This is a genomic window from Nocardia sp. NPDC004168, assembly GCF_040610355.1.
In the GTDB taxonomy this organism is placed as follows: Bacteria; Actinomycetota; Actinomycetes; order Mycobacteriales; family Mycobacteriaceae; genus Nocardia; species Nocardia sichangensis.
Genome location: NZ_JBEXME010000009.1, coordinates 1 through 57671, shown reverse-complemented (window position 1 = coordinate 57671; position 57671 = coordinate 1). Strand labels below are relative to the sequence as shown.

Here is a 57671-nt window from a genome sequence, read left to right as displayed (position 1 = left end):
ACCGCGATTTCGGCAAGATTGCGGGTGAATTCACCCAACCCGTTCGCGGTGCGCAGCGATGTCCCCACGACCCGGAAGTCGCGGGCATCGCGCGCGACCGGGGACAGATTCTCCCGCAGCGCGGGCTGCAATGTCGGGTGCTCGGCGATCTCGACGAAGGTGTCCACGTCCGCGGTCGCCGCCGCCACGGCGCGATCGAAGCGCACCCGGTTGCGCAGGTTCCAGTACCAGTAGTCGTGGTGGGTCAACTCGGGAGTGATCGCCGCGCCGAGCGTCCCGCCGTAACAGGTGACGTCGCCGAGCGCGAAGGTCTTGCTGCTCAATTCGCCCAGCGACGATTGGAATTCGTCGCGCAATCGCGTCATCGCGGAGGTGTGCGATGGAAACGACATCTGGATCTGCTTGGCGAACAGGCCTTTCGCGGTGGCGGTCGCCACCAGCTCCGCGATCGCGGCCTCGTCGCCGGAGACACCGGTCAACTCGGGTGAGTTGACCAAGGAGACCTCCGCCCAGCCCGAATTGCGGGCCAGCAGCGCCTCGCATTCGTCGCGCCCCGCGCCGAGCACGGCCACCGCGTAGCCGTCCGAAAGGTCGCGCTCCAGAAGCCGGGCCCGGTGCGTGACGATCGACACGGCATCGCGCAGCGTGAGCACACCGGCAACCACGCAGGCCGCGAGTTCACCCTGGCTGTGACCGATGGTCGCGGTGGGGCGCACGCCCGCCGCCTGCCACATGGCGGCCAAGCCGATCAGGTGGAACATTCTGGCCGGTTGTACTTCCCACAGTGTCTCGCCGAACTCGGCGTCGGCGCCGAGCAGATAGTGCACCGGCCGTGCATGGCCGTACCGCTCCTCGTGCACCGCCGCGCACTCGTCGACGGCGGCCCGGTAGGCCGGGGAGAAGTCGTAGTACGGCTTGCCCATACCCGCGTGCTGGCTGCCTTGTCCCGGAAAGACGAAGCCGACGCGACGTGCCGCGACGGCGCCGCCGGACGTCACCACCGCCGGGTGCGCGGAACCCGCCGCGATCGACCGCAACGCGTCCGTCAACTCCTCGCGCGTGACGACCATGGCCAGGGCGCGATACCTGCGGACGATCCTGGTGCGGAAGAGCTGGCTCGCCAGTCGATCCGGGTCCACCCGAGGGTGGTCCTGCACGTAGGCCAGTATCGCAGCGGCCTCCGCACGCAAGCCTTCGGCGCTGTCCGAGGAGAGCAGGACGGGGACGGCGCCGTCCGGCAGCAGATACTCAGACAACGCTGTCCTCCTCCAGGACGGGCATCCCGACGACCGCGTGCGCGTTGGTCCCCGCGACTCCGAATGCCGACACCGCTCCGTAGCGAATGCCGTCGATCGGCTCCCACGGAACGAATTTCGTGGCCAGCCGCAGACTGGTGGCTTCCCAGTCGACCGCCTCGGTCGGATGTTCTGCCCAGAGACTCGGCGCGACGTGCCCGTGCGCGCCGCACAGCAGCATCTTGATCAGGCCGAGCATGCCCGCCGCCGCCTGCGTGTGACCGATATTCGACTTGACCGATCCCAGCAGCGCGCCCCCGACACGCTCCGGCGCGCCGTACGTCCGGATGAGAGCGGACAGTTCGATGGGATCGCCCACCGCCGTGCCGGTGCCGTGCCCCTCGACCAGCCCGATCTGCTCCGGGTCGACGCGGGCCGCGCGGAGCGCGGCGCGAATCAGCCGCTCCTGCGCGTCGGCGCTGGGCACGGCCAACGGGCCGCTCTTGCCGTTGTGGTTGACCCGGGAGCCGAGCAGCCGAGCGTAGATCCGATGACTGAGCCGGCGCGCTCGCGACTCGCGCTCCAGCACCACCACTCCCGCGCCCTCGCCCCACAGGGTCCCGGTGGTGCCCGCGGAATACGCGCGGCAGTGGCCGTCGGTCGAGAGCGCGTTGTTCTTCGCGAACTCGACGAACATGCCGGGTGAGCCCATCACGCACACGCCACCTGCCAGGGCCCAGTCGCACTCGCCCGCGCGGACGGCCGCCGCGGCTTGGTGGAGGGCGGTCAAGCCTGCCGCGCAGGAGGTGTCCACACTGATCGAAGGCCCGATCAGACCCAGACTGTGCGAGATACGGCCGGATACCGCGCCGAGGGTGGTGCCGGTCATTCGATAACCGCTGTGCTCGCTGACGCTCGCCATGCGCGGGCCGTACTCCAGCGGCGTGACGCCCATCCAGCACCCCGCTTCGGCGCCGTCGACGGCGCCGGGATTGAGCCCGGCATCCTCGACCGCCCGCCATGCGACGCGCATCGCCACCCGCTGCTGCGGATCCATCGCGACGGCTTCGCGCGGCGTTATCCCGAAAAAGGCCGCATCGAATTCCGTTGCTTCGGAGAGAAATCCGCCCGCGTCGCGTACGTCGCTCCAGCCCTCGTTGCGACCGAGGGTGAGCAACTGTTCGATCGGCCACTCCCGATCTCGTGGCAATGGGCCGATGAGTTCCCTGGATTCGGCCAGCGCCGTCCAGAATTCGCGTGGACTGTTTATTCCGCCGGGGGCCTCGACCCCGATTCCGACGACGACGATATGGTCTTCGTCCCCCGAAGCCGATCCTGACATGGTGAACCTAACTGGAAAGAGCGGACTGTCCGGCGTCAGCGGCGGCGGAGGCAAGCAATTCCGCGACGCCGTCGATGTGGTCGTACAAATAGAAGTGCCCGCCGTCGAAGAGCGTGACCGAGCCGCCCCGAGTGCTGTGCGCGATCCAGGGACGCAGTTCGGCGACGGTGACGAAGTCGTCGTCGGCGCCGCCGATCACCTCGATCCGCGCGCCGATCCGCACGTCCGGGTCGCACGTGTAGGCGTCGAACGCGCGATAGTCGGCCTGCAGGACGGGCAACGTCATTCGCATGATGTCGCGATCGGCCAAAACGTCCGCGCCCGTTCCGTTCAGCGCGACGAGCCGGTCGAGCAGCGCCTCCTCCTCGGTCGGCAGCGGCTCGCTGTCGGCCACCAATGCCGGCGCCACCGCGCTGGAGGCGCCGAGCAGCGCTACCGGCACACCGGCGGCCTCGGCCTGACGGACGAATTCGAAGGCCACCATCGCGCCGACGCTGTGGCCGAACACCGTGACGGGAATGCCTCGGTGATAAGGCGATTCGAGGAATTCCGCAAGGGCACCCGCCGCGAGTTCGACGAGACTGTCCGGCATGGGTTCGGCGGCTCGGTCCTGGCGTCCCGGATATTGCACGAGCACGACGTCGAAATCGGCACTGAGCCGCTTGGACATGGCGCGATAGGTGGAGGCGCCACTACCGGCATGGGGAAACAGCACCAGGGGCGGCAGCGTTTCCGTGACGGGCTTGTGAAACTTCCGAATCCACCCGGGTTTTCTCGACATCCAACAGCTCCTACACATCACGCGGTGTGGGCGCGCCCGCGCGCCGTCCTTTCCGAACGGCCGGGCCTCGCCGACCACGCGAGGTTAGCATAGGATAACCTTACATTCATCCAGCGGAGCCACTACCGAACGGAGCTCGACGACCGATGAACCCCACCCGGACGCCTCATGTCATCGCGCGCGAGCTGACCGATATCCCCGACGAGCTGCGGGCCGTGCCCGCTCCGCCGCAACCGGCTCTGCCCGCCCCGTTCGACATCCGGACGGCCGACGCGGACGGTGCGGACGCGGAGCTGCTCACCGAGTGGATGAACCGGCCGCATCTGATCGAGACGTGGGAACAGCCGTGGCCCGTCGAACTGCGCAGGCAGAATCTGCGCGCGCAGCTGGACGGAAGCTATTCCCGCCCATACATCGTCGGGTACGACTTCACCGGCACCGACCGGCCGGAACTGGGCCGTCGCGACATCGCCTACCTGGAGTTGTATCGCCCCGCCAAAGACGAGATCGCCCGGATCTACCACGCCGACCCCTATGACGTGGCCTTCCACCTCGCCACCGCCGACCCGGAGGTGATCGGGCGCGGCATCATGTTCGCCTTCGTCAGCGGCCTGCTGCCCGGAATCTTCGCGGCGGAACCGAACTGCCGTCGCATCCTGATCGAACCGGATCACCGCAATGTCGCGGTGCGGCGCATGACCGAGCGGTTCGGCGTGCCCAGTCTCGGCGACTTCGACATCCGGCCGGATCGCCGGATCACGCTCTACTACCTGCCGCGCACGCCCGCGGACGTCCCGACGGTGCGGCGCTGAGGCTCGGTCCGCGCCCCTGGCCACGACCTCGAGGGCGGGGGCGCTCACCCGAAGGCCCGCGCGACGGTGCCCGTCAACGGCACACCGGACCGTCGCGTCGCCGGTTGCAGTACCCGATCGGAAAGCTCGCCGAGGCAACTGAGATTCGGAAAACCAGGCCCCTGCGCGACCGCGGCGAGATTGGGCAGATACAGCTTGGTCTCCATCCCGGAGACCGCGAGGTCGTAGCCGATCGACACTTCGATCCGCTCCTGGGACGGCCTGCCGCCGACCGCCAGTTCCAGCAGGTCGGCCGCGTCCTGATCGAAGAGGTCCAGGAACCACAGCGGCTGTCCGCCGGTGGCATCGATGACCAGGTCGAAAGTGTGCGATTGGTCCGCGCGCCGCTCGTTGCGCAAAGTCAGCGCCACGCCGTCGCCTTGATCGACCACCCGTACGGCACGGCCCTGCAGGTGATGCACCCGGCTGTCGCCGAGCAGGCTCTCCTGCACCCGCACCGAGAAGACGCCGCGGTCGGTTCGGCGGATGACGTCACGCCGCTCCTGGACAGTGAGTCCCGCCCACTTGACCGGGTCGCTGAACAGCGAGTTCTCGAAATAACTTTCGCCGCGGGTGTAGATCGTGGCCATCGGCGAGATCACCGAAATGGACAACATGCCGTGGCGCACCAGCTCGTCCAAGGCCGAGCCCGCGGTCTCACCGCCGCCGATAACGGCGACCCGGGAGGAGACCGGCAGACTGCGCCGCCCGGCCAGATCCCAGAATTGAGCGATATTCAGCACGCGCGGATGGTCGGCGAGCGCCTTGGTGCTCGCACCGGGACCGGTGATCATCAGCCCGGCCGCGTCCAACCGGATCGCACCACCGTCGGGATCGGTCGCGGTGACGCGCCAGCCGTCGGCGGTCGCGCCGATGGAACGCACTGTGCCGGAGACCAGTTCGAGATCGATCCGGCGAGCCACCCACTGCAGGTACTTGGCCCAGACGTGATGGGCCGGGTTCGGACGGCCCCGATCGATCCACTCCGCATAGGTGCCCTGCTCGATCAGGAAGGACGTCCAGCTGTAGGCCATCATGGCCGCGTTGATTTCCTGATTGCGCCCGCGCGCCCAGGTCGAGTGGTAAGGGAAGCCCACGTCCTTCTCCGGGCTGGTGCCCAATCGATGCCTGCCGTCGGTCCAACCGCCACTCGGCAGCCAGTTGCCGCCGACCGCGTGCGCCTCGACGACGATCACCCGGGGCGCAGGAAGGTCGAGCGTGCGCAGCACATGCGCTTTCGTCGCCACCGCAAGGGCTTTCGGACCAGCTCCGATGACCAGAAGCGTTTCCACCGGTTCTCCACTCTCTCCGACATCCCGCGGCTTCTCGCCGGGTGCGCGGGCCTGCCGCCGCGCCGACAACCAGAACCCGTGCGGATCATGTTTGCATAGGCTTACCTTATATTGCACACTCGTACCCGACTAGAGCGGTGACACTCACACCCTCGAAAGATTGGATGAACGAATGACCAAGACCCCGAACAAGACACTCGCCCGACTCGCCGCTACGGCGGTCGTGGTCAGCGCCGCATTCGCCGGCGCGGTCGGGACGGTCACGCCCGCCGTCGCGGCGCCCTTGGTCGCACCCTTGCACGCCCAGGCCCCGGGCGCCGGTGAGCTGACCGCCAAACTTCGCGTGGCGATCAACACCGGCGCAGCGCGCAGCACGCGAGCGGCCGAACTGGAGTCGGGCGACGCGGGCGTCGCGACGATGGACAAGATCGCGGGCCTGCTCGCTGTCTCCCCGCCGAGCCTGCGCTACAACGTGACCAACCCCTCCGCGTCGGGCGACCGGATCGACGCCCAGCTCCTGATCACCACCGAGGGCTACCCGGACTTCACCTACGACGTCTCCTGGAAGCAGATCGACGGCTACTGGAAGCTGACACGCCAGGCGGAGTGCAGCCTCGCTTCGGCGCTCGCGCTGTCCTGCTGACCCAAAACCCCTCGCGCCCGGGCCCTCCGGACACGGTCGCCGTCGAATGTCGCGTGGTGCGTACCCACCGCGCGACATTCGACTTTCGTTAGGCTAACCTTAGTTCATGGGCAAAGGTTTGAACGGTCTGATGGTCAAGGCGTGGGGCGGCAACGACTACCGGCTGACCGTCACCTCGACCGAATACGTCACGGACAAATACGTGCGACTCGGCTTCTCCGCGGGCGGTCTGCTCGCCGATCATCCGGTACACCCCACGCAGTGGATCCGTGGCTGGTTCCCTGACGGCGACAGCGGCAAGCTACAACAGCGCGGCTACACCCTGGTCGACCCCGACCCGGACGGCGACCGTTTCTCGATCGAGTTCGCGCTCCACGACGGGCCCGCCGCTCGATGGGCGCAGAACGCCTCGGTCGGTGACGAACTCGACGCGTCGGTGCTCGGCTCGAACTTCCAGCTGCCGGAATCCGCGCCCGGCGAATACCTCATCTTCGGCGACACCGCCTCACTGCCCGCGATCAACTCGCTGTTCGACGCCATCGGCGACACCCCGGCACGGGTCTGGCTGGAATGGCAGTACGAATCCGACACCACGATTCCGCTGCGCAACAAGCCGCACCACCAAGTGACCTGGGTGCAACGGATCGATGACGGCAGATTGCTGCGGGAAGCGGCCCAAGAACTCACCTGCCCGGCCGACGCATTCGCCTGGGTCGCTTGCGATGGGCACACCACCCGCTCGATCGTGAAGAGCTTCAAGGCGATTCACAACCTGCCCAAGGCCGCGATCAAATCGCAGGCCTACTGGAAGTAGGTCTTTCACTGCTCCCACGCCGCACCCGTATTCGCGCGGTGCGGCGTTTCCGGTATCGACAACGCCCCGATCGAAAACGGCGACCACAGCCGATTCGTCGGCTCCCGCTTTCGGCGGGACCGAGGTCATCGCCCGCGCCTGGCCGAACCACTCGCACGAACGGATCACCGTGGGCGCCGGTTGTTCTCGGCGTCCACGGTGACCGGCTCGACGTGCGAGCCGCTAGGTGGCGACCGGCTCCAGATGCCAGCCCGACGCGCGAGATCGCTCGTTCCAGAACGCGGCGTATCGGCCGTTCAGCGCGAGCAGTTCGGCGTGCGTGCCGCGCTCCACGATCCGCCCGCCGTCCACGAACAGGATCTGATCGGCGTGGGCGATGGTGGCCAGCCGGTGCGCGACCACGATCACCGTCTTGTCCTTGGTGATCTCGTGCATCCCGCGCACCACGACCGCTTCACTGTGCGGATCGAGCGCGCTGGTCACCTCGTCGAGCAGCACGATCGGCGCGTCCTTCAGCAATGCCCTGGCGATCGAGACCCGCTGCCGCTCACCGCCGGACAGCGCCGCGCCGCCCTCACCGACCCGAGTGTCGAAACCGTCCGGGAGCCGGTCGACGATCTCGTCGACGCGCGCCGCGGCCGCCGCGCGACGCACCTCGTCGTCACCGGCATCCGGCCTGCCGATCCGGATGTTGTCCGCGACCGACTGGTCGAACAGGTAGACGTTCTGGAAGACCAGCGACAACTGACTCAGCAGCGTCGCCGACGGCTGATCGCGCACGTCGTGCCCGCCCACCACGACCCGGCCCGAATCCGCGTCATAGAACCGCGCGGCCAGCCGCAGCAATGTCGTCTTACCCGCACCGCTCGGCCCGACGATGGCCGTCGTGGTGCCCGCGGGCACGCTGAACGTCACGCCCGACAGCACCGGCTCACCGGGACGGTATCCGAAACTCACGTCATCGAAGACCACCGACGGCGCTTGCGCGGTGACGGCCGTTTCCGCCTCAGGGAGCACCGGTTCGTCGAGCAGCTCGCTGATCCGGTCCGCGGCCGCACCCGCCGAACGCAGCGCGGTGCCCAGCTGCGCGGCTTGGTTGAGCGGTTCGATGAATCGCGAGCTCACCGCGATCAGCGCGATCGCGGCGGCGGCCGAGATGGCGCCGTCGGTCACCCGCAAAACCGCGACGTACACCAGAACCAGGAACACGGCCTGCACGAACAGCGCGAACAGGATCAGGCCCGGCACGCTGGCGAACACCATGCGCGATCCGGCCGAGCGCTGCCCGGCCAACGCCGCGTCGAGCGCGCGGTTGCCCGATCCCACCGCGCCGAACGCCCGCAGCACCGGCTGCGCCTGGGCGAATTCGATGACGCGCGAATCGGCTTCGGCCGCCGCCGCGTGCATCCGCTGGTCCGCGCTGGTGTACGCGCGATCGGCCAGCCGGTTCACCAGGTAGAGCACTGGCGCGGCGAGCAGCATCGCCAGCGCGATACGCCAGTCGACCGCCAGCATGCCGACCGCGACCGCGAGCGGCACGATGACGCCGCTGAAGATCCTGGCCAGCAGATAGGCGACCAAGCCTTGCAGCTCCCGCACGTTGTCGACCATGACCCGCCCGAGCGGCCCGGCGTCATGGGTCTCGAACCAGCCTAGCGGCAGTGCGTTCAGGTGGTCGCCGAGCCGGGTCTGCAATCCGCGCTGCATGCCGATGCCGACGCGCAGGCCGATCGCCGCCTGCAGGTAGCCGAAAACCACCACGCCCGCGACGGCGGCGAACATGCCGAGCGCCCAGAGCCACGCGCGGCCGAGGTCGTCGTCGAAAAGCGCCGTAAGCACCGGCACCAGCAGCAGGTACGCCACGGCCTGGCTGAGGGCCTGCGCGACTATGGCGGCGAACAGTTTCGGTGTCAGATGGGCGAATTCGCCCGGAACCAGCTCCAGCACCTTGCGAATCATCGGACACCCTCCACACTGTCGACGAGCGCCAGATCGCCGAGCGCCGCCTCGTTGATCTCCCATAGCCGCTGGTATGCGCCGCCCGCGGTGACGAGACTCGCGTGATCACCCTGCTCGACCAGTCGTCCCCGCTCGAGCACCAGGATTCGATCCACCGAGGTGATGGTGTGCAACCGGTGCGCGATGACCAGGACCGTGCGCCCCGCGACCAGTACGGCCAGCGCGTCCTGCACGGCCGCTTCGGATTCCGGGTCCGCGAAGGCGGTCGCTTCGTCGAGCACGAGGACCGGGGTGTCCGCGAGCAGGGCGCGCGCTATCGAGAGCCGTTGCGCCTCGCCGCCGGAGAGCGTCGCGTCGATGCCGAGTTCCGAGTCGTAACCACGCGGCAGCGCCATGATGCGATCGTGGATCTGCGCGGCGCGGGCGGCCCGCTCCACCGCGGCGTCGTCGGCGTCGGGCCGGGCCAGGCGCAGGTTCTCCCTGATACTGCCGCGGATCAGCCGCACATCCTGGAAGACGAACCCGACGGTGCGGTAGAGCTCGTCGCTCGGAAAGTCACGGATGTCGCGGTCGCCGATGGTGATCCGGCCCGAACCCACGTCGTAGAACCGCGGCAGCAATTTGGCCAGTGTCGATTTGCCCGATCCGCTCGGGCCCACCAGGGCCGTGATCGTGCCGGGGGCGAGCTCGAGATCGATACCTCGCAGCACGTCGTGGCCGGAACGATAGCCGAAGTCGACACCTTCGAATCGGACCAGACCGGCGGGCGCGGATTCGGCTTCCGCCACGGCGGAGGTCGGCGCACCGCCACTCAATTCGGGAGTCCGTTGCAGGTCGTGCAGGCGTTGCGCCGCCACCGCGGCGGCCCGCAGTGCCTGCGCGCCATAGCCGAGACTCAGCAATGAACTGCCCAGGCCGAGGCCGACCAGCAGGAACGGCAGCACGTCCAGCGGCTCCACCCCGTCCAGGCCCACCGCGGCCAGTCCCGCGACGACCACCACCAGCATCACGAACACCGGGGTGACGACGATGTCGGAGGCCGCCTGCACCTTGATGATCGGCGTCTTCAGCCGGTCCACGCTGCGGGCTTGGTGTTCGACGGCGTCCTGGAAGACGCTGTGCGCCTTGCCCGCCTGACCGAACGCGCGCACCACCTGAATGCCGTCGACGAACTCGATGGCGGCTTGCTTGGTGGCCTGCTCGGAGCGGGTGTAGACCACGAAGCGGTCCCGTCCGTCCCGGTCCATCATCCGGCTGTAGAGCACGGCGTACGCCAGGACCGGCACCAGCAGCACCAAGGCCAGCCGCCATTCGACGGTGACCAGATAGCCGAACGTGATCAGCGGAACGGTGACGGCGCCGACGAACTCCAGGCGGGCGTGCGCCACCAGGTAGTGCAATGCCTCCACATCGTCCTGGAGATACTTCTTCACCTCGCCGGAGGTCCGCTCGCCGAACCAGCCCAGCGGCACCCGGGTCAGCTTGGCCGCCAGCGCCCGGCGCACGGCGAGCTGATATCCGGCGTCGACCAGGTGCGTCCAGGTCAACGCCGCGGCCTGGAGCAGCGCGCGGACCACCAGGACCAGCATCGCGATCGTCAGCTGACGCCACACCCGGTCGGTGTCCACCTGATCCTGGAGCAGTTCGCGGCAGGCCGCCACGATCAGCACGAAGGGCACGACCGCGCACGCCGACGCGACGGCCATGACGATGCTCGCGACGGTCAACGGGCCACGCACGGGCGCGAGGATCTCCTTGCGCGCCTGGGCCTCCTGCTGCTTGCGTTCTTTCAGCACCGCCCTCGGCGGCCGGTTCCCCGTCTGCGCCGCAGGCAGCGGCGCGACCTCTACCGTCATCTGACCTCGTCTCTCGCGGCATCCATCCATCACCGGAATCGCCTCATCCTCACACAGAAGCGCCCAGCAAGAAAGGTTAGCCTAAGTTATCTTTGCCCTCCCGGTGCCGTGGGAGCTTCGCGAGCGGTCCATCGACCCGCGAGTACGGAGGCGGTCGTCCGGCACGGCACGGGTCGCCCGCTTCGCCGCCGAGACCACGCGTCCTGGGCGGTCCCCGCCTACCGGCCGTTGTCTTTCGTGACTTTTTTCGTCAATGTGCGAAAACTGCCGCGAACTCGCTGTTTTCGAACTGTCGACGCGCTCGGGAAGCCTCCGTGAACGAACCCGCATCCCGGTCCGATAGCCCGCGTGCATCGCTAACTTCGAATGCGAGCGAAACCGCCGCACCCGCAGGAGGATCGAATATGTTTGGCACGGAGATGTTTTCGGTTCTGTCGAATTGCGCCAGGGATCCCGGCGAACTCACCGCGGGCCAAGCGCACCACGCCATGCAAGTGCACCTGGATTGCAGCGTCGAAATATGCCGGGTCCGGCGGCGCGCCCGCAGGACATTGGTCGAAGCCCGGCTGATGGTGCTGGACGAACGGGCCACGCCGTGACAGGAGCACCGTGCTCGTGGCTCCCGCCGCGACGACGCGGAATCGTCACGGCGGCCGGGGTGTTGTCCTTGCCATGACCGCAACGGCATCCGATCGTTCCGCCACCCCTGTCGTCGACACCGAAACCGAATTCGGCGCCAAAGTCGCCGAACGCCTGAACCGCGAGTCCATCCTCTGGCTGACCACCGTCGGCCCCACCGGAACACCGCAGCCCAACCCCGTCTGGTTCCAGTGGCGCGACGGCGAGTTCCTGATCTTCAGCAAGCCCGGCCAACCGAAGGTGCGCAACATCCAGCGCAATCCCCGGGTCGCGCTGAACCTCAACAGCACCGCGTCCGGCGGCGACGTGGTGGTACTCACCGGCATGGCGCGCGTGGTCGAGCAACGGCCCGGTTCGGCGGAGATCGACGCCTTCACCACGAAGTACGCCGACGGCCTTCGCTCGATCGGCCTGACCGACGAGCAGTTCTACGCCGAGTACTCCGTCGTGCTGCGCATCACGCCCGACCGGCTGCGCGGATTCTGAACCCGATGCAGTTCGCGCCGCCGCCGCCCACCGCCGCGTGGCGTCATCGCACCGCCCGCGAGGGGTTCGAGGTGGCGTATTTCCGGGTCACCGAGCAGGGCGTGCTGATCGACGGCTGCACGACAGCGGTCGAGGACGGCGCGGCCTGGGTGGTGGACTACCGGATCGCGCTGGACACCGAATGGCACACGCGCCGGGCCCAGGTGGCCGTGCGCAAGCCAGGCGGCTGGAACACGCTGGTGCTGGAGTCCGACGGCGCGGGGTCCTGGCTGCTGGACGGCATGCCCGCGCCCCTGCTCGACGGCTGTCTGGACGTGGACCTGGAGTCCTCCGCGCTGACCAACGCGCTCCCCGTGCACCGGTCCGCGCAAGAGATCGGCGACGGCGCGGACGCGCCCGCGGCCTACGTGTACGCCTCCGGCGCCGCGGTGGCCCGGTTGGAGCAGCGCTACGTCCGCGTCGCCGACGGCTCGCACGGACCGCGGTTCCAGTACTCCGCCCCGGAGTTCGACTTCGCCTGCACGCTGGACTACGACAAGTCGGGCTTGGTGCTCGATTACCCGGGCATCGCGATCCGCGCCCACTGAACCCGCGACCTCGGACGTCAGGCCTGCGGTCGGGCGTACCTCCGCCTTCGCTCCGGCCATGCGCGGACTGAGGACGGACTACGTCCGACAGCACCTATTAGGCGTACCTCCGCCTTCGCTCCGGCCATGCGCGGGCTGAGGACGGACTACGTCCGGCTGCACCTATTAGGGTCGGTATCGATGAGAAGGCGGCAACAACCGCCGTTGCCGAAACGGCACGGCTTGGACCCGGCCCGGTTGCGACTACCGGAGCAGGGGCATTGGGCGACCATCCGGGACCATCTGGTGGAGCGCCTGCCCCGGGTCTCCCCGGCGCGCATCGATGAACTGCTGCACGCGGGCGGCATCGTCGACCTGGACGGGCCGATCGCTCCGGACGCACCGTTCGTGCCCGGCGGCGCGGTCTGGTTCCATCGCGATCTGCCCGAGGAGACGGTGGTGCCGTTCGACATCCCCGTCGTGCATCGCGACGACGACCTGCTGGTGGTGGACAAACCGCACTTCCTGGCCACGATCCCGCGCGGTCAGCACATCCTGCAGACCGCGCTGGTGCGGCTGCGCCGAGAGCTGGACCTCCCCGATCTGGTCCCGGCGCATCGGCTCGACCGCGTCACGGCCGGCCTGGTGCTTTTCGTGATCAACCCGGCTCGCCGCGGCGCGTACCAGACCATGTTCCACAAGCGCACCGTGCGCAAAGAGTACGAGGCGATCGCCCCGTTCGATCCAAGCCTCACGCTGCCCCGCGTGGTGCGCAGCCGGATCGTCAAGGAGAAGCAGGTGCTCGCGGCCCAGGAGGTCCCGGGCGAACCCAACGCGGAAACCGAGATCGAACTGCTCGAGCACCGCGAGGGCCTCGGCCGCTACCGGCTGCGCCCGCACACCGGCCGGACCCACCAGTTGCGCCTGCATATGAACAGCCTCGGCGTCCCCATCCTCGGCGACGACTTCTACCCGGTGCTCACCGACAAGCCGGTCGACGACTTCACCAGGCCGCTGCAACTGCTGGCCGCCGCACTCGAGTTCACCGATCCGGTCACCCACGAGCCACGCCGTTTCGAGACCAGCCGCACGCTGCAGGCCTGGACCGACCCGCACGGGTGGGCCGGCTGACACCGCGGTCAGCGCCCGCATCGAGCAGCGTCGCCACGACACGATCACCCGGCCGAGCGCCGCGCCATGCCTTCGCACACGGTTCCGCGACACCCGCCTGGCCTTCCGTACACACGGCGGGGGCCCCGTTCGACCCCGACGGCGGCGAAAAGTGATCGATCCGGCAATAAAGCCCGCATCCGTGGTGAACGTGTTCTCGTTCCGTAGACTCGGTCGAGATGTCTGAGCCGGACCTAGCAGCACCGACCCGCCCACGCCACAAAGTGCACGCCTACGTCGACGTCGCCGTGGTGGTGATCGTCCTGGCGGGCACCAATCTCATCGCACATTTCACCACCGCGTGGGCGAGCATCGTGACGGTGCCGGTCTCGGCGATCGCGCTGCTCGCACTGGTCCGCAGGCGTGGTCTCGGCTGGTCGGAACTGGGCCTTTCGCCCCGGCACTGGCGGCGCGGTTCGCTCTACGCGCTCGGCGCGGTGGCGTTGGTCCTCGCGGTCGTCGGGATCGGGGCGGCACTACCGCTCACGCGGCCGTTCTTCCTGGCCGATCGCTATGCGACCATCTCCGGCGCGTTGATCGCCTCCATGATCGTCATCCCGTTGCAGACCGTGATCCCCGAGGAACTGGCCTTCCGTGGCGTGCTGTACGGCACACTCGACCGCGCGTACGGTGCGCGCGGCGTCTTCGCGGCGGGCTCCCTGCTGTTCGGCCTCTGGCACATCGCGTCGTCCCTCGGTCTCACCTCCGGCAATCGCGGCTTGAGCGCATTCGTCGGCGGCGGCGTGACCGGCCAGATCGTCGGCATCCTGCTCGCCGTTCTCGCGACGGCCGCGGCGGGCGTGGTGTTCACCTGGCTGCGCCACCGCAGCGGCAGCCTGCTCGCCCCGATAGCCCTGCACTGGTCGGTCAACGGCGCGGGAGCCCTGGCCGCCGCCATCGTCTGGCACACGCTGAACTAGTTTCCAGCGCCTGCGGCGCTGGGTGTTCGCGGCCCCCTTATGGCCGCGAACGGCGCATGCTCGGTCTCGCTTCGCTCGAAAGACGTAGTCGGGGTGTGCTGGGCGCGTCGGTATGGAATCTCACTACAAGATGGGCGCGGTTTGTCGCGGCTGACAGTTCGCTCCGTGACCGAGACCGCAGCAGCCGGGTCAGCATCCGACCCGACTCGACGCTGTCGCTTTCTTCGTTATGTATGCGGCGCCCGTGTGAACTCGAGCCGTGCCGCGGCGGCTGCCCGTCTCCTTCGCTCGACAGTCGCTGGTTTCGGCCAAGCCATGGGCGGGCGGCATCCCGAAACCGAGAAATTCGCGCGATAGCCATGCGCACATTCGAACTGAGTTTCGACACGCGGAAGGCGCCGATAAAAGTGCCGCTCATCCGGATATTCGGGCCAGACCGCGAATTTCGGCAGCTCGGCGTGTCGCCCTCAGGCGGGCGCGCATCGCATTGACCACGGGCGGAGGTCGGTTTAATCTCACTCCGATCACACATATGTTCGAGCGATCATGTCTCCACCACTCGACATGAGACCTGCTCTTGGGAAGGCTCGCGATGCCCGACGAATCCTCGAACGATAGTTCCGAGATTGCCGCGCTGGCACAGCAAGTCGAGACCGCGCGCGGCAAACTGCCCCTGCAGCTCGATCCGGCGCTGCTGGAGGTGCTGTCCGAACGCGAGATCGCCGCGGAGCGCGAGCTGGCGGAGTGGATTCGCGCGCGCCGCCGCGAGCAGCGGCGACGGGCCATCGAGGCGGAACTGGCCACCGAACGGCGCGACCGGAAGTCGTCCGCGGCGTTGCGCCGCTCGGAGGAGGCCGACGCCCGCTGGCATCGGCGCGCACTGGCGGCGCGGCGTCGGGCGTCGAGCCAGGACGCGCGCCTGGCGCAGCTCTACCGGCGGGCGGAGTGGTCGTCGCGCGCCTTGATCGCCGTCGTCGTGCTCGGCATGGTGTGGGCCGGTGTCAATGTGCAGCACAATCTGGTGCCCAGCGGCGACATGGCCGATCCGCTGTACTGGTTGAGCTACGGCATCGAGGCGATGATCTCGATCCCGATCATCACCATCATGGTGGCGGCGACGACCGCGGCGCGATGGGGCCGGGAGCTGGCGCGCGGCAAGGTGATCTTCTTCGAGGCGGCGCTGCTCGGCACGACCGTCGCACTGAACACGGGACCGCATCTCGCCGCGGGCGACCTCGGCCGCGCCGCCGAATACGCGATCGCTCCGGTGATGGTCGGCGTCGTGATCTGGTTGCACGCCTGGGTTTCCGCGCGGTACGCGGTGCTGATCGACGGCGCGCCGGTGATCGATCCCGACCCGCGAACGATCCGTCTCGATGCGCGACTCGCCACGGGCATGCAGGCGGAAGCGAGTAGTCGCCCCTCGCTCGACGCAGCGGCGAACAGCGGCCGATTGCCCTGGGAAACCTATGCAGGCGTGACCGGTGGCCGCGAGGCGCACCACGACGCGAATCACGGAGCGCAAACCGATCATCGGGGCGGTGCCGACCTCCATCACGCCGGGAGTGAAGCCTCGACCCACCACGCTGTCCCGACCGAAATGACGGGCACTCGTCCCGCAGGACGCCCCGACGAGTTCAGCTCGGCCGCACCGGTCATGCCTGTCCCGGCACGCGTCGATCCCGCAAAGTCGGCGACCAATGGTCACGCGGTCGGATCGCGGATCAACGGCCACCCCATCACTGTCGACCGCGTCGGGTCCACCGCGGCGGCCCCTGGCAACGGCGAAGTGCGCGAGGGCTTCAGCACTTCGGGCCTCGCCGATACTCGCACGGCCAACGGTCACGCGGTCGATACGCCGATCAACGGCCACCCCGTCGACGGTGCCCCACTCGCGGGTGCGAATCCTGTGCACAGCGAAGTGGGCGAGAACTTCACTACCTCGGGTTCCGCCGACGAGCGCCCGGCCAACGGCCACGCGACCGATACCGGCATGAACGGTGTCGCACTCCCGCACACGACGAACGGCCACCCCGTCGAGCCCACCGTCAATGGCCACACCCGCGGCGACCTGTCCGTGAACGGCCACGTCCTGCCGATCGACGGCAAGGCCAGCCGGACACCTGTCAACGGGAACGGGCACCCGCGCATCAACGGACATACCTTGCGCCCGGCCACCAACGGTCACACGGTGCCGACCCCCGCTGAGGGCACTGAACGGCACCCGCGAGTCAATGGAAAGACCTTCCGCCCTGGCACCGACGATGACACCACCGAGTTCCCGGCGACCGGAGACGCTCGAGTCAACGGGCACGACACTGTTACAACCGTCAATGGTCACGCCGCCGGGACGCCCACAGGCATCAACGCGCACGCGCTTCCGGTCCACCGGCACACCGCCCCCGCCACTGAAGACCACACGGACACCCTCGCTCCCCATGGAAGCCCGGTTCCGTCTGCCACCAACGGCCGCGAGTTGACGACTTCCCCGACACATCCGGATTCATCTGCCGCCCAGCATGTCTCGCAAGTCCAGTCGGACGGACGTTCGACCCGGTCGGCCGATCCCGAAGCAGCGCAGCCTTCACCGGCCGACTTCGAGCACGGAACGCCGAGCCGAGTGCGAACGCATGCGTCCGATATCCGTGAACCGCGCCCCGAACCCGCGCAACGTGCACAACAGATTTCGCTGGACGGACTCGAGTTCGACGCGCGTCCCTCCACCCAGACGAACAGCGCGACGCCGCCACTTCCGCCCGCCGGTCGAGGCGAACGCTCGGCCGATCGCGTGCATCGAGGAGACGACGCCGCCCGGCGTCCCGGCTCCACCGAACCGATGCACACCCAGTCCCCCGCAATCGCCGACACCGCCGCACAGGTGCACCCCAACGCCACCGCCCCGCGCGCGGCGAAACGCGGAAAGTCGATGTCCGCAGAGCAGAACGACCACTCCGCCGACGCGGAGAGCGAACAACTGGCCCTCGAGGAAACCCCCGAGCTTTCGCCCCTCCCCATCGCACCGATGCCGATCCTCGAGGACGACGACGAGGACGAGGAATTCCCCACCGAGCCGGAGGAAGCCGACACCGACGATGACGAAATCTCCGCGATCGCACGAGCCATCACCGACCGCCACCTGTCCGACCTCCCGATCGAGGAGGTCAGAGAGATCCTGACCCTCGCCGATCAGGGCGGCTCGACCCCCGCCATCGCGAACGAACTCGGCGTCCCCCGCTCCGCGGTCACCCGCGTCCTGGACTCCGCCATCAAAGTCCACCGCCCCTACGCGACCATCGGCTGAGCACCGCCGCTCCGAGCGGCTAACGATGGCGCAAAAGCTGGGAAGGCAGGCGCGCCACCATCGAGACGCGGACAGGTCGGCGTGATCGGCCAACGGGTGCAGCGATGAAATCGGCCCGGGCGTCCTCGGTCAACTCGAGATGCGGGCTTCGATGCCGTCGAGCAGGAAGTCGAGGCCCATGCGGAAGGTTTGGTCGGCGTCGAGGTGGGCGGCGTCGCGTACGACCGTCTCCAGCGCGGGGAATCGGCCGGTCGCGAAGGCTCGCTCCAGATAAGGGCCGAAGGCGATCTGCCACTGGTGCTCGTCCATCCCGGTGGCCCGCTCGGCGCGCCGGTCGGCGATCTCCCGGCGCACCGCGCCGATCACGTACGCGTTGACCGCGGCGACCACCGGCATGGCCATGTCCACGTCGACGCCGCCCAGTGCCGCCAGCACGGCCTCCCCTCTGGCCATCGCGTGCGGCCCGAGCTGCGGCCGCCCACCGAGCAGGTCGGCGAACCATTCGTGCTGGTGAGCTGCTTGCCGGGTGGTTGCGGCAAGGGAGCGCAGCACCTCCCGCCAACCGTCTCCGGCCGGCTGGATCTCGGCGTAGACCGCGTCGACCATCAAGTCGAGCAACTCGTCCTTGGTGGCGATGTAGCCGTACAGCCGCATCGGCCCGACGTCCAGCGCGGCGGCGACCTTGCGCAGCGACACCGCCGCCAAGCCGTCCGCGTCGGCCAGCCGGATCGCCGCTCGCACGATTCGCTCCCGGCTCAGCGGGGCCGGCACCGGTCGATTCGGTGGCTCCGGTCGCTCCCACACCAACATGCCGCTGACACTACATCGCATAGTTCGATACAGTGTATCGGAAAATACGGTGTATCGGAGGCAGTCATGACCATCACCATCGTCGGAGCCGGACTCGGCGGCCTGGCCCTTGCCCGGGTGCTGCACGTGAACGGCATCGAGGCCGTCGTGTACGAACGCGAAGCCTCGCGCGAGGCTCGCGGCCAGGGCGGCATGCTCGACATCCACTCCGGCCAGCGGGCGCTGCGTGAGGCCGGACTGATCGACCAGTTCCACTCGATCGCCCGTGGTGAAGGCCAAGACATGCGCCTGCTCGAGCCGGACGGCACCCTGCTGCTCCAGGAGGACACCCCCGACGACGCCCCGCTCGATCGACCCGAGGTCGACCGCGCCGATCTGCGCAACCTGCTGCTGGATTCCCTTCCCGAAGGCGTGGTGCGCTGGGGGCACGCGTTCGAATCCGCCGACAACGGCCTACTCCACTTCGCCGACGGCAGCACTGCGACGTATGACCTGCTGGTCGGCGCGGACGGCGCACAGTCCCGGGTCCGCGCGCTGCTCACCGACGCCCGCCCGGCGCATATCGGCCAGAACGTCGTCGAGCTCGGCATTCCCGACATCGACCGCACCCATCCCGACCTCGCGGCGATGGTCGGCCGCGGCAACTACTGGGTGCTCGGCAACGGACTGTCCCTGGCGGCGCAGCGCAACGGCGACGGCCGGGTTCGCATCGGCCTCAGCTTCTACAACACCGGCGAGGACTGGTTCGCTACCACCGGGATCCCGTTCGACGACCCGGCCGCCGCCCGGGCGCGGCTGATCGACCTGCTCCCCGGCTGGGACGCACGATTCACCGCGCTGATCGCGGCCTGCGACAATACGGTCGTGCCGCGGTCGATCACCAGTCTCCCGATCGGCCTGACCTGGCCGTCGAGGCCGGACGTCACGCTGCTCGGCGACGCCGCGCACCTGATGCCGCCGGTGGGCGAGGGCGCCAACATGGCGCTGCTCGACGGCGCCGTGCTCGGCCTCGCACTGGCCGCGCACCGGGACGACTTTCCCTCCGCCGTAGAAGAATACGAACGCGAGATGTTCGAACGCACCAGCACCGCCGCCAGGATGTCCGCACGGATACAGGAACTCCTGACATCGCCGGACGCCAGCCGGAGAATGCTCGAATTCTTCCAACCGGGCTGAAGGTATCCGAATACGGCGCTCATGGTTTCCGCCATTCGTCCGGCGCGCGGCGCACGCCGCGCTCGCCATCGAGGATCTGACCGGGCAGCCCTACATCCCGGCGCGCGACGATGCCGGAGCGCATGCCACCATCCGCGAGCTGCGCCGAAAAATTCTGGCGTTCAACGACGAACCACTGAATGCGCCGACCACCCTGGAACAGCTGACCACGGCACTGCATCGGGTACAGGCGAGCAGACGACGCGGCCGGTACGGCGACCACACCGCCGAACTGCCGGACGTAATACACGGTTTGCACTCGCTTGCCGCTGACGAGCCATCCGGGCACCGTTTGGAGAGGATCTATTCGACGCTCGCCTACGCATACAACAGTGCGTCATCGATCACCTACCGCTACGGCTACCTCGACCTCGCCGGACTGGCCGCCGAACGCAGCGCTGACCCCGTGTGGCCGATCGCGGCGGAATACCATCGCGCGCTGATCCTGCTGTACTCCGGCGCGTATGCCGGTGGACTGCGGATCATCGAGCGCGCACACGCAGCCAGTGAGCAACTACCTGCGACGCCGGAAGTACTCGCGGTGCGGGGCGCGTTGCACCTGCGGGCGTCGATACTGTCTGCCCGTGCGCTCGACGCCGACACCGCCGACACGCATCTTCGAGAAGAGCGCCGGATCGGCGAGTCGATCAACTCCGACCGGTATCAGGAGCACGGAACCGGGTTCCATCTGCCGAACGTCGCTATTCACTCCGTCGCCGTCCCGGTCGAGTTGTGCGATGGCACAACCGCCGTCGCACGCGCCGAGCAGATTCGGCTACCGGCATCGGTCACGCCATCCCGCGCTGGACATCACTGGATCGACGTATCCCGCGCGTGGTTACTCCACGGCGACAAGCAGCGTGCCCTCGCCAGTCTCGACCAGGCGCGCCGGATCGCACCGGAGCTGACACGCAACCACCCCCAGGTCCACGAGACCGTCCGCGTGCTCGCCAATACCCGGCGCGGAACCGACTCCCTGGCCACGTTCGCGAAGTGGGCAAACGTCAAGATTTGAGTCTCGTACGAAACCATAGCCACGGCCGACCACGCGACGTAGTGCGGTTGGTCAGCGGCCGAGGCGCGGGCGGCGGCCGAGCAGGAACGTGAGGCCGCTCTCAGAGCCCTGGACGCGGCCGCGGGACGCGCGGCGTTCAGAGAGAGCTGGACGAGAAGGGGCGTCGTCGGAGGTAGCGAGACTCCTGCGGGTAATGCGGCCGCATCACCCGTGAGCGGCGGTTATTCGGCCGCCTTGGCATGAGTATCGAGCGTGGCGGCACCGGACAGGGTCTGGACCGCACGCACGGAGTTTCCCGCGCCCCGGTGACCGTCCGGTCACGACGTGCGTTCTTTGTGCGGAAAAGGCTGTGCGCCCGATGAATCGGGCGCACAGCTCTATTCCGGTTCACTCATCCGCGGTGTCCGCGAGTTCCGGTCCCGCTCAGCTCTCGCCGACCGAAGTCCCGACGACCTCGCGAGACTCCGGTCCAGAGCCATCGGGCTTCTCGTCCCCGTGCCCCGGCCACCACGCCTTGTGGCCGACGAGCGCCGTGAGCGCGGGCGTGAAGAACATCGCCATGACGAAGGCCGCGATCGCGATGCCCACCGAGATGGCGAAGCCCATCTGTGCGAGAACGTTGTTGCCCGCCAGCATCATCGATGCGAAGGTGCCCGCCAGAATCACCCCGGCCGCCGCGATGGTGGGGCCGGTGTGCCGCAGGGCCAGCGCCGCGGCCTGTTTCGGTTCGTTGCCCTCGCGCGCTTCTTCCCGCAACCGGGCGACCATGAGGATGTTGTAGTCGGTGCCCAGCGCGACCACGAACAGGTACATGATCACCGGGAGCGTGAAGATCAGGCCGGTCTCGCCCCGGAAGTGCTGGAACACCAGCACCGCGGCACCCAGCGTGGCGGCGAAGCCGAGGAACACCGAGGCCATCAGGTACCACGGCGCGACCAGGCTACGCAGCAGCAACCCCAGCACGATCATGATCAGGATCGCCGCCACCGGGAACACGATCGCGTAATCACGCGCCATCGCCTCCTGGAAGTCGACGAATACCGAGGTCAGACCACCGACGGCGGCGGTAGCACCGGCGGGCGCCGCGGAATGCGCGACATCGCGCAACGGTCCCTTGACGGTGTCCAGCGCGGCGTCCGACTCCGGCGCGGCGGAGAGCGTCACCGCGAAGTCGGCGATCGACTTGTCCGCGGACAACTTCGGCTCCCCCACCTGTCCCACTCCCGGCACCGCGGCCAGCGCGGCGCGGTAGGCGGCGAGTTGATCGACGGCCAATTCACCACCGCCGGACTGCAACAGGACGTCCGAAGGCTGGGTCGTCCCCGCGGGCAGGCCCTTGACCAATTCCTTGCTGTAGACAACGGATTCGGCGGCCTCCGAAGTTTGGCCCGAGCTGAGGTCGAACGTGGGGTGGAAACCCAAGGCGAAGATCCCGAGCACGACCAGCAAACCGCCGGAGACCGCGGCGAACACAGCGGGCCGCCGGCCGAGCGCATTGCCGATCGCGGTGAATCGCGCGCCCTTCGGTTCGATGCGCCACGCCTTGGACGGCCAGAACACCTTGGTGCCCAGCAGCGAGACCACCGCCGGCACCAGCGTCAGCCCCGCCGCCAGCGCGACCGCCACCGCGATCGCCAGCGCCGGGCCCATGGCGCGGAACATGCCGAGCGTGGACAGCACCAGCGCCATGAACGCGATGATCACCGCGCCCGCCGCGGACGTGATCGCCTCACCCACCCGGGTGACGGCGTTGACCATGGCGGTCTTCGAATCCTCGCCCGCGCGCAACCGCTCGCGATAGCGGAACATCAGGAACAGGATGTAGTCGGTGCCGACACCGAACAGCACCACGACCAGAATGGCATTGATCGATGCGTCGATCTGCAAGTCGAAGGCCTTGGCCACCACGGCGATCAACCCACTCACCATGCTGGAGATCGCGCCGATCACGACGATCGGCAGCAACGCGATCACCGGGCTGCGGAAGATGACCAGCAACAGCACCAGGATCAGCACGACGGTGGCGATACCGACGATGGCCAGCCCCTTGTCGCCCGATTCCCGCTGATCCAGCATCTGCGCCGCCTGGCCGGTGATGCCCGCCTTCAGCTCGGTGTTCGCGACGCGCTCGGTCAGCTCCTTGCGCAGCGCCTTGACCGCGTCGCCTTGGGTGGTGTCGTTCGGATTCGTCACCTTCGTCATCTGCACCGCGATGATCTGGACCAGGCGGTTCTCCGACGGCGGCGTCGGTTGCATCCCGATGACGTCCTTGACCTGCGCGTCGCGCAGCTCATTGCCGATCGAGACGACCGAAGCGGCGTCCGCACCGGTCAACGGCGTGCCGTCCTTCCGGGCGAACACGATGATCGCCGCGGGAGCGGAGCTGTCCGGGAAAGCCTTCTGCTGCAATTCCAACGCCTGAATGGACTCGTAATGCGAAGGCAGAAAAGCTGATTGGTCTGTGGTGGATTTCAGTTCCGGCGCCGCGGCCACCACCGCGATGGCGAGCAGCACCCACAGGCCGATCACCTTCCACGGATTGTGGACGACCACGGCCCCCAGTCGTGCGAACATCTGCGAATAGATCCTTTCCGGATATGGAAAAGCGGCGGTATCTCAGATCTGCAGGTCCTGCGAGTTCGGGTGCTCGGCCACGTCGACGACAGTCCGGTAGATGTGCTCCGGAATCCGGCCCCGCAACTCGGCGGGCGAGTCCACGATCTCCACCGTGTAGTCACCCCACTCGCGCTCGCCGCTGCCGGGCCGCAGCAGCTCGCGCCAATTCTTCCATTCGGTCCAGTCGATCGCGACGGACATTTCGCGCCAGTCCGATTCCCGGCGGTGCACCACGAATTTGCCTTTCCGGCTCACGTAGACCCGCACTACGGTCATCCCGACCTTGCCGTATTCGCGGGATTCGCCGAGCAGTCTGCCGAAGAACCGCTGCTGACGCCCGCCGCCCGGACCCACGCGCAACACGATTTGACGCAGGTCGTCCACGTCGCCCGGCTCGGCCGATTCCTTCACGATGGTGACGCCGCAGGCCTGCTTTTCGGCAGTGTCCACGCCGCTCAGGTTGTTCGGATCAGTGGTCATGATTTCCCCGTTTCATAGATCAGTGCGCATGCGGGCATGCGTCTACCGTCGACCGGCCCACCCCGAATCCGCCTCCACCGGTACGGATTCGATGCTCCCAGAAAGTACGGGCCGTCGTCTCACTATAAGTAGATGTATACGTATAGCGCAAGACCTAACCGCCTGACCGCCCGACCTGGCGCGGCGAGCCTTCGCTCAGCTAATCGATCTGCTGCGCTTGCGCACCGCGCATCGCCTCTCCGTCCTCCGGCGATCGCATGGTTCAAGCCATACCATCACGGTGTGCGCGTTCTCGTTACCGGAGCGAACGGCTATCTGGGCCAGGCGGTCGTAGGACTGCTGGCCGGAGCCGGGCACGAGCCGATCGCGATGGTTCGCGACAGCGGCTCGCCTCCGCGGGTGACGACTCGCGTCGCCGACCTGCTGGATGAGGACGGGCTTCGGAAAACTGTGGACGGCGTGGAGGCGGTGTGCCATCTCGGTGGGCTTACTCGGGCGCGCGAGTCGGCGGCCGATCCGCTGCGGTACTTCCGCGTCAATACCGGCGGGACCGTCGCGTTGCTGGACGCCATGGCCGCCGCCGGAATATCGCGGCTCGTCTTCGCTTCGACCGGCTCGATATACGGAACTCCCGAACGACAGCCGATGACAGAGCGTCTACCCGATGCGCCCCCGCACCCGTACGCGGCGAGCAAGCTGGCCGCCGAGTGGGCGATCAGCGCGCAGGCGGGCACCGGTCGCTTGTCCGCTACCGTGCTGCGCTTGATGAACGTGGCCGGCGGCGCGGATCCCGATCCGACGCGCTTGATTCCCCGAGCATTCGCCGCCGCGAGGAACGGCTCGGCTCTGAAAGTCAACGGCGACGGCAGCGCTGTCCGCGACTATCTGCATATCGACGACGCCGCAGCGGCTTTCGTCGCGTGTATCGAGAACATACCGCCGAAAGGCGAATTCCGGCGCTTCCTCATCGGCAGCGGCCGCGGCAGCAGCATTCTCGACGTCGTGGCCGCGGTCGAGCGGCGGACCGGACGTCGAATTCAGCTGATCCATAGGCCACCGATGCCCGAACCGGCCGCCCTGATCAGCGACCCCACCAAGGCTATGGCCGAATTACCCTGGCGTCCAGCGCAGTCGGATCTGGAAACCATCGTGCGCGACACACGGCACCGGGGTGACCTCAGCCGGTAAGTCCGGCCTGGCCGAGCAGATAAGCGGTCAGCGGACCGTAGTAGTCGGGATGGACTCCGTCATCGAGGGGCACCGTGACCGCGATCTTCCCCTCCGCTCGCCCGGCGAACAGTGCGGGGTCGTTGCTGTCGGCGAATCCCACGGTATCGATGCCCGCCTCCCCTGCCGCCCCGGCCCAGCCGTGGTCGGCGACGACCAGGTCGGGCCATTGGCCGGTTTCGGCCTCGCGCAACTCCCGCAGGGCCGCCCGCATCGGATGCGGATCATGAGTGTGTCGCAGCGTGCCGTCGGTGCCCAGCGCGGCAACTCCCGAGGTGTAGAGGATCTCGCGATGCTGCGGGCCCCATGGCGTGGTGACCCGATAGGACCACCCGGCAGCCGGCACGAGCACCACGCATCCTGCCGCGCGTAACGCGTCCTCGACAGCGCGATAGACGCCCATGAGTGTGTCCGGATGCCCGGTCGCCAGGATCACCGTCTCGCGACGACGAGCGGCGAGCCCGATCCGCGCTCCCATCGCGTCGAGCGCGTCGAGCGTCAGGTCGACGTCGATGGTGTCCGGACCCCGCACATGCCGCGGGTCGGGGCTGACCCCGCACAGACGCGCCATCATCTCCAGCGTCTCGGCGAAGGTCCAATCCTTCAGCGTCAGCCCGAACTGATACCCAGGGTCCTTCGACACCATCTTGCGATAGTTCGCGAGATTCCCCTCCCGAGGCGTCGCGACATCACCCGCTATCCGCGTTTTCAGCAGATGTTCCCGCAGCAGCGCTCGATCGTAGGTCTGGTCAGGTCGACTCACATTCCCCACCGCTCATCCTCCGCATCCGCCGTCGGCGCGACCTATCGCAGTTCCGGTCAGGCCAGGAGTCCGCCGGTTTGCTCGATCGCCACCCGCAACACGACAGTACCCATGCAGGATGGACGGCAAGGGAATTCCTCGGACGCGCCCGGATACGGCGAAGGCCCGCCTCCGAGAACGGAAAGCGGGCCTTCGGGTTTCACGCCGTGCCGGAGAGGCCTACTTGGCCTTCTCCAGGACCTCGACCAGACGCCAGCGCTTGGTGGCCGACAACGGACGGGTCTCCATCAGCTGAACGCGGTCGCCGATGCCTGCGACCTCGTTCTCGTCGTGCGCCTTCACCTTCGAGGTGGTGCGAATGATCTTGCCGTAGAGCGGGTGCCGGTTGCGGTCTTCCAGCTCGACGACGATCGTCTTGTTCATCTTGTCCGAGACAACGTAGCCGACCCGCACCTTGCGGGTGCCGCGCTGCCCTTCTGCTTTGTCGCTCATGCGGCATCTCCCTTGCCAGCGGGTCCGGTGGCCAGACCGAGCTCGCGCTCACGCATGACCGTGTAGATGCGCGCGATCTCGTGACGGACGACGCGCAGACGACGGTTGTTGTCCAGCTGACCCGTCGCCATCTGGAAGCGCAGGTTGAACAGCTCTTCCTTGGAGTCGCGCAGCTTGGCCACCAACTCCTCTTCGGTGAGCTCGCGGAGCTCTGCGGCCGGTGTTCCGGTAGCCATCAGAACTGCTCCTCCCTGGTCACGATCCTGCACTTCATCGGGAGCTTGTGCATCGCGCGGCGCAGGGCCTCACGAGCGGTCTCCTCGTTCGGGTAGCTCATCTCGAACATCACGCGACCGGGCTTGACGTTCGCGACCCACCACTCCGGCGAACCCTTACCGGAACCCATGCGGGTCTCGGCGGGCTTCTTGGTCAGCGGGCGATCCGGGTAGATGTTGATCCAGATCTTGCCGCCACGGCGGATATGGCGAGTCATCGCGATACGCGCCGACTCGATCTGCCGGTTGGTGACGTACGCCGGCTCCAGCGCCTGGATGCCGAACTCGCCGAACGCCACCGAGGTACCGCCCTTGGCCATACCGGAACGGCCCGGGTGGTGCTGCTTGCGGTGCTTCACCTTGCGAGGCATCAGCATGCGTCAGCCCTCCTGTGTCTCTGCCGGGGCGTCGGCCACCGCGGTGGCGGCGCGCCCGGCCTCGGTGCTGGTCGCGGTGGTGCCGGTGGAACCGGACCGACGCGGGCGGCTCGGCCGCTCCCGGCGCGGACGCTCGGGCGCGGCGGCAGCGGCGGCCAGCTCACGCTTGCCACCGACGATGTCGCCCTTGTAGATCCAGACCTTCACGCCGATGCGACCGAAGGTGGTCCTGGCCTCGTAGAGGCCGTAGTCGACGTCGGCGCGCAGCGTGTGCAGCGGCACCCGACCCTCGCGGTAGAACTCCGAGCGCGACATTTCGGCGCCGCCGAGGCGGCCCGAGCACTGCACACGGATGCCCTTGACGTTCGGCGAACGCATGGCCGACTGGATGGCCTTGCGCATCGCGCGACGGAACGCCACACGGTTGGACAGCTGCTCGGCGACGGCCTGAGCGACCAGCTGCGCATCCGACTCGGGGTTCTTCACCTCGAGGATGTTCAGCTGCACCTGCTTGCCGGTCAGCTTCTCCAGCTCGGCGCGGATGCGGTCGGCCTCGGCGCCGCGGCGGCCGATCACGATGCCCGGACGCGCGGTGTGGATGTCCACCCGCACGCGGTCACGGGTGCGCTCGATCTCGACCTTGGAGATGCCCGCCCGCTCCATGCCGGTGGCCAGCAGCTTGCGGATCGCGACGTCTTCCTTCACGTAGTCCGCGTACTGCTTGTCCGCGTACCAACGTGACTTCCAGTCGGTGGTGATACCGAGGCGGAAGCCGTGGGGGTTGATCTTCTGTCCCATTTACTTTGCCCCTCCCTTCCGGCGGTTACGAGTGGCTCCACCGGCGGTGGGGATGCTCTCGACCTCGATGGTGATGTGGCTGGTGCGCTTGCGGATGCGGAACGCACGGCCCTGGGCACGCGGCTGGAACCGCTTCAGGGTGGCACCCTCGTCGACGTAGGCCGTCGAGATCACCAGCGTGGCCGGGTTCAGGCCGAGGTTGTTCTCGGCGTTGGCCGCGGCGCTCGCGACGACCTTGGCGACCGGCTCGCTCGCGGCCTGAGGCGCGAACTTCAGCAGGGCGAGGGCGTCCTCGACACGCTTGCCGCGGACCAGGTCCACGACACGGCGTGCCTTCATCGGGGTGACGCGAACGTGCTTGGCGGTCGCGCGCGCAGTCGGGTTCTGAGTCTCAGTCGTCGTCATCGCCGCTTGCTCTTCCGGTCTTCCTTGACGTGGCTCTTGAACGTCCTGGTCGGCGCGAACTCACCGAGCTTGTGCCCGACCATGTTGTCCGAGATGAACACCGGCACGTGCTTGCGGCCGTCGTGCACCGCGAACGTGTGACCGATGAAATCGGGGATGATGGTCGAACGACGCGACCAGGTCTTGATGACCTGCTTGGTGCCCTTCTCGTTCTGCACGTCCACCTTCGCGAGGAGGTGGTCGTCGACGAACGGGCCTTTCTTGAGGCTGCGTGGCATTTCTTACCTCCTCCTTCAGCGCTTCTTGCCGGTCTTGCGGCGGCGGACGATGAGCTTGTCGCTCGGACGGTTGGGCTTGCGGGTGCGGCCTTCCGGCTGACCCCAGGGCGAGACCGGGTGGCGACCACCGGAGGTCTTGCCCTCACCACCACCATGCGGGTGGTCGACCGGGTTCATGACGACACCACGGACCGTGGGGCGGCGGCCCTTCCAGCGCATGCGGCCGGCCTTGCCCCAGTTGATGTTCGACTGCTCGGCGTTGCCGACCTCGCCGACGGTGGCGCGGCAGCGCACGTCGACGCGACGGATCTCACCGGAAGGCATACGCAGCGTGGCGTAGGGGCCTTCCTTACCCAGCAGCTGGATGCTCATGCCCGCCGAGCGGGCCAGCTTGGCGCCGCCGCCCGGACGCAGCTCCACCGCGTGGATCGTGGTACCGGTCGGGATGTTGCGCAGCGGCAGGTTGTTACCCGGCTTGATGTCGGCCGTCGGGCCGGACTCGATGCGGGTGCCCTGCGTCACGCCCTTGGGGGCGATGATGTAGCGCTTCTCGCCGTCCACGAAGTGCAGCAGCGCGATGTTCGCGGTGCGGTTCGGGTCGTACTCGATGTGCGCGACCTTGGCCGGGATCCCGTCCTTGTCCAGACGACGGAAGTCGATCAGACGGTAGGCGCGCTTGTGCCCGCCACCGCGGTGCCGGGTGGTGATCCGGCCGTGGGCGTTGCGGCCGCCGGACTTGGTCAGCGGGCGCAGCAGCGACTTCTCCGGGGTCGACCGGGTGATCTCGGCGAAGTCCGAGACGCTGGAGCCGCGGCGGCCCGGCGTAGTCGGCTTGTACTTACGGATTGCCATGAGTTCTTCTCTGCTTTCTGGATTCCCGGGCGCTTACGCGACCGGGCCTCCGAAGATCTCGATGGGCTTGCTGTCGGCCGAGATGGTCACGAGCGCGCGCTTGGTGTTCTTGCGCTTGCCGTAACCGAAGCGGGTCCGCTTGCGCTTGCCCTGACGGTTGGCGGTGTTGACGCTGGTCACCTTCACACCGAAGACCTTCTCCACGGCGATCTTGATCTGCGTCTTGTTCGAGTCCGGGTGCACCAGGAAGGTGTAGGTGCCTTCCTCGATCAGTCCGTAGGACTTCTCGGAGATGACCGGCGCCAGCAGAATGTCGCGGGGGTCGGCGATGGTGGTCACTTGCTCTCCTCCTGTGCAGCCTCGGCCGGGCCGTGCACGAACGCGTTGAGCGCCTCGACGCTGAACACCACGTCGTCGCTGTTGAGCACGTCGTAGGTGTTGAGCTGGTCCGGGGCGATCGGGTGCACGTTCTGCAGGTTCGCCACGCTCTTCCACGCGGCGACGTCCTCGCGGCCGACCACGACCAGGAGCTTCTTGCGGTCCGACAGCTCGGCCAGGAAGCTCTTGGCGGTCTTGGTGGACGGGGTCTGGCCCGCCACCAGTTCGGTGATCACGTGGATGCGCTCGTTGCGCGCCCGGTCGGACAGGGCGCCACGCAGGGCGGCGACCTTCATCTTCTTGGGCAGGCGCTGGGTGTAGTCGCGCGGCTGCGGGCCGTGCACGGTGCCACCGCCGGTGAACTGCGGCGCGCGGGTCGAACCCTGGCGGGCGCGACCGGTGCCCTTCTGCCGGTACGGCTTCTTGCCGCCGCCGGAGACCTGGCCACGGGTCTTGGTCGCGTGCGTGCCCTGGCGGGCCGCGGCCTGCTGGGCCACGACGACCTGGTGCATCAGCGCGATGTTGGCGGTCACGTCGAAGATCTCCGCGGGGAGGTCGACGGTGCCGTTGGTCTTGCCGCCGATCTCCTTGACCGGCAGCGTCAGGTTGGCCTTCTTCTCGAGGCTCGTCATGCGTGCGCACCACCCTTCACGGCGCTCTTGACGATCACGACGCCGCCCTTGCGACCCGGGATCGCTCCCTTGATCAGCAGCAGGCCGTTCTCGGCGTCGACCTTGTGCACCGACAGGTTCTGCGTGGTGACGCGGTCGTTACCCATCCGGCCCGACATGCGCATGCCCTTGAACACGCGGCCGGGGGTGGCGCAGCCACCGATCGAACCCGGACGGCGGTGCACGGCCTGCGCACCGTGCGAGGCGCCCTGGCCACGGAAGCCGTGGCGCTTCATGGTGCCCGCGAAGCCCTTGCCCTTGCTGGTGCCGGTGACGTCGACGTAGCTGCCCTCTTCGAACACCTCGGCGCTGATCTCCTGGCCGACCTCGAAGGTGGAGGCGTCCGCGACGCGGATCTCGGCGACGTGGCGGCGCGGCGTGACACCGGCCTTGGTGAACTGGCCGGAGACCGGCTTGGTCACCTTGCGCGGATCGATGGCGCCGAAGGCGACCTGAACGGCGCTGTAGCCGTCGCGCTCCACGGTGCGGATCTGGGTGACGACGTTCGGCCCGGCCTTGATGACGGTCACGGGAACGACGCGGTTGTTGTCGTCGAAGACCTGGGTCATGCCGAGCTTGGTGCCCAGGATGCCGGCGGCCGGCCTGTTCTTGTTGTCAGTCATGTCTCGAGTCCCCGTCACTGAATGTTGACGTCGACGCTGGCCGGCAGGTCGATGCGCATGAGCGCGTCCACCGTCTTCGGCGTCGGGTCGAGGATGTCGATAAGGCGCTTGTGCGTGCGCATCTCGAAGTGCTCGCGCGAGTCCTTGTACTTGTGCGGCGAACGGATGACGCAGTACACGTTCTTCTCGGTCGGCAACGGCACCGGGCCGACGACGCGTGCCCCGGTGCGGGTCACCGTCTCCACGATCTTGCGCGCCGATGCGTCGATCGCCTCGTGGTCATAGGCCTTGAGCCTGATGCGGATCTTTTGTCCCGCCACGCTAAGTGTCCTTTTCTCCGCTTTCCTCGTGGTCCGGAAGCCCGGCTCTACCAGTCCTCTGGACCACCCTCATTTGCACAGCCCGAACACACGAAGACGTCTCAGTGGAGACCCTGACCGGGCACGCCCGATCCTCGCCGCTGTTCATCTGTCATGGTTCTCCGGTACACGCGGTCGGGCGTGTCGCCCGTCCGCTCATTCCTCGGCCTCGGATCGCAATGCATCTCAGGCCTGGAACACTGTCCCGGACGTACCCACGCCAGAAACCCGGCGGGGTACTCGATGGGGTACTGCTCGCCCCGCCCGACCAGCTGTTTCACCTGGAAACAGACACGGCCCGGTGCAGGGCAACCCGAACAGTATGCACGACCCCCGCGAGTCACTTCAAATCGGCGGGGCTGGCCACGAACTTACTTTTGAGTAAGATACGCCCATGGCAAAAGAGACCGTGACCTATCGCGGCTGGAAAAAGCTGCCGGACAACCGGCTGGGGCATGCCCTGTTCTCGCTCGGGATGGTGGCGCGGGTGCCCTACTTCGGCACCGTGTTGCCGAACGTGGTCCGGCTCGAACCGGGGTTGTGCGAGGTCACGTCGCCGAAGTGGTTCGGTATCCACAACCACCTGGGCACCTTCCACGCGATCGCGGCGTGCAATCTGGCCGAGGTCGCGATGGGCATGCTCAGCGAGGCGACCGTGCCCGCGACGCACCGATGGATCCCCAAGGCGATGAACGTGCGTTATCTGGCGAAAGCCGAGACCGGGCTGCGGGCCGTCGCGAAGCTGGCCGAGATCCCCGACTTCGCGAGCATCACCGAGGGGCGCGAGCTGGTGGTGCCGGTGTCGATCTACGACAAGCACGGCCTGGAAGTGGTGCACGCGGACATCACCACCTGGGTCACACCGAAGTAGCCGGCCTCCGCGAGCCGCGCGCGTCCGGTCCCGCGAAAGCTGTCCGTGGTTCGCCCGGGGCCGGGACCGATGCGTCGCCCGCGACGAGTCGCCCCTGATCGAGGTGCAGGATGTGCTCCGCGCATCCGGCGAGATCGTCTGCGAGACAAGCCGAGACGACGATCGTCATGTCCTGGCGCGCGAGAGCCCGCAGCATTCCGGCCAGATAGCGACGCCCGTCCTGGTCCAAGTCGGCCATCGGGTTGTCCAGTACGAGTGCCGTCGTACCCGCGGCCAGCGCTCTGGCCAGGCCGAGCCACTTCTTATCACTCCGGGACAGACGGAGAACGGGCGTGCAAGCGGAGTCCGCCAAACGCGCGAGATGTATTGCCCGATCGACCAGTTCATCGGCCGCGTCCGCGCTGTGGCCCGCGATCTTCGCGGAGAACCGCACGACCTCCGCGACCGACCATGTCTCGCTGCTCTCGTACACGTCGGGGACCCAGCCGACCCGGGAGCGGACCACCCATGGCTCTGCGCTCGGATCCGCGTCCTCTACGCGGAGCCACCCCCGGTGTGGCCGCAACCGACCGGCGAGCATCGACAACAGCGTCGTCTTGCCCGCGCCGTTCGGCCCGACGACCGCGGTGACCCGGCCCGCGGGGGCGCGGAAGGTCACGTCGTCGATCACCGCGACTCCGGCGAATTCGCGGCGCAGCCCGCTACAAGTAATGCCGAGACTCACCGAGGTTCTCCATCTTCGTGATCCGGTCCGGCCAGGGTGCGCTCAGCAGGGCAACGTTCGCCGATCCCCGGCGAGCGCGGAGAGAACGGCGGCGGTGGCGCGTGGGTCCTCCAGCATGCCGCTGTGGTCGGCCGCGTCGGCAGGACATCCGTCCTGCAGCCACACGTTGCGGTCGGCCGGGCCGGGCGCGGCGAGCAGGGCGGTGTCCTGCGGCGTGATCACCTGGTCGGCGCGGGAGGCGATGGCCGTGTACCGGAGACCGGGCACGGTCTCGCCTCCCGTGTTCAGCCGGTTCAGCAGTGGTGACCCGGCCACCTGCTGCTGGCCCGGAGTCCCGAAGACCTGGGCCGCGATCTGCGCGTCGCCCAGGCCGAGCGCGGCCAGGTCCGGATAGCTGCCGCGCAACCCGGCCCAGGTCGAGCCGCGATACGGCGTGCCGAGAGTCACCACTTGGGACACCGCCTCCGCGCCGCGGGCGCGCAGATACTGCCGGATCACCGTGCCGCCGGTGGAGTGGCCGACCAGCGCCACCCGGCTCGCGCCCGTCGTCTCCCGCACCGCCCGCACGACTTCGGCGAGCTCGCCCGCCATTCGATCGATGTCGGCCACGCCGTAGACGACACGTCCCAGCAGTGCGGCGCCGATCGGCCCGACGCCGGTGGAGCTGGAGCCGGTCTGCCCGCTCACCGCGTCGACGACACCCGGCGCGGCGCCGAGATTCGCGGCGAACACGCAATGTCCCTCGGCCCGGATGGCCGGCGCGAGCAGGGGGAAGCTGCGGCCGATATCGGTGCCCGAGCCGTGCACGAGCACCACCGGCTCCGGTCGCGCCGGTGTCGGCTTGCAGGCCCAGTCGTTGGCGCCGTCCAGCGCCGGTGTCTCCGGGGCGGCGGCCGCGGTCGGCGCATGGCACAGCGCCACACAGGCAGCGGCCATCATGAGGCCGACGACGCGCGCGGCCCGAGTGCGAACAGTCATTTCGAATTCCCGCGGATCAGATTCCCAATGGAGCGGCCAGCGTCGGCCACGAATCCTTCAGCGCGTCCTCCCAATAGCCCCAGGAATGGGTGCCTTCCGGGCGGAAGTTGTATCGCGCGGGGATTCCGAGGCTGTCCAGCCGGTCTTTCATGTTGTGCGAGCAGTAATTGGTGGCCGCTTCGATCACACCGCCGACGACGAGCTGATTCGCGAAACCCCACGGACCGTTCAGCGAATATTTCCCGCCGTATCGGTCGTAGACGCCGGGCATGCCATTTCCACTGGCGATGTAGATGGATTTTCCACGCAATCCCTCCGCCTGCACGTAGGGATCATTGGCCACCCATTGCGGGTCGCCCGCGGGCCCCCACATGTTGTCCAGTTCCGCGAGACCCCATTCCTCGACGGTCAGCCGGACGAACTCACGGCCGACCGGATCGCTGGTCTGCGCGCAACCGCTGTAGGCGGCGACGCCGGAGTACAGGTCACCCGTGGTCGCGGCGAGCGCGAGTGTCGTGGTCCCCGACATCGAGAACCCCGCGAGGGCATTGCGCCCGCTGGTCCCGAGATACGAGTCGATCAGCGGAGGCAGTTCGCGGCTCAGGAAGGTCCGCCACTTCTGGCGCCCCAACCTGGCGTCGTCCTTCTCCCAGTCCGCGTAGTAGCTGAACATGCCGCCGATCGGCGTGACCGCGTGCACGTTCTTGTCCGCGAGGAATTGCATCGCGTCGGTCTTCGTGGCCCAGGTCGAGCCGTCGATGCCACCGGCCGCGCCGAGCAGCAGATACAGCACCGGCCGGGGAACGCTGGTGTCCGCGGCGCGCTGCACTTCCACCGGAATATCGAGATCCATGGCAGCGGAATGCACCGTCAATGTCAGGTTCCGCGCACTGTGCTCCTGCACGGAAACAATAGAAGACTCCGCAGGCGCGGCCTGGGCCTGCACCGAGACCATTGCCGATGCGGCCGCAGCGCCGGCGACGACCGCCGACAGCAGCAACCGGCGGAGGTGGCTCCCTCTCATGACTCCCCTTATCCCGAATCCCGGAACGCCTCGCGTTCCGAGCTCAGGCTATGGCCTGTCCCGAGCCGTTTCACGACTGAAGTTGCTGGGCCACCGATTCTGGGGGCATGCCCGTGCACCGGAATTCGCACCGTTTCGAACCGATCCGATTCCGAAATAGCGAGACCCGAATTCCTTGGGCTCGCAGGCGTGGAATAGTTGCGCTTCCGTCGGCCCACCGGATTGAATGCCCCTATGGGTGTCAGCGCGGACCGGGAAGTCGATGTGTGCGTGGTCGGGCTCGGTCCCACCGGACGGGCGCTCGCGCACCGCGCCATGATCGCGGGGCTGTCGGTGACCGCGATCGACCCCCGCCCCGAACGGCTGTGGCCGCCCACCTTCTCCTGCTGGGTGGACGAGCTGCCGCAATGGCTGCCGTCCACGGCTGTCGCGACGACCATCCCGGCGCCCAGAGTGTGGACGAAGACCGAGCATCGCATCGACCGTCCCTACTGCGTGCTGTCCAAACCCGGCCTGCGCGCGGTGCTACCGCTCGATGACGCCACCGTCGTCGCGGGCCGCGCCACGCGGGTGGGCGCGCACGAGGTCGAACTCGCCGACGGCGCGGTGCACCGGGCGGCGGCGGTGTTCGACACCCGTGGGCTGCCCCCGCTGGGACGCCGCCGCGGGGCGAGCGCGCACGGCATCTTCGTCGACGCCGAGGCGGCCGCGCCGATGATCGCCGAAGGCGAGGGCCTGCTGCTGGACTGGCGGCCGGAGAACGGCGCGGGCCCGGACGAGCCGCCGTCGTTCCTCTACGCGGTGCCGCTCGGCGACGGCACGGTGATCTTCGAGGAGACCAGTCTCGGCCTCCGGGGCGGCATGCCGCAGCACGAACTGCGCAAGCGCACGCTCGCGCGCCTCGCCGCGCACGGCATCCGACTCACCGGCGACGAACCGAGCGAGGCGGCGCACTATCCACTCGACCAGCCGCCGCCACGCACCGGCAAGGCGCGCGCGATCGCGTTCGGCTCGCGCGGCGGCATGATGCACCCGTGCACCGGGTACAGCGTCGCCGACTCACTGGCACTGGTCGACACCGCGATCACCGCGCTGTTGGAAGGCCGCGACCCCATCGCCGCGCTGTGGCCGCCGCGCGCACGGCTGGTGTATTGGATGCGGATGCGCGGCCTCTACGGCCTCGGCAGACTCACCACCGAGCAGTCCATCGCCATGTTCGACGCGTTCTTCAGCGCCACCCCGCGTGGTCAGCGCGCCCTGCTGTCCGCGCACGACGACTACACGGCGCTGGGCGCTGTGCTGTTCGGCACGGTCGCGCACACCTGGCCGTTCCGCTGGCGTTACGACCTGGTCGGCTGGGCCAATCGGAACCGCTGGCTGGATTACGAGTTCGCCGAACCGCGTGAAGACGCCGAACGCCGGGTCCGATAGTCGGAACCCGGCGCACGGTGACAGCTGGTGGCTACGGCCCCGTTTCCGCGGCCCGCCGGTATCCCCTGATCGCCGGGTAGGCGAAGACGACGATCATGCCGAGCGTCCAGGCGAGCGTCTCGAGCAGCGGGTCGGCGACCGCACCGCCGTAGGACAAACCGCGCATCGCATCGATCGCGCAACTCATCGGCTGATGCGCCACCACGTCCTGCAACCAGATCGGGTAGGCGAAAACCGGAACGAAACCCGAGTTGAAGAACATCAGCAAGGTGCTGATCATGCCGATGATGTTCACCAGCATCACGCCCTCGGACACGGTGGCAAGCGCGGTGACCAGGACGGCGAACGCCACCCCGAACAGCACCGGGATGCCGATCAACGCCAGCGCCGCGACCGGTCCCTGATCGAAGCGGAAACCGAGCAGCAGACCGACCGCGACGACGAACACCGTGGTCACCAGGACACGGATCGCCTCGGCGAGCAGCCGCCCGGTGAATCCGGCCGCACGGTGCACCGGCATCGTCCAGAACCGGCCGAGCAGCCCGGTCATCTTCTCGGTCTTGAAGCCGAGGGCGCTGACCACCGCCCCGGACATCGCCGCGACCAACGTCAACAACGGGACCGTGCCGTACACGGCGGGCATGCCGGTGGCCCCGGAGACGGGCTTGTTCAGCACGATGTAGAACATCACCAAGGTGAGCGCGGGATACACCAGCGTCTGGATGGTCGTCGCCGGATCACGCGCCCAGACCTGCAGCAGCCGCTTGCACTGGATCAGGCTCTGCACCACCCAGGTGACCAGTGAGCCTTCCGGCCTCGTCCGGACGACGGGCAGGGGTTCGGCCGGGCGTCCCTCGAACACCTCGGTCTGCGGCACGGTGCGCTCCACGGTCGATTCCACCGAACTCATGACCGCCTCACACTCGCCCAGATCGCCAACGGGGTGAACACCGCCGCCAGCCCGATCAACCACACCAGCGGAACCCACAGCACGTGCCAGGTCACGCCGTCGGCCGCCATGTCGCGCAGCGCGAAGGAGAACTGGGAGATCGGCTGATTGCGCACGAACGGGCGAATCCATTCCGGGAAGTTGCGTTCCGGCACGAACCCGCAGGAGAGCATGCCGAAGATCAGCGTCGGCAGCGTCAGCGCCTGACTCAGCGACTCCGGGCTCTTGGTCAGACTGCCGAGCCCGTCGGCGCCGACCGCGAGCACCGTGCCGACCGCGAGAGAGAACGCGCAGAACAGCACGGCCTGCCCGACGCCTGCGACGAAGCGGAAACCGATCAGGTACCCGAACAGCACCGCGGCGGTGAGCGAGGTCACCGACCGGACCAGCCCGGCGCAGATGCGCGAGGTGAACGGCACCAGCGTGCCGATCGGCATGGTCTGCAGTCGGGTACTCAGGCCGGTCATCGCCTCGAACGCGGCCAGCTGCGCGTTCGACATCATGGTGAAGGCCATGGTCTGCAACACGATGATCGGCATGACGTACTGGGCGTAGTCGACGCCCTGGATCTTCATCACGTAGCGCAACGGCAGATAGAAACCGAGGGTGAAGATCAGCGGCGTGACCGCGGCGACGATCAGCTCGCCCTTGGTCGCCATGGTGCGGACGATGCGGCCGGTCAGCGCGCGCCACTGCGCGAACGACGACAGCCGCGCCGCGGGCAACTCGGCGAACAGCGTCACCTCGGCCTCGGTGTGCTCCGGGGCGGTCGCAGCGGTCACGCTCGCCCGCCCGAGTGGCCGGTGATGGACAGGAACACGTCGTCGAGCGAAGGGCGGCGCAGCGCGATGTCGGCCAGCTCCACACCGGCGCTGTCGAGCCTGCGCAGCGCCTCGGTCAGCGTGGCTGCGCCTTCCGGCGCCGGGATGGACAGCCGGTCGCCGCCGTCGATGTCGGCCAGCACCGCGGGCGGCACCAGGTCGCCAAGGGCGTACGCGGCGGTGCGCAGTTTCTTCTGATCCAGCGGGACGACCTCGCAGTAGCTGCCGCCGGTCTTCTCCTTGAGTTCGTCGGCGGTGCCCTCGGCGATCACCGTGCCCTTGTCGATCACGATGATGTTGTCGCTGAGCACGTCGGCTTCCTCCAGGTACTGCGTGGTCAGCAGCACCGTGATGCCCTGCGTCTTCAGTGCGGTCACCAGGTCCCAGACGCCCTGCCTGCTGCGCGGGTCCAAGCCCGTGGTCGGCTCGTCCAGGAACACCACCTCGGGACGCACCACCAGCCCGCAGGCGATGTCCACGCGGCGGCGCATGCCGCCCGAGTAGTGGCGCACGGCTCGGCGGCCCGCGCTCACCAGATCGAATTCCTCGAGCAAGGTGTCGGCGCGCTTGCGGGCCGTGGACTTGCCCAGGCCCATCAGTCTGCCGAACAGCTCGAGGTTCTCCCGGCCGGAGAGGTTCTCGTCCAGCGCCGCGTACTGGCCGGTCATCATGATCGAGCGGCGCACGCCCGCCGGGTCCTTCGACACGTCGTACCCGGCCACGACGGCGGTGCCGGAGTCGGCACGCAGCAGCGTGGAGAGGACCTTCACCATGGTCGTCTTGCCCGCGCCGTTCGGCCCCAGGATGCCGAGGACGGAAGCGCGTTCGGCGACGAAGCTGACGCCCTGCAGTGCGTGCACATCGCCGAACGACTTGCGAACGTCCGTTACCCGGACCGCAGGCTCACTCGCATGCGAATCCGCTTGGTTGGAACTCGGCATCAACTCTCCACTATCGGCCGGTACGGCGACCAGGTCGCCCGAGCGCGGGCGCACGCTCGGATTGGTGATCCGTCGCGCTCGGCGTGATGTTACCGGCCCGATCGCCCGGGCTGCCGCGTCGCGTGAGGTACCCGCACCAGCGTGCGCCCATTGTGTCCTTACTCACATTTTCCGCTGCCCGTTCGCCGTGCGGAGAATCGGCGCTGGTGAGCGCGATCCGATCCGGACACCGGGGCCGCGGCCGAGCCTTGTCGGCCCGCTGCGCCAGACCATAGTCTGCTTTGCGGGGGAAAACACTCACTCGTCCACGGATGTGGCCCCGCTGAGCGGTCCGCACGCCGGTTTCGACACTGCGAGAGGTGATCATGGCCGAGTCCGCGCAGTCACGGTTGGCGGCGCGTCCGGGAGGAACGGGCCGAACGAACGTCCTGACGTCCTACGACCCGCGCACCGGCGAGGTCGTCGGCAACTACGCCGTGATGAGCGCGGGCGAACTGAATCGCGCCGTGCGAGCGGCTCGCTCCGCCGAAAAATGGTGGGCCGAACTCGGATTCAGCAGCCGGAAGCGGTGGCTGCTGGACTGGAAACGCGAGATCGCCCGGCGCTCTGGCGAATTGGTCTCCCTGCTGTGCGAGGAGACCGGGAAGCCGGTAGCCGACGCCGCGATCGAGGTGATGCTCGCGGTGGAGGACCTCGACTGGGCCGCGCGCAACGCGGGCCGCGCACTGGACCGGCGGCGCATCGGTTCCAACTGGCTCACCCGCAATCAGCGGGCCTCCGTCGGGTATCTGCCGCTGGGCGTCGTCGGCGTGCTCGGCCCGTGGAACAACCCGGTGTTCACCCCGATGGGTTCGATCGCCTACGCGATGGCGGCGGGCAACGCCGTGGTGTTCAAGCCGCACGAGCTGACCACCGGCGTCGGCGTGTGGCTGGCCGACAGCTGGTCCCGGCTCGCACCGAACCAGCCGGTGCTGCAAGTGGTTACGGGTGACAAGGCCACCGGCACCGCGCTGTGCCGCGCGAAGGTCGACAAGATCGCCTACGCCGGCTCCGAAGCCGGTGCGCGCGAGGTGATCTCGGTGTGCGCCCAGACCATGACGCCGGTCGTCGTGGAGCGCAGCGGCAAGGGCAGCATGGTCGTGCACGTCGACGCGAAACTCGACGACGCCGCCGAGGCCGCCGTGTTCGGCGCGATGGCCAACGCCGGGCAGAACGCCACCGGCATCCAACGGGCCTACGTCGCCCAATCCGTCTACGACCGCTTCCTGGAGTTGGTCGCGGATCAGGCCCGCAAGCTGCGGCCGGGCGCGGACCGGAAGGCGTCCTACGGCCCGATGATCATGGAGTCACAGATCGAAGTGGTGCGCAGACAGGTGCGCGACGCGGTGGCCCGCGGCGGCCGCGCGGTCGTCGGCGGGCTGGACTCCATCCGCGATCCCTACATCGAGCCGATCGTGCTGGCCGAAGTGCCGGAGGAGAGCACCGCGATCACCGGCGAGGGCATCGGCCCGGTGCTCATCGTGAACAAGGTGGCGAGCATGGACGAGGCCGCCGAGCGGATCAACGCGGTGGGCACCGACGTCGCGGTGTCGGTGTTCACCAGGGACGTGCACGAGATCGAGGCGTTCGCCGAGCAACTGCGCGCCGGGGTGGTGACCATCAACTCCTCGACCGCGTACGCGGGCATTCCCGCGCTGCCTTTCGGCGGTGTGGGCGAATACGGCCAGGGCCACAGCCACGGCGACCAGGGACTACGAGAGTTCAGCCGGACCCTGGCCATCACCCGCAAGCGGTATCAGGCGCCGGTGAATCTGTCCACGTTCGACCGGCACCCGCGCCATCTCCGCCTGGCCAGAACGATCTTCCGGATCCGGCACGGCCGCCGCCCCTGAGCGGCGCGCCCACGCGTACCTCCGCCTTCGCTACGGCCATGCGCGGGCTGATGACGGACGCTGTCCGGCTGCGCCTCCTCTGCGTACCTCCGCCTTCGCTACGGCCATGCGCGGGCTACCTCCGCCTTCGCTGCTTGCGGCCATGCACGGGGTTAATGGCGGGCATCGTCCGGCTGCGCGTTATCGGCGAGCAGCACCGCGTCCATCAGCGCGGTGACGCGGGCCAATTGCGCGGGCCGGGAATCGAATCGGATCAGCCTGCCCACATCGATCACCTGACTGATGGCGGCGTGCACCCGGAAACGCGCTTCCACCGGGTCGCCGTCCAGCAGGTTGGCCCATTCCAGCACGTTCTGCCGCTGGATGGCGCGCAGCTTGTGCTGCTCGGCCTGCGGCAGGTTGCCGAACTCGGCGTAGTACACCGCCATGATCTCGGGCATGGCGAAACTCAGTTTGGCGTAGCGGTCGGCCACGTTGCGCGCGGCATCCGCCCGGCTCGTGGCTTCGGCCAGCGCCTCGGTGATCGCGATGGCCAGCCGGTCGCCGGTGCGGTGGAACGCCGCGGCGAGCAGGTCGGCCTTGCTCGCGAAGTACCGGTACACGCTGGAGGCGTTGATGCCGACGGCGGCGCCGATCTCCTCGATGCTCGCCTCGTGATACCCCTGCCTGCCGAAAATCCGGATGGCTTCGGTGAGCAATTGTTCGCGCTTGGAGGTCACCGGGATGCCGCGCACGGGCGGGCCGGGATCCGGTTCGGCGGGCGCGGGAGGCAGTTCGGTGCGCAGGATGGCCCAGGACATCTGACGCAACAGCGGAAGCAGCCGAGCGCTCGACAGTGCGGTGCGGTGCGCGGCGATGCTGGCGATCGCGCTGAGCACGCCCGCGGCCAGCATCGCCACGTCCGCGGGCGGCGCCTCGGGTCGCAGCAGCGCGATCGGCGCCGCGAGAGTGTTGTTCAGGTCGTCGTAGATCTTCTTGATCCGGACGCGGTCGTCCCGCTCGAGATAGCGCCGCTCCCAGCGGTAGAGCCCGGCCTCGCGGCGGATGTCGACGGTGTGCTCGCTGATCGCGCGGATCAGCGCGTCGGCGCGCCGCACCGGGTCCAGCCGAGTGTCGTCGGCCCCCTCGGCGACGTTCAGCAGGTGTTGCGCGCCCTCCTCCGCGGCGGCGACCAGCAACGCGTACTTGTTCGTGAAATGCCGGTAGAGGGCGGGACCGGAGATGCCGACCTCGGCGGCGATCTCGTCCACGCCGACCGGGTAGTACCCGCGTTCGCTGAACGCGCGGGCGGCCGCCCGGATGATCTGTACCTTGCGGTCCTTCGGACGGCGGCGCACCGACGGCGCGCCCTCAGCGCTCGCCCGCCTGCCCGGTTCGGGGCGCGCGGGAGCGAGATCGACCTCGCTGCGATCCGCGACCATGCACCTCTCCGTTCTCCGGCGGCGCTGGTTGACAGCGCCCGACAATGGAACCTAAGTTAACCACAATTCGCAAAGTTAACCACTATTCACGGCCTGGCGTCCGGCGAATTGCAGCTTAGGAGCAAACGTGAGCAACAACGATTCCGCGGCCCCGGCCGCCCCCTCCGCCGCGAAGTTCACCGCGGTCCAGGACGGCAGGGTGCTCCGGATCACGATCACCAACCCGAAGCGGAAGAACGCCATCGACTACGACACCATGGTCGCGCTCGGGGACGCCTTCCGCGCGGCGGCGGAAGACCGCGCGGTGCGGGCGATCGTACTGACCGGCGAGGGCGGCGATTTCTGCACCGGCGCCGATCTCTCGGCGAGCGCGGACGAGGCGCGGCGGGGCATCACCTCGGACATGGTGATGGACGCGGCGAACCGGCTGGTGCGGGCCATCGTCGACGCGCCGGTCCCGGTGATCGTGCGCATCCGCGGCGCCGCGGCGGGCGTCGGCGTCGGCATCGCGCTGGCCGCCGACCTGGTCTACGCGAGCGAGGACTCCTACCTGCTGCTGGCCTTCATCAACATCGGCTTGATGCCCGACGGCGGGGCGGCCGCGCTGGTGGCCGCGGCGGCGGGCCGCCCGCTGGCGGCGCGGATGGCACTGCTCGGCGAACGGCTGCCCGCCCGGGAAGCCGCGGCCGCCGGTCTGTTCACCGCCGTCGTGCCCGACGACGAACTCGACGCCGCGGTCGAGGCCGGGGTCCAGAAGATCGCCACGGGTCCGCGCCGCGCGCTGGAACTCACCAAGCACGCGCTGAACCAGGCCACGCTGACGGCGCTGGACGCGGCCCTGGCCGCCGAGAAGGCGGGGCAGACCGAGCTGCTGCGCTCCCCCGATTTCATCGAGGGCGCCACCGCGATGCTCAGCAAGCGCAAGCCCGTCTTCGCCGACTGATCAGCCCGCCGGAACGTAGCTACCGACAGGCGACTATGTTCATCGGCTATGACTTACCTGGTTACCGGGGCAACTGGGTTCATCGGTCGTTTTCTCATCCCTGAGCTCCTGAAACGCGAGGGTGACATTCACGTGCTGGTTCGGCCGGGCGACGCCTCGGCCGACCGGTTCGCCTGCTGCGCGCAGGAATGGGCGGGCGGCGACCGCGTCCGTCCGGTGCGCGGCGATCTGGGCGCCCCGGGGCTCGGCATCGATCCGACCTGGCTGGCCCGGCATCGCGGCGCCATCGAGCACGTCTTCCATCTGGCCGGAGGCTACGACCTGACCGAGCGCGGCGGCGGGACCAGGCACCTGGTCGACGTCGCCGAGGAGCTGGGCGTCGGCTTGCTGCACCACGTCTCGACCGTGGAGGTGGCCGGGTCCACCGAGGGCCTGTTCACCGAGGACATGTTCGATCACGGGCAGGCGCTGGCCACCCCGATGCAGCGAGCGAACTTCGAGGGCGAGCGGATCGTCCGGGAATCGTCGCTGCGCTGGCGGATCTATCGCCCGTCGATCGTGATCGGGCATTCCAGGACCGGCGAGATCGATCGGATCGACGGCCCGTACTACTTCTTCCGCCTACTGCGCATGGGCGCGCAGCTGCCGAGGCTGCTGCCGGTCCTGGTGCCCAAACTGGGCGAGACCAACATGGTCCCGGTGGATTTCGTGGCTCGCGCCCTCGATCACATCGCGCATCGCGCCGGCTCGGACAAGATCACCTATCACCTGGTGGATCCGCGCAGGCAGAGCGCGGTCGACGCGCTGAACCTGTTCGCCGACGAGGCGGGCGCGCCACATCTGGTCGAGGTGATGCCCAAGCGCACGTTGGACATGATGTTGCGGGTCCCCGGCGCGAACTGGCTGCTGCCCCGGGTCGGTGTGCCGCTGGACGTGCTGGAGCACAGTGAATTCGCCTGCTGGTTCGACTGCAGGCACACCAGCGCGGCCCTGGCGGGCACCGACATCAGGGTTCCGCCGTTGGACGCCTACGCACCACGGATCTGGAAGTACTGGATCGAGAACTGGGTCTGATCGGCGCGCCGCGCCGGGCGGGCTACCGCCCGGTGACGGTGAGGTAGATCAGGGCGGCATTGAGCACGGAGATGATCGCCGCGACCGTCCAGGCCAGCGCGGTGGTCACGCGATGGTTGACGTCCGCGCCCATCAGCGTGGGGTCACTCGTGAAGCGCACCAAGGGAATCAGCGCGAACGGGATGCCGAACGACAGCACCACCTGGGAGATGATCAGCGCGCGGGTCGGGTCGATCCCCAGCGCCAGGACCGCGATGGCGGGGATCAACGTGATCAGCCTGCGTGTGATCAGTGGGATTCGCCGGTGCAACAGGCCCTGCATGATCATCGCGCCCGCGTAGGCGCCGACCGACGTCGAGGCCAGGCCGGAGGCGAGCAGGCCGATCGCGAGCAGCAGCGCGGCGGCCGGGCCGAGCACGTCGCCGACGGCCGCGTGCGCGTCCTCGATGGTCTCGACGTTTCGGCCGCGCAGGGTGTTGGCCGCCATGAGCAGCATGGCCAGGTTCACCGTGCCCGCCAAGATCATGGCCAGCCCGACGTCGACCTTGGTGATCCGCAGTAGCCTCGCGCGAAGCGGCCCCGGCGCCGGTTGCCCGTGCCGGTCGCGGGCCAGGCCGGAATGCAAGTAGACCGCGTGCGGCATGACCGTGGCGCCGATCATGGCGGCGGCGAGCAGCACGCTCTCGGTGCCCTGGAAGCGCGGCAGGAGACCGCCCACCGTGCCCCCGGCCGACGGCGGGGCGATGACCACGCTCGCCAGGAATCCGATCGCGATGATCGCGAGCATCCCGGTGATCACCCGCTCGAACGGCTGCTGGCCGCGACGGTCCTGCACCAGCAGCAGAACCATCGACACCGCGCCGGTGATCACGCCGCCGACCAGCAGGGGCAGGCCGAACAGCAGATGGAGCGCGATGGCGCCGCCGACCACCTCGGCCAGGTCGGTGGCGATCGCGACCGTCTCCGCCTGGCCCCAGTAGGCCAGCCGGACCGGACCGCTCGCCTTCGCGCGCACCGCCTCCGGCAGCGACCACCCGGTGACCAGGCCGAGCTTGGCCGAGAGGAACTGGACCAGCCCCGCCATCACGTTGGCCAGCACGATGACCCAGACCAGGAGGTAGCCGAACTGCGCGCCCGCGCTGATGTTGGACGCGACGTTGCCGGGATCGACGTACGCGATGGCCGCGACGAACGCGGGCCCCAGCAGAACGGTCGCGGCACGCGCGCGCCCGGTGACGGACTTGGTCGACTCGACCAACGTAATACCCACGAACTGAATTTTACGGGTTCCCGAACTTTTTTGTGAAGGTTACCCCATAAAGAAGACCGCCTGGTCGCGCGACAGCGGCGACCAGGCGGTCGGAGGAATCTTGCCGGGCGGTCCCGGCTCGATTCGGATCAGATACCGAGCCCCTTCGCGAGCACGGGCCACGACAGCTGGAACTCGTCGCGCCAGTAGCCCCACGAGTGGGTGCCCGAGTCGCGGAAGTTGTAGGTGGCCGGGATGCCCAGCTGGTCCAGCTTGTTCTTCAGGTTGTGCGTGCAGTAGTTGGTGCCCGCCTCGATCACGCCGCCGATGACGATCTGGTTGGCCAGACCGTATGCGCCGGGCAGCGCGTACGGACCGTTGAGCGTGTCGTACTGGCCGGGCAGGCCGTTGCCGGTGGAGATGTAGAGGTCGAGCCCGCGCAGTCCCTCGGCGTTCACGTACGGGTCGTTGGCCACCCAGTCCGGCGAGCCTTCCGGACCCCACATGTTGTCGGTGTTGCCGCCGCCCCAGGTCTCGACGGTCAGCTTGACGAACTCGGAGCCGACCGGGTCACTGGTCTGCGCGCAACCGCTGTAGGCCGCGGCCGCCCTGTACAGGCCCGGCTTGGCGATCGGCAGCGCGAGCACCGTGGTGCCCGAGGTGGACAGGCCCGCGATGGCGTTCACGCCGTTGGTGCCCAGCGCGCCGTCGACCAGCGGGGGCAGCTCCTCGGTGAAGAAGGTCTTCCACTTGTTGCGGCCGAGTACCGGGTCGTCCTTGATCCAGTCGGTGTAGTAGCTCCACTTGCCGCCGATCGGCTGGATCACGTTGACGTTCTTGTCCGACAGGAACTGCAGCGCGTCGGTCTTCGCCTGCCACGAGGCTTCGTCCTCGCCGCCGCCCGCGCCGTTGAGCAGGTACAGCGTCGGACGCGGCACGGAGGCGTCGGCCGGGCGCTGGACGTCGATGATGACCTTCTCGTCCATCGCCGCCGAGTACACGTACAGCCGGATGCTGCGCGCGTCCTTGTACTCGGCCTTGGTGATACGCGAACCGTCCGGGGCGACCGGGTTTCCCAACAGAGTCTTGGAATCGATGATCGGATCAGCTGTCGCGCTGGACGCGCCGAGACCGGTCATCATCCCCGCGAGCACCGCGGTTGCCGCGATGGCGGCCGCGGCCCGCAGGCCACCGCGCCGGCTCTGTCGACGTATCAATTTCGCACCTTCGCTTCGTCTCGAGATTCGCTCTGCATGCCCCACACGCCGGGGTGGATGCCCAGGCATCCCGCCCGACCATACGGCCTATGTAGTCGTCACAACAGTGGACTTCGTTACCGCACCGTTGCCCTATCATGCCGGAACGGTGTCGGCTCGATCATGACCGCCCCATGTTCCGTGTCGCTTCCCACCCCGGGGGATCGAGCAACTCGGACAATCTGGGACCTATCTGCGCGAGCGCTTCCGGCGATGTCATCTGATCGTGCGAGACACCGACGGGATGATCGTCCACCCGGCCGTCGACATAAGGTTGCCAGCCGGCCGCCGCGGTGTCGTGACCGGCCGCGCTGAAGTAGTCCAATCGGCCCCGGAAGACGTCCGGCCGGTGCTCGGCGATCAACTCGGCCGAGCGCACCGCGCTGCGGTAGATCCGGCGCACCCGGTCCGGGGTGAGCACCGCCATGTCCGGCGGGATGGTGGCGTGCAGCGCGGCCAGCGCGTCCTCGCTCAGATCGTGGACGTCGCCCTCGCCGGGCAGCAGGGCGTCCGCGCCGATGCCGAGTTCGGCCAGCGCCTCGCGGATCGCCGCCCGGAAATCCGTGACGTCGATGTCGGGGTGACTGTCGAGCATGGTCAGCAGGCCGATCTCTTCGCCCGCGGCCTGGAGTTCGGTCGCCACCGCGTGCGCCAGCACACCACCGAGCGACCAGCCGAGCAGCCGGTAGGGCCCGTGCGGCTGCACCGCGCGGATCTCGGCCACGTAGCGGTGCGCCATCTCGAACAGCGACTCCGGCAGGTAGCCCTCTTCGGTGAGCGCGGGGGACTGCAGGCCGAAGATCGGCGTGCCTGCGGGCACGTAGCGCGCGAGGCCCGCGTAGCACCAGGACAACCCGTACATCGGATGCAGGCAGAACAGCGGCTCGGCGGCGGCCACGTCGTGCGGCACCATGGTGCGGATCGGCAGCAGCACGCCGAGCGCCGCGTTCGAGTCCTGGTCGTAGTCGTGATCGTCGGCCAGCGCGGCCATGATCCGGGCCGCCAGCGCCGCCGGGGTCGGGTCGGTGAAGAACCACTGCACCCGCACCTCGGCGCCGGTGAGCGTGCGCAGCCTGCTGACCGCCCGCGTGGCGACCAGTGAGGTGCCGCCGAGGCCGAAGAAGTCGTCGTCCATCCCGACCCGATGCGCCGGGCCGGGTTCGAGGACCTCGTCGAACACCTCGAGCACGGTCCGCTCCAGCGGCGTGCCCGGCGCGCGGTACGGACGCGCCACCAACGGCGGCGCTGGCAGCGCCTTGCGGTCGAGTTTGCCGCTGGCGTTGAGCGGAAGCTCGGCGAGCGCGACGACAGCCGAGGGCACCATGTACGACGGCAGCGCGGCGCGGGCGTGCGCCGCCAACGCGGCTTCGTCGAAGGTCGTCCCCGGCGCGCCGACGACGTACGCGACCAGCCGATCGCCGGTGGCGCCACGCACCACCGAGACCGCGGCGTGCCGCACCTGCGGATGACTCGTCAGCACGGCCTCGATCTCACCGAGTTCCACGCGCTGGCCGCGCAGTTTGACCTGGAAATCGCTGCGGCCCAGGTATTCCAGCGCGCCGTCGTGCCAGCGCACGATGTCCCCGGTGCGATAGAGCCGGGTGCCGCCCGCATGGGCGACGAAACGCTCGGCCGTCAGGGACGGGGCCCCGAGATAGCCGCGCGACAATTGCGCACCCGCGACGTACAACTCGCCCGCCGCGCCCGGCGGAACCGGCTGCAACTGGCGGTCGAGTACGTGCACGCGCGTATTGGCCGCCGGGACGCCGATCGGAACCGCCGCCGCGGCGGTGTCGCGCACGCGATGGCCGGTGACCACGGTGGCCTCGGCGGGGCCGTACCAGTTGATCAGCTCGGCGCCCGGCACGGCCGCGGCGAACTTCCTCGCGGTCGCCCCGGACAACGCCTCGCCCGCGGCGAACACCCGGCGCAGCGAGGGGTACGCCACGGTCGGGCCTGCCACCGGATCCGAGAACGCGTCCAGCATCGATGGCACGAAGTGCACCGTGGTCACCGCGTTGTCCACGATGACGCGGGCCAGATAGGCCGGATCGCGATGCCCGTCGGGCGCGGCGATCACGATCGACGCCCCTGACTGCAACGGCCAGAACAACTCCCAGGCGGAGATGTCGAACGTGATCGGCGTCTTGTGCAGCACCACGTCGTCGCCGCCGTGCGGGTAGGCCGACTGCGCCCAGCGGAACTGATGCACCATCTGCCGGTGCGTGATCATCACGCCTTTGGGGCGGCCGGTGGAGCCGGAGGTGTAGATGACGTAGGCGACGGTGTCCGGACGCACCTCCGCCCGCGGCCAAGGACCCTCGTACGGAGGCAGATACAGCGTGTCCACGGCGACCACCGGCACACCGGTCGCGGTGTCGAACGCGTCCGCGGTGGTGGTCAGAACGCAGATCGGGGCGGCGCTGCCGAGGACGTACTCGCTGCGTTCGGCCGGGTGGTCCGGGTCGATCGGGACGTAACCGCCACCGGCGCGCAGCACCGCGTAGATCGCGACGACCAGGTCGATGCCGCGCCGCATGGCCACGGCGACCAGCGTCTCCGGGCCGACGCCCCAGCGCATCAGCTCGACGGCCAAGGACCGGGCGCGCGAGTCGAGTTCGGCATAGGTGAGCGTGGTGTCGCCGAAACGGACCGCTGGCGCGTCCGGCGTGCGCGCCACCTGCGCGTCGAACAGGGAGGTCAACGTCGCGCCGTCGAGTAGTTCCGGCACGTCGGTGGCGTTGTGCGCGGCCAGCTCGGCGCGCTCGGCGTCCAGCAGCACGTCGATATCGCCGACGCGCGCCTGAGGGGTGGTCACGAAGCGGCCGATCAGCGCCGAGAGCCGCTGTGCGAGCGCGAGCGCCGCCGGTTCGTCGATGACGTCGCGCAGGTACTTCACCGAGACGCGCAATTGGTTGTCCAGCACCACCATGACCGTGAACGGGTAATGGGTGCCGTTGACCGCGCCGACGCCGGTGACGTTCATACCGTCGATGGCGCCCGCCCGGTCCAGGCCCTCCCGGTCCACCGGGAACGACTCGAACACGACGAGCGAGTCGAACAGCCCGTCCACGCCGACAGCTTCCTGAATCTCGCTCAGCCCCAGGTAGTGATAGTCCAGCAGGGCGGCCTGCTCGGCCTGTAGCTGCCGCAGCAGCCCGCCCAGCGTGCCGGTCGGGTCGAGCCGCACCCGCACCGGGATCGCGTTGAGGAACAGGCCGACCATCGCCTCGACGCCGTCCAGCTGGGGCGGCCTGCCGGACACGGTGGCGCCGAAGACCACGTCGTCACGGTCGGCGGTGCGACCGATCAGCAGTCCCCAGGCCGCCTGCACCACGGTGTTCACCGTGACGCCCAGCCCCGATGCGAGCCGGGTCAGCGCGGTGGTGTCGGCCGGGGACAGCTCGAACCCGGCTTCGCCTACGCCCGAGGCGATCTCGCGGCCGGGATCGACCGGCGCCAGCGGCGTCGGCTCGGTGACACCGGCCAGCGCGGCGCGCCACGCGGAACGGGCCGCTTCCGCGTCCTGAGCGACCAGCCAGGCCAGATAGTCGCGGTAGGACGGCACCGAGGGCAAGTGCCGGGATTTGCCGCCGAACGCGTACAGGGTGAGCAGATCCTTCATCAACAGCGGCATGGACCAGCCGTCGACGAGGATGTGGTGACTGGTCACCAGCAGGTGGTAGCGGGCCGCGGCGGAGCGGATCAGCGCGAACCGCAGCAGCGGCGCGGTCCGCATGTCGAAGTGGTCGGCCAGATCCGCCGCCTTGATCCGCTCCAGTTCGGTTCGGGCCGCGTCGGGTTCCAGCTGACCCAGATCGATCAGCCGCCACGGCACCTCCAGCGAATCCTGCACGATCTGTACGGGCTTGCCCTCGCTGTCGTCGGCGAAGGCGACGCGCAGGTTGTCGTGCCGGTCCAGCACCGCTTGCGCGGCCGCGCGCATCCGGCGGGCGTCCACCGCGCCGCTGAGATCGAGCACGAACTGGGTGGTGTAGACGTCCACCGAGTGCTCCGCGAGCAGGGCGTGGAACAACATGCCCGATTGCAGCGGGGTGAGCGGCCAGGCGTCGGACAGGTCGGGGTAGGCGCGGGCGAAGCGGTCGATATCGGGCTGCTTGAGCCGCACCAGCGGGAAATCGGAGGGGGTGTAGCCGCCCGCGTCCGGGCGCAGTCCGTGCTCGGCGAGGCCGCCGAGCGCGCGGATCCAGTGCTCCGCGAACGTTTTCGCGTCCTCACCGCGGAACGCGGCGGCGGCGAAGTCGAACCGGGCGAGCAGGCCGTCGTCGGTGGCGTCGACGGTCAGTACGAGCAGCAGGTCGTCGGACGGGATGTCGGTGTGCACCCGCGCCGGACGCAGATCCCGGTAGCGCAGCGCGAACCGGCCACGCCCGAGGCCACGCAGCTCGGCGGCGGTCTCGGCGTTGAGATGGCGCAACAGGCCGTAGCCGACACCGCGCGAGGGCACCGACCGGCGCAACTCCTTGATCTGCGCGATCGCGGTGCCCGCCGCCGGTCCGCCGATCAGGGCCTCGTCGATGTCGATCCGGCTCAACCGCAACGGCAGCGGATATTCGGTGACGAAGCCGCCCACCGTGCTCGCCCCGTCGGCGTCGGTGGCCGCGCGACCGTCGGCGGACAGCCGGACGACCGTACCGATGGCGCGTGTGACGGTCTCTCCCGCGGCGGTCTGCAGTGCCAGCGCCAGCGCGGTGAGCAGGATGTCCTCCACCCCGGCGTGGTAGGCCTCGGCGGCCGCGGCGACGGCCGCCGCACCCTCCGCGGTGATGGTGAGCGATACCCGGCTGCGTGCGTGCAGATCCCGTCCCTCGGTTCCCGCGCCCTCCGGGACGGAGCCGAGCGCTAGTCGCCACCAATCCATTTCGGCAACGGTGACCGGATCGTGCGCCTTGGCCGAGAGGGCGCGGATGAGCACGCCGAGGCCGGTTTCGGCGCTCGCGGGCGCGGCGTGGCGCGCCCGCTCCCACCGTGCGGTGAGCTGGTCGACGACCGCCCGCCAGGAGACGTCGTCGATGACGAGGCTGCTGGCCACGACGATCAGCGTGGAGCGAGCCTCGGGGCCGCCGGTGAGCACGAAGTAGATGTTGCGGCCCTGTTCGGGGTCGAGGGCGGCGGCGACCGCCTGCACCACGTCGTCGATGGGCAGCGAAGTCTCGCCGCGCTGCGGGTCCAGCCTGCGGAACGCCTCGCCGGTGCGTTCGGCGGCGGCGGGAATGCGCAGCACCGGCGTGCCGTCCTCGCCGTAGCGCAGTTGTACCCACAACATCGGGTGCTGCTCGAGCACGGCGGCGACCGCGCCGTGCACCGTCTCCACGGAGCAGGTCTCGGGGATGTCGAGCGCGATGGCCCGCACTTCGATGCCTTCGTCCAGCATCCGCGCGGCGTCCGGCGTCAGCGGTAGTTCGCCCGCCTCGTCACCGGGGCCGCCGCCCTCCACCGCGGCGGCGCGGGCCAGCGCGGCGACGGTCCGGCATTCGAAGACGTCCCGCGGCGCGAAGGTCACACCTCGTGCGCGCGAGCGGGAGACCACCTGGATGGACACGATGCTGTCGCCGCCGAGGGCGAAGAAGTCGTCATCGATCCCGACCCGTTCGAGACCGAGCACCTCGCCCATCACCTCGGCGATCACCAGTTCGGCGGGGGTTCGCGGCGCGCGGTAGGCGCGGAGGTCCAGCTCGGGCGCGGGCAGCGCCTTGCGGTCCAGCTTGCCCGCGGGGGTCAGCGGAATCGCGTCGAGCACGACGATCGCCGCCGGAACCATGTACTGCGGCAGTGTGCGTCCGATCCGTTCGGTCAGCACGGACGGGTCGGCCGTCGCCCCCTCGGCGGGTAGCACGTACGAGACCAGCGTGGTGGCGCCCGAACCGGTTTCGCGGCCGAGTGTCACGGCGAAGTCGACTTCGGGCTGGGCCGTGAGCGCCGCGTCGATCTCGCCGAGTTCGATGCGGAAGCCACGCACCTTGACCTGGAAGTCGTTGCGGCCCAGGTACTCCAGGACCGGCGCACCGCCGGATCGGCGCCAGCGCACCAGGTCGCCGGTGCGGTAGAGACGCTCGCCGGGCACGCCGTACGGGTCAGCCACGAAGCGAGCGGCGGTCAGTGCCGAGCGCGCGTGGTAGCCGCGCGCGAGCTGGATACCGCCCAGATACAATTCGCCCGCGACCCCTTCTGGCACCGGGCGCAGCCTGCTGTCGAGCACCAGCGACCGCATCCCGCGGATCGGTCCGCCGATCGTGACCGGCTCGCCGGGCCGGAGCGGGTCGCTGATGTTGGTCATGATGGTGGTTTCGGTCGGCCCGTAACCATTGTGGAAATCGCGTTCGGGCACGGTCGTCCACTTGGCCGCCAGATCGGCGGGCACCGCTTCGCCGCCCGCCACGACGGCCCGTACCCCCGGCAACGCGTCCGGATCGAGCGAGGCGAGCACCGACGGCGTGAGGAAGGCGTGCGTGACGCCTCCGGCGCGCATCAGTTCGACCAGTTCCGCGCCACCGAGGGTCGACGGCGGCGCTACCACGAGCCCGCCCGCGGAACCAAGGGCGAGCAACAGCTCCAGCACCGAGGCGTCGAACGAAGGCGACGCGAACGCCAGGGCGCGGGTGGAACTGTCGAGCCGATAGCGCTCCACCTGTTCGGTGCTGAAATTCGCCAGACCTTCGTGGGTCACCACGACACCCTTCGGCACGCCGGTGGAGCCGGATGTGTAGATCACATACGCGGCGTTGCTCGCGCGCAGCGGTCCACGCAGCTCGTCGGGACGCAATGGCTTATCCGAGCGCGCTGCGACGTCGAGGGTGAAGTCCTGCTCGTCCAAGGCGAGCCAGCCGCCGGGCAGGGGCAGGTTGTCCAGTTCGGCGGTGAGCGTCAGGCCGAGCGCTACGCCGGAGTCCGCGACCATGCGCGCGACGCGGTCGGCGGGATAGGTCGGGTCGATCGGAACGAACGCCGCGCCGGTCTTGGTCACCGCCCACAGTGCCAGCACGGATTCCACCGAACGACGGATCGCGACGGCGACCGGCACGTCCGGTCCCGCGCCGCGGTCGATCAGCGCCCGCGCCAATTGCGCCGAAGCCGCGTCGAGTTCGGCGTAACTGAAGGTGCGGTCGTCCGCGACCACGGCGATTCCGGCCGGATTCCCGGCGACGGCCGCGGCCAGCAAATCCGGCAGCGTGCGCGGCGGCACGGCTGGTGCGCCGGTACGGGTGATCAGCTCCGCGCGCTCGGAGTCGTCCAAGATCTCCAGATCGCCGACGGCGGTGTCCGGGCGCTGGGCGACCGCGGCCAGGATGCGACGGAACCTGCGGCCGAACTCGACCACGGTCGGTTCGTCGAACAGGTCACGGGCATAGGTGAATTCGGCGGCCAGACCGGCTTCCGCACCGGATTCGGCGCGCTGCTCGCGCACGGTCAGCAGCAGGTCGAACTTGGCGGTGTCGGCGGCCGGGTCGAGCGCGGTGAAGCTCAGGCCGGGTAGCTCGAAGCCGGTCGCGGGCAGGTTCTCGAACGACAGCGCCACCTGGAACAGCGGATGGCGACCGGCCGAGCGCTCGGGGGCGAGCACTTCGACCAGCCGCTCGAACGGGATGTCGGCGTTGGCGAAGGCGCGCAGGTCCGTTTCCCGCGTGCGGGCCAGCAGTTCGGTGAAGCAGAGACCGGGCGTGACCCGGCTGCGCAGCACCAGCGTGTTGACGAACATGCCGATCAGGTCGTCCAGTTCGGCTTCGCCGCGGCCCGCGACGGGCGTGCCGATGGCGATGTCCTCGGTGCCGGACAGACGAGCCGATAGCACCGCGAACGCGGCGTGCACCACCATGAACAGCGTGGCGTTGTGCCGCCGCGCGAGGTCGGCCAGCGCGGCGTGCACGTCGGCCTCGACGACGAAATCGGTTCTGCCGCCCGCGAAGGACTGGGCGGGCGGGCGCGGCCGGTCCGCGGGCAGGTTCAGCTCGTCGGGCAGGTCGGCGAGTTCGGTGGTCCAGTAATCCAATTGCTCGCCCGCCAGCGACCCGGGGTCGTCGTCGGGGCCGAGCGCGTCGCGCTGCCAGAGCGCGTAGTCGGCGTACTGGATGGGCAGCGGGGCCCAGGACGGCTCCTGGCCGCCGGTGCGCGCCACGTAGGCCAGCATCAGGTCCCTGGTCAGCGGGCCCATCGACCAGCCGTCGGCGCTGATGTGGTGGGTGACGAAGACCAGCACGTATTCGGTGCCCGCGAGCTGGAACAGCTTCGCGCGCAACGGCGCCTCGACCGTCACGTCGAAGCCCGCGGCGACGACCCGCCGCACCTCGCCGGCGACGTGCTCGTCGCCGATCTGCACGGGAGCCAGATCCACCGGGACCTCGTGCGGAGCGAGGACCCGCTGTACCGGGCCGTCCGGCGTCTGCGGGTAGATCGTGCGCAGGATCTCGTGGCGGGCGACGAGGTCGGCGACGGCAAGCCGCAACGCGGCCACGTCCAGGTCGCCGGACAAGCGGATAGCGGCCGGGATGTTGTAGACCGACGCCGAGGTGTCGAACTGGTTGAGGAACCACATGCGCTGTTGCGCGAACGACAGCGGGATGCGGTCCGGACGCGGTCCCGCGACGAGGGGGATGCGTTTGCGTTCACCGGAGCCCCGCTCGACCTTGATCGCGAGTGCGGCGACGGTCGCTGCCTCGAAGATCGCGCGGACCGGCACACGCGTGTCCAGTGCCGCGCCGATACGCGCCGCCACCTGCGTCGCCAACAGCGAATTACCACCCAAAGCGAAGAAATCATCATCCGCACCGACACGCTCCACCCCGAGCACCTCAGCGAACACCGACGCCACGATCTCCTCGATCGGCGTCGACAGCGCCCGAAACGCCTGAACCTCGAACTCCGGCTCCGGCAACGCCTTACGATCCAACTTGCCGTTGACGTTCAACGGCAAAGCATCCAACACCACAAACACCGACGGCACCATGTACGACGGCAACCCAGCGGTGAGTTCCGACTTCACCCGCGCCACATCCACACCCGTGGTGGTGTCGCTCGCCACCAGGTAAGCCACCAAACGGTCACCAGTCTTGGGGTCGGACTTGGCGATCACCGCTGTCTGCGCGATTTCCGGCAGCGCGAGCAGCGCGGCTTCGATCTCACCGAGCTCGATACGGAAGCCACGGATCTTGACCTGGAAGTCCGTACGTCCCCGGTACTCGAGCTCACCCGCGCTGGTCCACGCCACCAAATCACCCGTGCGATACATCCGCGCACCCGGCTCGAACGGATTCGCCACAAACCGGTCAGCCGTCAGATCCACGCGACCGAAGTAACCACGCGCCAACTGCGCACCAGCCAAATACAACTCACCCGACACACCCACCGGAACCGGACGCAAACGCCCATCCAGCACAAACACCCGGCTGTTCCACACCGGCCCGCCGATCGACACCGACACCTCATCAGCGAGCGTCACCCGGTGGCTGGTGATCGACACCGCCGCCTCGGTCGGACCATAGAGGTTGAACAATTCGGTACGCGGATAGTCGCGTAGGAACCGCTGCGCCACCGAACCGGGTAGGGACTCACCGATCGCCAGCACCCGCCGTGGCGACCAGTCGTCCGCCGCGGGCCGGTGTGCCGACAGCGCCTCCAGCATCGACGGCACCGCGTGCAGGGTGGTGACCGATTCCCGCGCCATCAGGTCGTGCAGATACGCGGGGTCCCGATGACCATCCGGCGCGGCGATCACCAGCCGGCCACCGCGGACCGCGGCCGACCAGAACTCCCACACCGACAAGTCGAACGTGGCCGCCGTCTTCAGCAGCACCGAGTCGTCCTGCGTCAGCTCGAACTCGGCTGCCTTCCAGAGCAACTGGTTCACGACCGCCGCGTGTGGCACCGCGACGCCCTTCGGGCGTCCGGTCGAACCCGACGTGAAGATGACGTAGGCCGTGTTCTCCGGTCGTAGGGGCACGACCCGCTCGGAGTCGGTGAGCGGCACGCTCGCGACCGCGGTCAGTTCCAGATCTTCGAGCCGCACCACCGGCGCGACATCGGTATCGAAGTCCGACTCCGCGTTGCTCAGCACACACACCGGGGCGGAGACGGAGAGGATGTAGTCGGTCCGGTCCGCGGCTTGGTCGGGGTCGACCGGTACATACGCCCCACCGGCCTCGGCCACCGCGTACATCGCCACGACCAGATCCACCGATCGGCGGAACGCGAGCGCGACCCGGGTTTCGGGGCCGACGCCCACCGAGATCAGGTAACGGGCCAGGCGGTTCACCCGGGCGGCCAGTTCGGCGTAGCTCAGCTCGACGCGTTCGCCGCCAGATAGGTCCGCGACCAGCGCGACGGCTCCCGGCGCCGCCGCGACGGTCCGGCGCAGTAGCGATGCCAAGGTGGCGGGCTCCACCGGATGGGTGGTGTCGTTCCACGCGGTGAGCACGTCGGCGCGCTCGGTGGCTGCGAGTAGGTCGATATCCCCGACCGGGACGGTGGGATCGGCGACCACGGCGGCGAGGATGCGCGAGAGCCGATCAGCGAACCCTTCGACCGTCGCCCGATCGAAAAGATCAGTCGCATACGTCAAGAACCCACCGATACCCCCAGCCGCACCCGACTCCG

Annotated in this window: 49 protein-coding genes (1 of these 49 running past the window's edge); 17 read left to right on the top strand and 32 right to left on the bottom strand. The window is 68.6% G+C overall.

Features of this window, described 5'->3' with window-relative positions; all coding sequences use genetic code 11:
• The 3 genes in view from nbtC to ABZW96_RS18480 are tightly spaced (at most 7 nt apart) and all read right to left on the bottom strand, a layout consistent with a single transcriptional unit that may run on beyond the window.
• On the bottom strand, positions 1-1256 hold the beginning of the coding sequence (gene nbtC, locus ABZW96_RS18490) for a nocobactin polyketide synthase NbtC (protein ID WP_355076073.1). Its footprint begins 1777 nt before the window's first position; the window shows 1256 of its 3033 coding nt (coding positions 1-1256); it begins with the start codon at positions 1254-1256; the stop codon falls past the left edge of the window.
• Complete coding sequence (locus tag ABZW96_RS18485; RefSeq protein ID WP_355076071.1) at positions 1249-2577, bottom strand: polyketide synthase; 1329 nt, start codon at positions 2575-2577, stop codon at positions 1249-1251. Before ABZW96_RS18485 ends, nbtC begins: the two co-directional genes overlap by 8 nt.
• Before the next feature lie 7 nt (positions 2578-2584).
• Positions 2585-3358: an alpha/beta fold hydrolase gene (locus ABZW96_RS18480; RefSeq protein ID WP_355076070.1), complete on the bottom strand. Its 774-nt coding sequence runs from the start codon at positions 3356-3358 to the stop codon at positions 2585-2587.
• 146 nt (positions 3359-3504) lie between these two features.
• On the opposite strand from ABZW96_RS18480, the gene ABZW96_RS18475 reads away from it, so the two are divergent.
• Entirely contained in the window at positions 3505-4170 is a 666-nt protein-coding gene (locus ABZW96_RS18475) for a GNAT family N-acetyltransferase (protein ID WP_355076069.1), read from the top strand.
• A 44-nt stretch (positions 4171-4214) separates the two neighbouring features.
• Here the strand turns inward: ABZW96_RS18475 and ABZW96_RS18470 are convergent, their stop codons facing one another.
• Positions 4215-5501, bottom strand: coding sequence for a SidA/IucD/PvdA family monooxygenase (locus ABZW96_RS18470; RefSeq protein ID WP_355076067.1), 1287 nt, complete (start codon positions 5499-5501; stop codon positions 4215-4217).
• Between the two features lie 172 nt (positions 5502-5673).
• Here ABZW96_RS18470 and ABZW96_RS18465 point away from each other — a divergent pair, with 172 nt between their 5' ends.
• Positions 5674-6144: a hypothetical protein gene (locus ABZW96_RS18465; protein WP_355076065.1), complete on the top strand. Its 471-nt coding sequence runs from the start codon at positions 5674-5676 to the stop codon at positions 6142-6144.
• 106 nt (positions 6145-6250) lie between these two features.
• On the top strand, positions 6251-6958 hold the full coding sequence (locus ABZW96_RS18460; protein ID WP_355076063.1) for a siderophore-interacting protein: 708 nt from the start codon (positions 6251-6253) through the stop codon (positions 6956-6958).
• Positions 6959-7180: 222 nt separating this feature from the next.
• On the opposite strand, the gene ABZW96_RS18455 is transcribed toward ABZW96_RS18460, so the two are convergent.
• Both ABZW96_RS18455 and ABZW96_RS18450 read right to left on the bottom strand, forming a co-directional pair.
• Positions 7181-8917, bottom strand: coding sequence for an ABC transporter ATP-binding protein (locus tag ABZW96_RS18455; protein WP_355076061.1), 1737 nt, complete (start codon positions 8915-8917; stop codon positions 7181-7183).
• The gene (locus ABZW96_RS18450) at positions 8914-10773 is read right to left on the bottom strand and encodes an ABC transporter ATP-binding protein (RefSeq protein ID WP_355076059.1); all 1860 of its coding nucleotides are present in this window, start codon (positions 10771-10773) and stop codon (positions 8914-8916) included. Before ABZW96_RS18450 ends, ABZW96_RS18455 begins: the two co-directional genes overlap by 4 nt.
• 419 nt (positions 10774-11192) lie before the next feature.
• Here ABZW96_RS18450 and ABZW96_RS18445 point away from each other — a divergent pair, with 419 nt between their 5' ends.
• From ABZW96_RS18445 to ABZW96_RS18420, 6 genes are all read left to right on the top strand, one after another.
• Positions 11193-11372 carry a hypothetical protein gene (locus ABZW96_RS18445; RefSeq protein ID WP_355076057.1) on the top strand — a complete coding sequence of 60 codons (180 nt, stop codon included), beginning with the start codon at positions 11193-11195 and terminating at the stop codon, positions 11370-11372.
• 73 nt (positions 11373-11445) lie between these two features.
• Positions 11446-11898: a TIGR03667 family PPOX class F420-dependent oxidoreductase gene (locus tag ABZW96_RS18440; RefSeq protein WP_355076055.1), complete on the top strand. Its 453-nt coding sequence runs from the start codon at positions 11446-11448 to the stop codon at positions 11896-11898.
• A 5-nt stretch (positions 11899-11903) separates the two neighbouring features.
• Positions 11904-12485 (top strand): putative glycolipid-binding domain-containing protein, encoded by a 582-nt coding sequence (locus ABZW96_RS18435; protein WP_355076053.1) that lies wholly within the window; start codon positions 11904-11906, stop codon positions 12483-12485.
• A 180-nt stretch (positions 12486-12665) separates the two neighbouring features.
• A complete protein-coding gene (locus ABZW96_RS18430; protein WP_355076051.1) occupies positions 12666-13595 on the top strand; it encodes an RluA family pseudouridine synthase in 930 nt (309 codons plus the stop codon).
• Between the two features lie 218 nt (positions 13596-13813).
• A complete protein-coding gene (locus tag ABZW96_RS18425; RefSeq protein WP_355076049.1) occupies positions 13814-14554 on the top strand; it encodes a CPBP family intramembrane glutamic endopeptidase in 741 nt (246 codons plus the stop codon).
• 592 nt (positions 14555-15146) lie between these two features.
• Positions 15147-17855 (top strand): hypothetical protein, encoded by a 2709-nt coding sequence (locus ABZW96_RS18420; protein ID WP_355076047.1) that lies wholly within the window; start codon positions 15147-15149, stop codon positions 17853-17855.
• A 129-nt stretch (positions 17856-17984) separates the two neighbouring features.
• On the opposite strand, the gene ABZW96_RS18415 is transcribed toward ABZW96_RS18420, so the two are convergent.
• Complete coding sequence (locus ABZW96_RS18415) at positions 17985-18596, bottom strand: TetR/AcrR family transcriptional regulator C-terminal domain-containing protein (protein ID WP_355076045.1); 612 nt, start codon at positions 18594-18596, stop codon at positions 17985-17987.
• A gap of 135 nt (positions 18597-18731) precedes the next feature.
• On the opposite strand from ABZW96_RS18415, the gene ABZW96_RS18410 reads away from it, so the two are divergent.
• Entirely contained in the window at positions 18732-19841 is a 1110-nt protein-coding gene (locus ABZW96_RS18410; protein ID WP_355076043.1) for an FAD-dependent monooxygenase, read from the top strand.
• A 19-nt stretch (positions 19842-19860) separates the two neighbouring features.
• On the opposite strand, the gene ABZW96_RS18405 is transcribed toward ABZW96_RS18410, so the two are convergent.
• A complete protein-coding gene (locus ABZW96_RS18405) occupies positions 19861-20169 on the bottom strand; it encodes a hypothetical protein (RefSeq protein ID WP_355076041.1) in 309 nt (102 codons plus the stop codon).
• 3 nt (positions 20170-20172) lie between these two features.
• Between ABZW96_RS18405 and ABZW96_RS18400 the strand changes: the two genes are divergently transcribed.
• Positions 20173-20895 carry a hypothetical protein gene (locus ABZW96_RS18400; RefSeq protein ID WP_355076039.1) on the top strand — a complete coding sequence of 241 codons (723 nt, stop codon included), beginning with the start codon at positions 20173-20175 and terminating at the stop codon, positions 20893-20895.
• A gap of 423 nt (positions 20896-21318) precedes the next feature.
• Here the strand turns inward: ABZW96_RS18400 and ABZW96_RS18395 are convergent, their stop codons facing one another.
• Together ABZW96_RS18395 and ABZW96_RS18390 are read right to left on the bottom strand one after the other, a co-directional pair.
• Positions 21319-23469 carry an MMPL family transporter gene (locus ABZW96_RS18395; RefSeq protein ID WP_355076037.1) on the bottom strand — a complete coding sequence of 717 codons (2151 nt, stop codon included), beginning with the start codon at positions 23467-23469 and terminating at the stop codon, positions 21319-21321.
• 42 nt (positions 23470-23511) lie between these two features.
• Positions 23512-23991 (bottom strand): EXLDI protein, encoded by a 480-nt coding sequence (locus ABZW96_RS18390; protein WP_355076035.1) that lies wholly within the window; start codon positions 23989-23991, stop codon positions 23512-23514.
• A gap of 282 nt (positions 23992-24273) precedes the next feature.
• Here ABZW96_RS18390 and ABZW96_RS18385 point away from each other — a divergent pair, with 282 nt between their 5' ends.
• The gene (locus ABZW96_RS18385; RefSeq protein ID WP_355076033.1) at positions 24274-25179 is read left to right on the top strand and encodes an NAD-dependent epimerase/dehydratase family protein; all 906 of its coding nucleotides are present in this window, start codon (positions 24274-24276) and stop codon (positions 25177-25179) included.
• On the opposite strand, the gene ABZW96_RS18380 is transcribed toward ABZW96_RS18385, so the two are convergent.
• The 12 genes from ABZW96_RS18380 to rpsJ form a co-directional block, all read right to left on the bottom strand.
• Entirely contained in the window at positions 25169-25981 is an 813-nt protein-coding gene (locus ABZW96_RS18380) for a phosphatase (protein WP_355076031.1), read from the bottom strand. The genes ABZW96_RS18385 and ABZW96_RS18380 overlap by 11 nt on opposite strands.
• Positions 25982-26200: 219 nt before the next feature.
• Positions 26201-26473 (bottom strand): 30S ribosomal protein S17, encoded by a 273-nt coding sequence (gene rpsQ, locus ABZW96_RS18375; protein ID WP_355076029.1) that lies wholly within the window; start codon positions 26471-26473, stop codon positions 26201-26203.
• Positions 26470-26709 (bottom strand): 50S ribosomal protein L29, encoded by a 240-nt coding sequence (gene rpmC / locus ABZW96_RS18370; protein WP_040864843.1) that lies wholly within the window; start codon positions 26707-26709, stop codon positions 26470-26472. Before rpmC ends, rpsQ begins: the two co-directional genes overlap by 4 nt.
• The gene (gene rplP, locus ABZW96_RS18365; RefSeq protein ID WP_040864842.1) at positions 26709-27125 is read right to left on the bottom strand and encodes a 50S ribosomal protein L16; all 417 of its coding nucleotides are present in this window, start codon (positions 27123-27125) and stop codon (positions 26709-26711) included. The genes rpmC and rplP overlap by 1 nt, the downstream gene beginning before the upstream one ends.
• A gap of 3 nt (positions 27126-27128) precedes the next feature.
• On the bottom strand, positions 27129-27923 hold the full coding sequence (gene rpsC / locus ABZW96_RS18360; RefSeq protein WP_039795445.1) for a 30S ribosomal protein S3: 795 nt from the start codon (positions 27921-27923) through the stop codon (positions 27129-27131).
• Entirely contained in the window at positions 27924-28328 is a 405-nt protein-coding gene (gene rplV / locus ABZW96_RS18355) for a 50S ribosomal protein L22 (protein ID WP_039795443.1), read from the bottom strand. It lies immediately after the preceding gene.
• Entirely contained in the window at positions 28325-28606 is a 282-nt protein-coding gene (gene rpsS / locus ABZW96_RS18350) for a 30S ribosomal protein S19 (protein ID WP_014981659.1), read from the bottom strand. The genes rplV and rpsS overlap by 4 nt, the downstream gene beginning before the upstream one ends.
• Positions 28607-28621: 15 nt before the next feature.
• Entirely contained in the window at positions 28622-29458 is an 837-nt protein-coding gene (rplB, locus tag ABZW96_RS18345) for a 50S ribosomal protein L2 (protein ID WP_039795441.1), read from the bottom strand.
• A gap of 33 nt (positions 29459-29491) precedes the next feature.
• A complete protein-coding gene (gene rplW, locus ABZW96_RS18340) occupies positions 29492-29797 on the bottom strand; it encodes a 50S ribosomal protein L23 (RefSeq protein WP_011207266.1) in 306 nt (101 codons plus the stop codon).
• Complete coding sequence (rplD, locus tag ABZW96_RS18335; protein WP_039795438.1) at positions 29794-30468, bottom strand: 50S ribosomal protein L4; 675 nt, start codon at positions 30466-30468, stop codon at positions 29794-29796. The genes rplW and rplD overlap by 4 nt, the downstream gene beginning before the upstream one ends.
• Complete coding sequence (gene rplC, locus ABZW96_RS18330) at positions 30465-31130, bottom strand: 50S ribosomal protein L3 (RefSeq protein WP_355076024.1); 666 nt, start codon at positions 31128-31130, stop codon at positions 30465-30467. The genes rplD and rplC overlap by 4 nt, the downstream gene beginning before the upstream one ends.
• Positions 31131-31144: 14 nt before the next feature.
• The gene (rpsJ, locus tag ABZW96_RS18325) at positions 31145-31450 is read right to left on the bottom strand and encodes a 30S ribosomal protein S10 (protein WP_003938093.1); all 306 of its coding nucleotides are present in this window, start codon (positions 31448-31450) and stop codon (positions 31145-31147) included.
• Positions 31451-31883: 433 nt separating this feature from the next.
• Here rpsJ and ABZW96_RS18320 point away from each other — a divergent pair, with 433 nt between their 5' ends.
• Positions 31884-32360 carry a hotdog fold domain-containing protein gene (locus tag ABZW96_RS18320; RefSeq protein WP_355076022.1) on the top strand — a complete coding sequence of 159 codons (477 nt, stop codon included), beginning with the start codon at positions 31884-31886 and terminating at the stop codon, positions 32358-32360.
• On the opposite strand, the gene ABZW96_RS18315 is transcribed toward ABZW96_RS18320, so the two are convergent.
• From ABZW96_RS18315 to ABZW96_RS18305, 3 genes are read right to left on the bottom strand one after another with little or no spacing between them, the layout of a single operon-like run.
• Positions 32347-33084, bottom strand: a complete 738-nt coding sequence (locus ABZW96_RS18315; protein ID WP_355076020.1) for an ABC transporter ATP-binding protein — start codon at positions 33082-33084, stop codon at positions 32347-32349. The genes ABZW96_RS18320 and ABZW96_RS18315 overlap by 14 nt on opposite strands.
• 42 nt (positions 33085-33126) lie before the next feature.
• The gene (locus ABZW96_RS18310) at positions 33127-34062 is read right to left on the bottom strand and encodes an alpha/beta fold hydrolase (protein ID WP_355076018.1); all 936 of its coding nucleotides are present in this window, start codon (positions 34060-34062) and stop codon (positions 33127-33129) included.
• 16 nt (positions 34063-34078) lie between these two features.
• A complete protein-coding gene (locus ABZW96_RS18305; RefSeq protein WP_355076016.1) occupies positions 34079-35086 on the bottom strand; it encodes an alpha/beta hydrolase family protein in 1008 nt (335 codons plus the stop codon).
• 234 nt (positions 35087-35320) lie between these two features.
• Here ABZW96_RS18305 and ABZW96_RS18300 point away from each other — a divergent pair, with 234 nt between their 5' ends.
• On the top strand, positions 35321-36517 hold the full coding sequence (locus ABZW96_RS18300) for a lycopene cyclase family protein (RefSeq protein ID WP_355076014.1): 1197 nt from the start codon (positions 35321-35323) through the stop codon (positions 36515-36517).
• Positions 36518-36548: 31 nt separating this feature from the next.
• Here the strand turns inward: ABZW96_RS18300 and ABZW96_RS18295 are convergent, their stop codons facing one another.
• Genes ABZW96_RS18295 through ABZW96_RS18285 form a run of 3 tightly spaced genes read right to left on the bottom strand, consistent with a single transcriptional unit; the run spans position 36549 to position 39228 of the window.
• Complete coding sequence (locus ABZW96_RS18295) at positions 36549-37427, bottom strand: ABC transporter permease (RefSeq protein WP_355076012.1); 879 nt, start codon at positions 37425-37427, stop codon at positions 36549-36551.
• Positions 37424-38209, bottom strand: a complete 786-nt coding sequence (locus ABZW96_RS18290; protein ID WP_355076316.1) for an ABC transporter permease — start codon at positions 38207-38209, stop codon at positions 37424-37426. The genes ABZW96_RS18295 and ABZW96_RS18290 overlap by 4 nt, the downstream gene beginning before the upstream one ends.
• Before the next feature lie 35 nt (positions 38210-38244).
• Entirely contained in the window at positions 38245-39228 is a 984-nt protein-coding gene (locus ABZW96_RS18285) for an ATP-binding cassette domain-containing protein (protein WP_355076010.1), read from the bottom strand.
• Between the two features lie 365 nt (positions 39229-39593).
• Here ABZW96_RS18285 and ABZW96_RS18280 point away from each other — a divergent pair, with 365 nt between their 5' ends.
• Positions 39594-41120 carry an aldehyde dehydrogenase family protein gene (locus tag ABZW96_RS18280; protein ID WP_355076314.1) on the top strand — a complete coding sequence of 509 codons (1527 nt, stop codon included), beginning with the start codon at positions 39594-39596 and terminating at the stop codon, positions 41118-41120.
• Positions 41121-41272: 152 nt separating this feature from the next.
• Here the strand turns inward: ABZW96_RS18280 and ABZW96_RS18275 are convergent, their stop codons facing one another.
• Positions 41273-42541, bottom strand: coding sequence for a helix-turn-helix domain-containing protein (locus tag ABZW96_RS18275; protein WP_355076008.1), 1269 nt, complete (start codon positions 42539-42541; stop codon positions 41273-41275).
• A 127-nt stretch (positions 42542-42668) separates the two neighbouring features.
• On the opposite strand from ABZW96_RS18275, the gene ABZW96_RS18270 reads away from it, so the two are divergent.
• Positions 42669-43484 (top strand): enoyl-CoA hydratase, encoded by an 816-nt coding sequence (locus ABZW96_RS18270; protein WP_355076006.1) that lies wholly within the window; start codon positions 42669-42671, stop codon positions 43482-43484.
• 48 nt (positions 43485-43532) lie between these two features.
• On the top strand, positions 43533-44558 hold the full coding sequence (locus ABZW96_RS18265) for an SDR family oxidoreductase (RefSeq protein WP_355076004.1): 1026 nt from the start codon (positions 43533-43535) through the stop codon (positions 44556-44558).
• Between the two features lie 22 nt (positions 44559-44580).
• Here the strand turns inward: ABZW96_RS18265 and ABZW96_RS18260 are convergent, their stop codons facing one another.
• The 3 genes from ABZW96_RS18260 to ABZW96_RS18250 all read right to left on the bottom strand — a co-directional run bounded on the left by ABZW96_RS18260 (position 44581) and on the right by ABZW96_RS18250 (position 57636).
• A complete protein-coding gene (locus tag ABZW96_RS18260) occupies positions 44581-45822 on the bottom strand; it encodes an Nramp family divalent metal transporter (protein ID WP_355076312.1) in 1242 nt (413 codons plus the stop codon).
• A 134-nt stretch (positions 45823-45956) separates the two neighbouring features.
• The gene (locus ABZW96_RS18255) at positions 45957-46946 is read right to left on the bottom strand and encodes an alpha/beta hydrolase family protein (protein WP_355076310.1); all 990 of its coding nucleotides are present in this window, start codon (positions 46944-46946) and stop codon (positions 45957-45959) included.
• Positions 46947-47184: 238 nt separating this feature from the next.
• Positions 47185-57636, bottom strand: coding sequence for an amino acid adenylation domain-containing protein (locus ABZW96_RS18250; RefSeq protein WP_355076002.1), 10452 nt, complete (start codon positions 57634-57636; stop codon positions 47185-47187).
• Positions 57637-57671 lie beyond the last annotated feature (35 nt).

What these genes read in the sequence shown, in the direction of transcription:
- ABZW96_RS18485 (WP_355076071.1), bottom strand. Translation starts at nt 2,577, where the DNA reads ATGTCAGGATCGGCTTCGGGGGACGAAGACCATATCGTCGTCGTCGGA.
- ABZW96_RS18480 (WP_355076070.1), bottom strand. Translation starts at nt 3,358, where the DNA reads ATGTCGAGAAAACCCGGGTGGATTCGGAAGTTTCACAAGCCCGTCACG.
- ABZW96_RS18475 (WP_355076069.1), top strand. Translation starts at nt 3,505, where the DNA reads ATGAACCCCACCCGGACGCCTCATGTCATCGCGCGCGAGCTGACCGAT.
- ABZW96_RS18465 (WP_355076065.1), top strand. Translation starts at nt 5,674, where the DNA reads ATGACCAAGACCCCGAACAAGACACTCGCCCGACTCGCCGCTACGGCG.
- ABZW96_RS18460 (WP_355076063.1), top strand. Translation starts at nt 6,251, where the DNA reads ATGGGCAAAGGTTTGAACGGTCTGATGGTCAAGGCGTGGGGCGGCAAC.
- ABZW96_RS18455 (WP_355076061.1), bottom strand. Translation starts at nt 8,917, where the DNA reads ATGATTCGCAAGGTGCTGGAGCTGGTTCCGGGCGAATTCGCCCATCTG.
- ABZW96_RS18450 (WP_355076059.1), bottom strand. Translation starts at nt 10,773, where the DNA reads ATGACGGTAGAGGTCGCGCCGCTGCCTGCGGCGCAGACGGGGAACCGG.
- ABZW96_RS18445 (WP_355076057.1), top strand. Translation starts at nt 11,193, where the DNA reads ATGTTTTCGGTTCTGTCGAATTGCGCCAGGGATCCCGGCGAACTCACC.
- ABZW96_RS18440 (WP_355076055.1), top strand. Translation starts at nt 11,446, where the DNA reads ATGACCGCAACGGCATCCGATCGTTCCGCCACCCCTGTCGTCGACACC.
- ABZW96_RS18435 (WP_355076053.1), top strand. Translation starts at nt 11,904, where the DNA reads ATGCAGTTCGCGCCGCCGCCGCCCACCGCCGCGTGGCGTCATCGCACC.
- ABZW96_RS18430 (WP_355076051.1), top strand. Translation starts at nt 12,666, where the DNA reads ATGAGAAGGCGGCAACAACCGCCGTTGCCGAAACGGCACGGCTTGGAC.
- ABZW96_RS18425 (WP_355076049.1), top strand. Translation starts at nt 13,814, where the DNA reads ATGTCTGAGCCGGACCTAGCAGCACCGACCCGCCCACGCCACAAAGTG.
- ABZW96_RS18420 (WP_355076047.1), top strand. Translation starts at nt 15,147, where the DNA reads ATGCCCGACGAATCCTCGAACGATAGTTCCGAGATTGCCGCGCTGGCA.
- ABZW96_RS18410 (WP_355076043.1), top strand. Translation starts at nt 18,732, where the DNA reads ATGACCATCACCATCGTCGGAGCCGGACTCGGCGGCCTGGCCCTTGCC.
- ABZW96_RS18395 (WP_355076037.1), bottom strand. Translation starts at nt 23,469, where the DNA reads ATGTTCGCACGACTGGGGGCCGTGGTCGTCCACAATCCGTGGAAGGTG.
- ABZW96_RS18390 (WP_355076035.1), bottom strand. Translation starts at nt 23,991, where the DNA reads ATGACCACTGATCCGAACAACCTGAGCGGCGTGGACACTGCCGAAAAG.
- rpsQ (WP_355076029.1), bottom strand. Translation starts at nt 26,473, where the DNA reads ATGAGCGACAAAGCAGAAGGGCAGCGCGGCACCCGCAAGGTGCGGGTC.
- rpmC (WP_040864843.1), bottom strand. Translation starts at nt 26,709, where the DNA reads ATGGCTACCGGAACACCGGCCGCAGAGCTCCGCGAGCTCACCGAAGAG.
- rplP (WP_040864842.1), bottom strand. Translation starts at nt 27,125, where the DNA reads ATGCTGATGCCTCGCAAGGTGAAGCACCGCAAGCAGCACCACCCGGGC.
- rpsC (WP_039795445.1), bottom strand. Translation starts at nt 27,923, where the DNA reads ATGGGACAGAAGATCAACCCCCACGGCTTCCGCCTCGGTATCACCACC.
- rplV (WP_039795443.1), bottom strand. Translation starts at nt 28,328, where the DNA reads ATGACGACGACTGAGACTCAGAACCCGACTGCGCGCGCGACCGCCAAG.
- rpsS (WP_014981659.1), bottom strand. Translation starts at nt 28,606, where the DNA reads ATGCCACGCAGCCTCAAGAAAGGCCCGTTCGTCGACGACCACCTCCTC.
- rplB (WP_039795441.1), bottom strand. Translation starts at nt 29,458, where the DNA reads ATGGCAATCCGTAAGTACAAGCCGACTACGCCGGGCCGCCGCGGCTCC.
- rplD (WP_039795438.1), bottom strand. Translation starts at nt 30,468, where the DNA reads ATGACGAGCCTCGAGAAGAAGGCCAACCTGACGCTGCCGGTCAAGGAG.
- rplC (WP_355076024.1), bottom strand. Translation starts at nt 31,130, where the DNA reads ATGACTGACAACAAGAACAGGCCGGCCGCCGGCATCCTGGGCACCAAG.
- ABZW96_RS18320 (WP_355076022.1), top strand. Translation starts at nt 31,884, where the DNA reads ATGGCAAAAGAGACCGTGACCTATCGCGGCTGGAAAAAGCTGCCGGAC.
- ABZW96_RS18310 (WP_355076018.1), bottom strand. Translation starts at nt 34,062, where the DNA reads ATGACTGTTCGCACTCGGGCCGCGCGCGTCGTCGGCCTCATGATGGCC.
- ABZW96_RS18305 (WP_355076016.1), bottom strand. Translation starts at nt 35,086, where the DNA reads ATGAGAGGGAGCCACCTCCGCCGGTTGCTGCTGTCGGCGGTCGTCGCC.
- ABZW96_RS18300 (WP_355076014.1), top strand. Translation starts at nt 35,321, where the DNA reads ATGGGTGTCAGCGCGGACCGGGAAGTCGATGTGTGCGTGGTCGGGCTC.
- ABZW96_RS18295 (WP_355076012.1), bottom strand. Translation starts at nt 37,427, where the DNA reads ATGAGTTCGGTGGAATCGACCGTGGAGCGCACCGTGCCGCAGACCGAG.
- ABZW96_RS18285 (WP_355076010.1), bottom strand. Translation starts at nt 39,228, where the DNA reads ATGCCGAGTTCCAACCAAGCGGATTCGCATGCGAGTGAGCCTGCGGTC.
- ABZW96_RS18280 (WP_355076314.1), top strand. Translation starts at nt 39,594, where the DNA reads ATGGCCGAGTCCGCGCAGTCACGGTTGGCGGCGCGTCCGGGAGGAACG.
- ABZW96_RS18275 (WP_355076008.1), bottom strand. Translation starts at nt 42,541, where the DNA reads ATGGTCGCGGATCGCAGCGAGGTCGATCTCGCTCCCGCGCGCCCCGAA.
- ABZW96_RS18265 (WP_355076004.1), top strand. Translation starts at nt 43,533, where the DNA reads ATGACTTACCTGGTTACCGGGGCAACTGGGTTCATCGGTCGTTTTCTC.
- ABZW96_RS18255 (WP_355076310.1), bottom strand. Translation starts at nt 46,946, where the DNA reads ATGACCGGTCTCGGCGCGTCCAGCGCGACAGCTGATCCGATCATCGAT.